Genomic DNA, 57671 nt, shown 5'->3' on the forward strand with positions numbered 1-57671 from the left:
TAGTCGTCGACCTCCGCTGACTCCTCAAGGTAAATGCTCCCGTTTCGATAATCAACGTACACGACGTCGGGATCACGGCGATTTGGGAAGCTCAGGACTTCGAAGGCCCCGTGCATGGACGGGTGTGCGCCGCTCGCCAGTGGAAGCACCTGGATGGTCACGCCCGGCATACGGGACATGGTCACGAGATGGTCGAGCTGTTCGTGCATGACGGCTCGGCCACCGACCTCCCTGCGTAGGGCCGCCTCGTTCTGGATGATCCACAACTTCGGCCGGTCAAGCCCTTCAAGTAGCTTCTGGCGCCGCATGCGGACTTCGAGCATGCGTTCGCCGTCTTCGGGAGAGACGTTGTCATCCGCAAGCAGCACGGTACGGGCATATGCCTCCGTTTGCAGGAGCCCAAAGATCACCTCGGACTGGTAGCTCCGGATTTCGGAGACCTCTTCTTCGAGGCCGACGTAAACCTCGAACCAGGCAGGGATGGCGGTGCTGTACTTCTGCCACCAGCCGCGCTGGCGGCTCTGTCGGGCGAGGGTGACCAGGACCTCGGTGCGCTCGTCGTCCAGGCCGTAGAACTTGCAGAGCGCCATGATGTCGGCGACCTTCGGGGCGTGGACGGCGGCCTCGATGCGGCTCACCGTGGCGGGTGCGATGTCCGCGAACTTGGCCGCCTCTTCTCGGGTCTTTCCCGACTCTCTGCGTAGTCTCCGCATTTCAGACGCGAGGCGTCGCCTGCGGACCGTGGGGCTCGTCCGACTTGCCACGTTCGTACCTCCAATGGGTGTATGCCTATCGGGCGGATCATGATTCTTTGAGCGAGTTCACTTTTGTGGGTTTACAAACTCGCCCAGTCCGCTCCATGCTTCGACCGTAGCGAAAATCACGCACGGTAGATGAGCGGTCACGCGAGAAAGTCGGGTGGATCGTGGTCGTTCGCGTGCCTGGAGAAGGGACGTCCGACGATGTCAGCGGATCAGCGACCGCATGCGGTGCGGTTCAGCCTCCTGGCTGATCTGTGTCTCAAGCTGGGAGAACGTCAGCAGTGCGCGTCCATCCTCGTCCACCCGTTGCGCGGTGAGGCCGTGCTGTGGGTGCCGGGGCGGGCGTGGCCCCGGCAGTGGCTCGGGGTGGCGGCGGTCGACCACCGGGGCCGGTGGCTCCACACCTTCGGGAGCCAGTGGAGCATGGCCGGGGATGTGGCCGAGGCCGCCGCCCGGGTCGCGTGGACGGTGGGCATCCGATGAAGCACCTGGGGACGTGCGTCGTCCCATCCGCGCCGCAGAATGTGGCGAACGGACGCCGTTGGCTGCTGGGCTGCCTCGAACCGCTCCTCGGCGCGGAGCACAGCGCCTGCGAGGACAGCGTCCTCCTGCTGTCCGAGACCCTTACCAACGCGATCGTCCACGGTAAGGGCAACCTCGTGGAGGTGGACGCCTACGTGGACACGGCCAGCATCCGGATCGAGGTCACCGACGAGGGCGGCGACGGCGTCCCGCACCACGTCGACGACCCGCACGGTGAGCACGGGCGCGGCTTGCCCATCCTGTCAACGCTGGCGAAGTCGTGGGGGTTCGAGCAGCTCGACGGCGGCCGGCTGCGCGTCTGGTTCGAGGTCCCGCACACCGGCGGTTGCACTCCCGCCGCGATCCCGTCACGCCATGACGGGGTGCGCGAGGAAGTGCCCACCCCCTCTCCCGGTGCCGCGCACGTCTCCGACTGTTGACGGGGTCCGGCGGCGCGGGCCCCGTCAGGTCCGTGCCGTCCTCGGCATGATGACGGCGCATGGCGCGCGGCTCCGTTCGGAGCCCAGGGCACGCCGCTCGTGCGGAGAGCGGGTCAGCCGTTCCCCATGGCGTCGCGCGCATGGCGCGGACCTGCGTGGACGCCACGATCACCCACCACCACGCCGTCGGCCGCGACCACCGCCCCTGGTACGACCACCAGCGCCCCGCCCCCTTCGCCGCCGCACTCCAGGCCATGAAATCCACCCTCGACCCCGTGGCCATCCTTAACCCCGGCGTCCTCCTGGACCTGATCAGCCAGGACCGGGCGTGACCTAGGCGATCGCCCGCCGGACGCGGTAATCCCAGCGCCGCAGCACTCGGAGCAGGGTCTCCGCGCCGCTCGGATTGGCGCTGTGGACGAAGATCATGCCGATCGTGAAGGGACGGCCGTCGAAGGCCGCCTCCTCCAGCAGCGCCACGACCGGCATGATCGTGTCGTCGCCGCCCAAGTCGTGGTCGAGCCACAGTTCGTCGATCTCGCGGTCGCGGTGCTCCTCAAGAAGCAGGACGCCCTCGCGGCTGGTCCGGGCCACCCGCGTGGCCCTGGGCAAGGAGCGCAGGTCGTCCACGCCGAGGATGATCGGCGTCTGTCCCGCAGCACTCTTGTCCACCCGGCAATCATCGCGGAGGAATCGCGAGTCCGCCCGCGTAGCTGGGCGCGCGAAGGCGGCTCGCCGGGGTCGCCGCGGCCGACAGTTCCGCGTCGAGCGTGCTGACCAGCGAGCTGCTCGGCTGGCGCCCGACTCAGCCCGGGCTACTGGACGCTCTCGGCAAGGGCCACTACTTCACCTGATCGGCCAGGCCGGAGAGGAAGGCCGCGGAGTCGGCGGGGGAGAGGGCCACCGCCTCGATCTTCTGCCAGACCTCCCAGAGGTCGGCCTGGGCGGCGTCGATGCCGAGGGCGGTGTGGACGATGGAGATGCGGTCCGGCAGGCCGGGGTACTCCAGGACGTCGAAGGAGCCGTCCATGCCCGCGTGGGCGCCCGTGTCCGGCGGGACGACCCGGACGGACGAGCGGCCGTCGGCGGGGAGTTCGAGCAGGTGGGCGAGTTGCGCGCGCATGACGTCCGGCGGGCCGCCGTGGTGCTCCAGGGTGAAGCCGTCGAGGATCACGTCGAGGGTGCGGGACCGGTGCCGCTGGCGGCTGCGGAGCAGGTCCCACTCCAGGTCGACGTCCACCGCGGGGTACTGGTGCTCGAACACCAGGCGCGCGTACTCCTCGCAGCGGACGAGTTCCGGTATCCAGCCGATGCCGAAGACGTGGATCAGCGCCGACTCCGACTCGACCGTGTAGATGTCGCGGACGAGGGCCTTGAGGCGCCCCACATGGCGGGCCAGCCACGGCGGGCCCGCCGGGCGGGACGCGAGGTCGACCACCGCGCCCCGGATGTGCGCCGGGGTGCCGTAGGAGTCCAGGATCGCGGCGACCTGGTCGGGGGTGACCGGCCCGAAGCCCGTCTCGACGCGGGCCAGCCAGTCGGCGCCGACGCCGAGGCGGGCCGCCGCGTCGCCGTAGGAGAGTTCGAGGATCTCCCGGATCTGTCGCAGATGCTGCCCCACGCTGCGCGCGTTGATGTTCGGGGCTCGGTAGTCCACCGGCATGCGGACAGCGTAGGACGGTCGCGGCGACGATGCGCGAGGTTCCGGTAGCTGACCGTTACTTCAGGGTGTGCTCCGTTTCGTTCCAGAAGGTACGGAGCGCGGCGGCGGTGGTCTCGGGCGCCTCCCAGGCGGGGGAGTGGGCGGCGCCCGGGATCACGACCCGGTCGGCGTTCAACCGCTCCGCCATTGCGGCCTGCGTGTTGGGAGACCACACGTCGTCGTCCTCCCCGTACAGGACGAGGGTGCGCAGCCCGGCGTCGGCGCAGTGCTTGGTGAGCTCGTCCACCCGGTCCGGCGCGGTGAGCAGCTCGCCGGCCATGCAGGACAGGCCCTTCTCGGAGTTGCCGACCGTGCGGGCCTTGAGGAAGGCGAGGACCTCGGGCTGGACGCCGCGGCCGAGGTAGTCGGGTTCGAGGGCGAGCTCCCAGATCTGCGCCAGGCCGAGTTCGGGGATGGCGTCGCGGAGGGCGCGGGCCTTGGCGGCGGCCTGGCCGGTCGCGGCGGACGGTCCCGAGCTCATCAGCGTCAGCGACGCCGGAAGGGCCCCCGACAGGACGGTCTCCCGGCAGACCAGCCCGCCGAACGAGTGGCCGACCAGGTGGACGGGGTCGGGGCCGAGGACGTCCAGCAGGGCCGCGACGTCCTCGCCGAGGGCGGCGCGGGTGTAGGCGGAGACGTCGTCGGGGCCGATCGACTCGTACTGGCCGCGCATGTCGATCGCGAGGACGCGCCGCCCGGACGCGGCGAGCGTCTGCAGGACGGCGAGGAAGTCCTCCTTGCTGCCCGTCAGGCCCGGGACGAGCAGGGCGGGACAGCGTTCGGGCACGCCCGAGCCGGGGAAGGCCTCCAGCGCGGCGAACGGCCCGCGCGGGGTCTCGACGGTCACACGGCTCACGCCGGGGGGCAGGTTCAGGAACCGGGGCGTACTCACGGGGTACCAGCCTAGTCAATGGACATCGGTGAAAAAGTTTCGGTGGTAGCGTCGCCTGCGTGCGTTCCAAGCCGGCCATCTCCGCGCACCGTCGTGACGAGGCGGGGCTGACGGGGCTCGGCGACGCCGCCGCGTCCGGCGCCGAGTACGTGGAGATCGACATCCGGCGGACGGGGGACGGGCGGCTCGTCGTCCACCACGACCCCGAGATCGGCGGGCTCCGCCTGAACCGGCTGAGCTACGCGCGCATCCAGGACCTGGCGACCCGGCCCGTACCGCTCGTCAGCGACGCCATGGACATCATCGCGGGCCGCGCCAAGGGCCATCTCGACCTCAAGGAGCGCGGCTGCGAGCACGAGACCGTCGCCCTCGCCATGGAGGCGTTCGGGCGTGACGGGTTCGTCGTCACCACCCGCGAGGTCGCCTCGCTGTTCGAGATCAAGAAGAGCTTCCCCGGCGTCCGGACGGCCCTGTCGGTGGGGCGCAACCTGTGGGAGCGCGGCGCCGCGCGCGACTTCGCGCCGCTGCGGCTCGTCCGCCGGGCGGGCGCCGACATGGTCGCGCTCAACCACCGGCTGGCCCGCGTCGGCGTGCTGCGCCAGTGCGGGCGCGCCGGGATCCCCGCCATGATCTGGACGGTCAACGCCGAGCCCGTCATGCGGCGGTTCCTCGGCGACCCGCGGGTCGCCGTCCTCGTGACCGACCACCCCGGCACCGCCCTGAACCTGCGGGACGGCCGGGGCGGCACGGACGCCCCGAACCGCCGGGCCCCGCAATAGCACAACCGCGAGACCCGGCGGAGGTCTCGCGGTCGTCGCCAGATGATCAGGCCGTCTCCGCCGCCTCGGCCGGGGCGGCCGCCGCCGCGGGCTGGCCGGCGCGGGTGCGGCGGCGGGTCCGGCTGCGCTTGCGCTCGGTCGCGACCGCGTCGACGACCGTGCCGTCGGCCGGGGACGCCGCGTCCGCGGCGGTCTCGGCCTCCGCCGCGGTGGCCGTCTCGACCGGCTGTCCGGCGCGGGTGCGGGTCCGGCTGCGCTTGCGGCGGCGCGGCCGGGGACGTTCCCGGTCGTGGTCGCGATCGCGGTCGCGGTCGCCGCGGGTGTGGCTGCGGATCTTGCCGGTCTCGCCGATGTCCTCGAGTTCCTCGGCGTCCAGCCCGGCCCGCTCGTGGCGGTGCTCCTTGGGCAGCTTGCCCTTCGTGCCCGCGGGGATGCCGAGCGTCTCGAAGAAGTGCGGGGACGTCGAGTAGGTCTCCGGCGGATCGGCGAACGGCAGGTCGAGCGTGCCGTTGATCAGCTTCCACCGGACGAGGTCGGACCAGTCGACCAGCGTGACCGCGACGCCCTCCTTGCCCGCCCGGCCCGTCCGGCCGATGCGGTGCACATAGGTGTCGGCGCTGTCGGGGCACTCGTAGTTGACGACGTGCGTGACGTCGTCGACGTCGAGGCCGCGGGCCGCCACGTCGGTGGCCACCAGCACGCCGATCTTGCCGTTGCGGAACGCGCGGAGCGCCCGCTCGCGCTGGCTCTGCCCGAGGTCGCCGTGCACGGCGGCGGCGTCGAAGCCGCGCTGCGCGAGGTCGGCGGCCACCCGGTCGCAGGCCCGCTTGGTCTGGCAGAACACCATGGTCAGCCCGCGGCCCTCGGCCTGCAGGAGGCGCGCCAGCATCTCCGGCTTGTCCATCTGGTGGGCCTGGAAGACGTGCTGGACGACCTGCGGCGTCGCGTCCGACTCGGAGTGCGACTCGGCGCGGACGTTGGTCGGCCGGGTCAGGTACGTGCGCGACAGCGCGACGATCTCGCCCGGCATCGTGGCCGAGAACAGCATCGTCTGCCGCTTCTTCGGGATCCGCTCGACGATCCGCTCGATGTCGGGCAGGAAGCCGAGGTCGAGCATGCGGTCGGCCTCGTCCAGCACCAGGATGCCGACCTTGGACAGGTCGAGGTGCTTCTGCTTCACGAGGTCGAGGAGCCGTCCGGGGGTGCCGACGACGACGTCGACGCCGTCGCGCAGCGCGCTGATCTGCGGCTCGTAGGCGCGACCGCCGTACACCGACAGGACGCGGCTGCCGAGCTTGCCGCCGGCGACCAGGAGGTCGTCGGTGACCTGGAGGGCCAGCTCGCGGGTCGGGGCGACGACGAGCGCGCGCGGCTCCTTGCCGCCGTGCTCGATCCGCTGCAGCAGCGCCGCGCCGAACGCGAGCGTCTTGCCGGTGCCCGTCCGGGCCTGGCCGATGATGTCGTGCCCGCCCAGCGCGATCGGCAGGGCGAGCTCCTGGATGGGGAACGCGTTGACGATGCCCTCTGCCTCAAGGGCGTCTGCTATCTCGGGGACGACCCCGAGTTCACGAAAGGTAGTCAGGGCTTTCAGCCTCCAATATGCGGGGTCTCCGCTCCCGGGTGCGGCGCGGCCCGCCGGCGCGACTGCGTCCTCGCGGACATGTCCATCGCTCCAGCGGCCGCGCGCTCGCGCGGGAGGGACCAGCCGTTGATCAAATCTCTCGGCGACCGCAGTCAGGGGTTGAAAGCAGTCACTCGCTGTGGCTGCGTGCGGTCACACTCCGCGACGCAGTGTACCTACCGGCCGTTGCATACACCAATAGCCGATCAGCAGTCCCAACGTTTGCACGGTTTCGTCTATTCCATGCCCCGTCCGCCAGGCATTATCCGGCGGGGCCTCCGGCGTCCCGCGGCCCCGCCGTACGTCCTGCCCGGGGCGGCGCGCACGGCCACATCCGGACACTTCGCGACCGGGCCGGGCGGCCGTTGCCGCGAATGATCGCGAGTGCCGCACGCTGGACGGCATGAGCGATCAGGCCCGGCCGTGGCGTGTCGAGGGCTTCACCGAGGTGCGGGAGCTGGGCGCGGGCGCGCAGGGCGGCCGGGTGGTGCTGGCCCGGCACGCCGCCTCGGGCGCTCCGGTGGCGATCAAGTACCTGGCCAGGCGGGACGGGGACGAGCGCGCCGTCGCGGCGCTGCGCGACGAGGCCGTGATGCTCGGCCGGGTGGACGACCCGCACGTCGTGCGGCTCTACCGGTTCGTCGGCGCCGCGCGCGGGGTCGCGCTCGTGATGGAGGCGGTGAACGGGGTCTCGCTCAAGCGGATCCTGGCCGAGCACGGCGCCCTGGAGCCGGAGGCGGCGCTGACCGTCCTGAAGGGGTCCCTGCTCGGGCTGGCCGCCGCGCACGCCGCCGGCGTGGTGCACCGCGACTACAAGCCCGCGAACGTCGTCGTCCGGGCCGACGGGCTGAGCAAGCTGATCGACTTCGGTGTCGCCGCCCTCGCCGGGGACGGCGGCGGGGCGGGCACTCCCGCCTACATGGCGCCCGAGCAGTGGGAGCGGCGGCCCGCCTCCCCGGCCACCGACGTGTACGCCGCGACCTGCGTGTTCTACGAGTGCGTCACCGGCGGCCGCCCCTTCGGCGGGGACCTGGCGGCGCTCGCGGGCGCCCACCTGCGCGCGCCCGTCCCGCTGGACGAGGTGCCGGAGGGGCTGCGCGACCTCGTTGCGCGGGGCATGGCCAAGTCCGCCGACGACCGTCCGGCGGGCGCCGCCGACTTCGTCGCGGAGTTGGACGCCGCGGCGTCCTCGGCGTACGGACCGGGCTGGGAGGGACGCGGCGTGGCGGCGATGGCGGGCGCGGCGGTGGCCCTCGCCGCCGTCTTCCCGCTGGTGGCGGCGGGCCTGGCCCCCGCCGGAACCGTCGCCGCCGGCACCGCGGCGGGCGGAGCGGCCGGCGGTGGTGTGTCGGCGGCCGTCACCGCGAAGGCCGTGGGGGCCGTGATCGCGGCGACCGCGGTCGCCGCCGGAGGCGCCGGCGTGTACGCGGCGAACTCCGGAGACGCCGCCCAGAGCGCGAAACCGCCGGTCCTCCAGGTGCGGCCGGTGTCGTTCACCCAGACGACGAGCGGCCCGTCCGTCCGGTTCACGGGCCGGGTGCCCCGGCTGACCGGCCTCCCCGCGGGGTTGCAGAGCAAGGTCAACGCACTCGTTCGGAAGCCGGCCGAGGACTGGACGCGGTATGCCGGTCCGGGCCTGGCCTCCTTCACCGACCAGGACGACCCGGCGCACCCCTACACGGGCCGCATCGCCTATGACGTGGGGCTCGGCGGGCCCAAGCTCTTCTCCGTCCGCTACACCCTCACCGGGACGGTCATGTCGAAGAACACGTCGCCGCTGGCGACGGTGACCGTCGACCTCACCACCGGACGGGCCCTGGCGAACCGGGACTTCGTCACGGCGGACGCGCACACCCGGACGGGCATGAGCGCCCTCACCCGGCTCCTGGTCGAGTACGGCCCCAACGGCGTCTCGTTGTGCGGGGGCAGGTACTGGGACGCCGACGGGCGCCGGTACGTCGAGGTCCCGCCGGAGGCCACGGACCTGACGCCCGAGGAGTTCGACGACGGCGTCCTGCTGATCCCGACGCGCAGGGGGATCGACTTCTACCTCCCGCTGCCCAGCCTGGGCTACCCCATGAGCTGCGGGCGGGCCGAGCATGTGTTCCATGTCCCCTACACGCGGCTCGGGAGGTTCGTCCGGCCGGAGATCTTCCGCGCGGCCGGTGTCGCCGTCCCCACGCCCTGACGGGGCCGGGGACGCGGAGGGCCCCCGCCTGACAGGCGGGGGCCCTCGACGGGGTCGTGCGCGTCGCGGTCCGGGGTCAGTAGGTGCCGCGGCGCGTGCGCCAGCCGCCCTTGCGGCCGCCGCGTCCGCGCGCGTTCATGCCCGTGAGCGCGGCCACGCCGAGTGCGGCGATCACGACCGCGAACACGAAGGCGATGAGGGTGCCCGCGCCGAGCGCGTCCGCGACGACACCGCCGAGGATGGCGCCGGCGATCCCGATGAGAAGTGTCAGCAGAATGCCGATCGGGTTGCGGCCCGGGACGAGCAGCCTGGCGAGCGCTCCGATAACGGCACCGACGACGATGAACCAGAGGATCGTCGTGAGCATGTCGATCATCCATTCCTTTTCCGTGGGCCGGGCGGCCCTTGAACGGTGATCGATATGCCCGTTGTGCCGATTTGAAACAAAGCGCAGGTCAAAACTTCGTCGAACCGGCCCGAGACGTCATGCGTACTGCGTACCGAACCCCACGCTGCGCTGCTCGTCCTCGGAGATCTCCAGGTAGCCGACGCGGGCGGCCGGGATCACGATCCGGCCGGCGCGCCTGTCCTTGAGGACGAGCACGCCGTTCGGCGCGGCGAGCGCGTCGGACAGTGCGTCCGTCACCTCGTCGGCCGACTGCGCGGTGTCCACCACGAGCTCCTTGGGAACGTTCTGCACCCCGATGCGAACCTGCAACGCGCTGCTCCCGTCGTCCGTCACGTCCCGCCGACCGCCGGCGGTCCCGTCTCCGATGGTCGCACGGAGATCACCCGATCGGCGGGCCGCCCGGTTGTGCCGAGGGTGAACGTCCGGCGGACGGCCGCGCGGTGAGCGCGGTGAGCGCGGAGGCGGGTCAGGTCTGGTCGGTCGTCCGCGGGAAGCCCGAGATGCCGCGCCAGGCCAGCCGGGCGATGATCTTCTCGGCGGTGTCCTTGGGGATGGCGCGGTGCTGGGAGAGCCAGAACCGCGCGCTGACCTCGGCCATGCCGACCAGGCCCATGCCGAGCAGGTGCGCCTCCTCGGCGGCGGCGCCCGTGTCCTCGGCGATGACCTGGGCGATCATCTCCGCGCACTGCTGGTTGGCGCGGTCGACGCGGGCCCGGACGGGCGCCACGTTGCGCAGGTCGGACTCGAAGACCAGGCGGTACGCCTCGCCGTCGCCGGCCACGAAGTCGTAGAAGGCCTGCATGCTCGCCTGGACGCGCAGCTTGTTGTCCGTGGTGGACTCCAGCGCCTCGCGGACGATCTTCACCAGGGCCTCGGCGTGCTCGTCCAGCAGGGCCAGGTACAGCTCCAGCTTGCCCGGGAAGTGCTGGTAGAGCACGGGTTTGCTGACGCCTGCGCGCTCGGCGATCTCGTCCATCGCCGCAGCGTGGTACCCCTGCGCGACGAACACCTCCTGGGCGGCGCCGAGCAGTTGCCTGCGGCGCGCCAGCCGCGGCAGCCTCGTGCCACGGGGGCGGGCGTCCGGGGTCGCGGTCACCACACTCTCCGATCAACCGAATCGTGGCGGCGGGTGGGGCGTCCGCCGCGTGTGAACAATCACATCATCCTACGCGCGAGTAACTCCGTCGGTCACTGACAAGGACCGGTGTCGTTCCTTCGCGCAGGTCAGTGTATTCCCGCCGGGACCGGTCCCGGTCCGGCGCCGGTCCCTTCCGGAAACCTTGTTACCTGTGACGGAGTCCAACGACCGTCACCGGTACTCGTCCTCGTCCAGCCTGACCTCGCGCCGCTGTTCGGCCACGTCGGCGTCGTTCGCGTCGTCCGGCAGGGGGGCGCGCTCGACCTGCTCGGCGTTCTCGTCGCGCTCGTCGAGAGCCGCCCGCTGCTCCGCCGCGTCCGCCTCGTCGGCCTCGATGGTCTCGTCGGCCTCGCCGGGCGCGCCGGCTCGATCCGTCCCGCTCGCCGCCGTCCGTCCCAGGTCGTCGGTCTCGCTCATTCGGGGTCCTCCTCGCGAGTGGGGTCGCGCAGCCGCCCGGCCAGCTCCCGCAGCGGCGCCTCTACGGCCTCGCCGTAGGTCGGGAACGCGTGGACGACGTCGGCGAGCAGGCTCAGCGGCGTCTCCGCGCGGATGGCCAGTGCGATCTCGCTCATCCACTCCTCGGCGTAGAGTCCGGCCGCGGCGGCGCCGACCAGGAGTCCGCGGGAGCGGTCGGCGTACAGCTCCACCCGGCCGCGCTCATCGGCCTCCACCGCGGCCCGCGCCGTCGCGGCGAGGTCGTACCCGGCGGTGAGGAGGTCTATGCGGAGTTCCTCCGCCTGCCTGGGCGAGATCCCCACCGAGTAGACGGTCGGGGACGTGTAGACGACGCGGGGGATCGCGCGGTAGTCGGCCTCGCGGCGCCGCCCGAGGAGGTTCGACAGCGCCACGCGGGCCTGGTAGCGCGCCGCGTGCGCGGTGCGCGCGATGCCCGTCACGTCGCCCGCCGCCCACACGCCCCCCGTGCCGGACGGCACCTGGCACGTCTCGTCCACGGGAACGCCCCGGCCCGGCACGACGGCGACGCCGAGGTTCTCCAGCCCGAGGCCCTCCACGCGGGGGCGGCGCCCGGCGGCGACGAGGACGCGGTCGGCGTCGAGCGTCCCCCCGTCCGACAGCCACAGGCGGACCCCGACGTCCTTGCGCTCGACGTTGCCGACGGCGGCGCCGAGCCGCAGGTCGACGCCCATCCGGCGGAGCGCGTCGGCCAGCGCCTCGCCCGCGAACGGGGCCTCGGCGGTCAGCAGCCGCCCGGACGACTCGACCAGCGCGACCTGCGACCCGAACGCCGCGTACACCTGCGCCAGCTCGCAGCCGACCGGGCCGCCGCCGAGGACGACCAGCCGGCGCGGCAGGTCGGGCACCGACAGCGCCTCCGCGCTCGTCCACAGCGGGACGTCGGCGAGCCCCTCGACGGGCGGGATCACCGGCTCGCTGCCGGTGCAGACGACCAGGTCGCCGAAGCCGTGCACGGCCCCGCCGACCTCGACGCGCCCCGGTTCGAGGACCCGGCCCCGGCCGCGCAGGACGGTGACGCCGTCCTCGGCCATGCGCGCGACGGCCGGGTCGTCGCCCCGGTGCCCGGCCAGCGCGTCGCGCCGGGCGAGCGCCATCTCCCAGGTCTCGCCGCGCCGTGCCGACAGCAGCAGCGACTTGGACGGGACGCACGCGAAGTACGGCGACTCCCCGCCGACGAGGCGGCTCTCGACGAGCGCGACGTCCCGTCCGGCGCGGGCGAGGCCGGCCGCGACCAGCTCCCCCGCCGTCCCCCCGCCCAGCACCACGGCGTCGTAGTGGTGGTTCTGCGACAACTGCTCTTCCTTCCGCCCCGCTCGGTGTCCCCGTGCCCATGGTGACGGACCACGACCCCGGAGAGTGCTGGATTGAACACATAGGGCACTCGGAATTCAGTGGAATGTCCGCGAATGGGGCGTCCGGGCGGCGGGACGGGGACGGTCAGGGGAGCGGACGGTGATCGTCCAGGAGCGGCTTGAGGAGGTCGCCGTGCTCGTCCACCCTGACCAGGACCTCGTTCGGGGTGAACGCCAGGTCGGCCGCGCGCTCGCAGGACTCGATCTCGTCCCAGGTGACCGGTGTCGACACGGACGGACGGCTCGCGGCGCGCAGCGAGTAGGCGGCGACGGTCGTCTTCGCGGGGTTGTTCTGGCTCCAGTCGACGAAGACCTTCCCCTTGCGCAGCCGCTTCTCCATCTTCGCGACGACCAGGCCGGGGTGGTCCTTGGCGAGCCGCTCGGCGATGTCCTTGGCGAAGCGCGACGTCCGCTCGGCCTCCTCGGGCTCCTCGACCGGGACGTAGACGTGCAGGCCCTTCTTGCCGCTCGTCTTCGGGCACGCGTCCAGGCCGTGCTCCTCGCCGAGCAGCTCGGCGAGCAGGGACGCGACCTCGCACGCGTCCACGATCGTCGCGGGCGGGCCCGGGTCCAGGTCGAAGACGACGAGGTCGGGGGTGTGCACCTCGCCGCGCGGCCCGACCTTCCACTGCGGGACGTGCAACTCCAGCGCCGCGAGGTTCGCGCACCACACGAGCGTGGGCAGGTCGTCGACCACGATGTAGTCGAGCGTCTCGCGCCCGCGCGTGCTGCCGGGGCTCGGCACGGTCGCGGTGCGGATCCAGCCGGGGGTGTGGGACGGGGCGTTCTTCTCGAAGAACTTGCCGCCGTCGACGCCGTCCGGCCAGCGGATCCGGGTGGCGGCGCGGTCCTTGAGGTGCGGCAGCATCACGGGGGCGATGCGCGCGTAGTAGTCGATGACCTCGCCCTTGGTGAACTCCGGGTAGAGGTTCTTGCCGAGGTTGGACAGCGACAGCTGCCGTCCGTCGACGTCGACGGCGGTCCGGCTACTGCTCACTCGTGACCTCCAGGGGGTCCTTGTCGTCACGCAGCCCCCGCCAGGACGGGAAGCGCAACCGGCCGTCCCTGGTGCGGGCGCTGTAGGCGACCTCCCCGACGAGCCGCGGCTCAACCCATTGGGCGTCCTTGGCGAACTCGCGCGGGACGGCCTCGTCGTAGGGGCTGGTGGGACGGCGCAGCGGCCACAGCGTCTCGTACAGCTCGTCCAGGGCGCGGTCGGTGAAGCCCGTGCCGACGTGGCCGACGAACCCCAGCATCCCCTTCACGTCGTACTCGCCCAGGAGCAGCGACCCCACGCCGCCCTCGCGCCGCCCCTTGCCGGGCTTCCAGCCGCAGACGATGACCTCGCGGGTCATGAAGTTCTTCACCTTGCGCCAGAAGTCGACGCGGCGGCCGGGGCGGTACGGGGAGTCCAGCCGCTTGGCGAGGACGCCCTCCAGATGCTGCTCGCGGGTGAACTCGAGTAGTTCCTCCACCTGCGAGCCGTCGCCGCCGTGCAGGTACGGGGGCACCTCGACGGGGCCGCTTCCGGCCAGGTCCAGTTCCGTCAGCAGCGCCCGGCGGTCGGCGTAAGGGAGGTCGTACAGGAGGTGCCCGTCCAGGAACAGGATGTCGAAGACCACGTACCGGACGGGCACGAGGCGGATCAGCCTGGGGTCGGGATGCTCGACGTGCATCCGGCGCTGGAGGCGCTCGAAGCTCGGCCGCCCGTCCTCGAACGCCACGACCTCGCCGTCCAGCACGGCGTCGTGGTCCGGCAGCAGGTCGGCCAGCGCGGACAGCTCCGGGTACCGGCCCGTCACGTCGCCGCCGCGCCGCCCGCCGGCCCGGACGCCGTCCGCGGAGACGTGCGACAGGACGCGGACGCCGTCCCACTTCAGCTCCAGGCCCCAGTGCTCGCCGTCGGAGGGGAGGTCCCCGGTGGCGGCCATCATGGGCTCAACGGGCCACGGCATGGTCATACCGGCGTCTTACCCGGCCACCGGCCCGCAGAAAAGGATCAAGGCCTCGTTCTGGCGCAAATCGCGCCGGGTTGCGACGCTAAGAGCGGGAACGTGCTGGGTAAGGACGGATCATGCGGAGTATCTGGAAGGGCGCGATCTCGTTCGGGCTGGTGACCATACCGGTGAAGCTCTATTCGGCGACCGAGCAGAGGGACGTCAGCTTCCACCAGGTGCACCGGGAGGACGGCGGGCGCATCAAGTACAAGCGGGTCTGCACGGTCGACGGCGAGGAGGTCCCGTACTCCGACATCGCCAAGGGCTACGAGCTGCCGAGCGGCGAGATGGTCATCCTCACCGACGAGGACTTCGCCGAGCTGCCCCTGTCGTCGAGCCGCCGGATCGACGTCCTGCAGTTCGTGGAGCAGGCGGAGGTCGACCCGATCTACTTCGCGAAGTCCTACTACCTGGAGCCGGATGCGCAGGGCGCCAAGCCGTACGTCCTGCTCCGCGACGCGCTGGAGAACTCGGGCCAGGTCGCGGTCGTGAAGGTCGCGCTGCGGCAGCGCGAGTCGCTGGCCACGCTGCGCGTCCGCAACGGCGTGTTCGTGCTGGAGACGATGCTCTGGCCGGACGAGGTCCGCACCCCCGACTTTCCGTTCCTGGACGAGGACATCGAGGTCCGCAAGCAGGAACTCTCGATGGCGACGTCCCTCATCGAGTCGATGGAGGGCGAGTTCGACCCGTCGGAGTTCAAGGACGCCTACCGGGAGGCGCTCCAGGCGGTGATCGACGCCAAGGTCGAGGGCAGGGAGGTCACCCGCCCCGAGGAGGCCGAGGAGGAGCCCGCCGCCGACCTGCTCAGCGCCCTGCGCGCCAGCGTCGAGGCCGCCAAGAAAAGCCGCGGCGAGCGCGACGGCAAGGCGGCCCCGGGCAAGGGCACGGCGGCGAAGAAGCCCGCCGCCCGCAAGACGTCGCCGTCGAAGCCGACCGCGAAGAAGGAACCGGCGAAGAGCCGCAGCCGCAAGTCCGCCTGAGGGCGCGGTGCGGGCCCGCCGCCGGGCTCGGGCTCAGTTGTCGCGGCGGGCGGTGAGGACGCGGGCGAGCGCGGCGGCGGCGCCGGACGGGTCGGTGCACGGCGCGATCCGCTCGCCCCAGCCGTAGCAGTACGACCAGCCGTCGCCGGACCGCTCCGGGGCCGCGATGACGTTCTCGTTGATCCGGCGCATGTGCGGGTCGGCGACGAGCGCGGACGGGCGGCGGTCGTCGGGCGCGGCGACCTCGACCGCCCAGCCGGCGGAGCGCAGCGCGTCGGTCAGGCGCTCCAGGTGCCCGAGCGCCGTCTCGGCGTCGGTGATCATCCGCGTGGCCATGGTGCCTCCAAAGGGACATCCCGTGATGGTGTCTGGGGGTCCGCCGGGCGCGGTCCGTCGCGGTACGCGTCACGCGAGGTGGTGCCGGTGGAACGAGGTTCAGTCTCGCGCCGCGTGACATGCGCCACAAGCGGTTTCCGCACATTGGCGGCGGAGACTTCACGGAGCCCGTACCGGCCGTAGAGGCGGGCGAGCGGGCGGGGCGCCCACCAGTTCGCGCGCCCCAGCAGCCGCATCATCGCGGGGACGAGCAGCGCCCGGACGATCGTCGCGTCCATCAGGATCGCGACCGCCATCCCGACGCCCACCATCTTGATGAAGGTGATGCCGGACGTCGCGAACGCGCCGATCACGATGATGAACAGCAGCGCGGCGCTGGTGATGATCGAGCCGGTGCGCTCCACGCCCGCCGCCACCGCCGTGACGTTGGAGCCGGTCCGGTCGTACTCCTCGCGGACGCGCGACAGCAGGAACACCTCGTAGTCCATCGAGATCCCGAAGAGCATGACCAGCATCAGGAGCGGCATCGCGGGCGCGATCGCGTCGATGGCCGTGAAGTCCAGCAGGCCGGACAGGTGGCCGTCCTGGAAGATCAGCACCACCAGGCCGAACGTCGCCGACAGCGACAGCATGTTCATCACGATGGCCTTCAGCGGCAGCAGCACCGACCCGAACGCCAGGAAGAGCAGCACGAACGTCGCGCCGCCGACGAGCAGCGCGAGCCACGGCAGCGTGCCGCCGAGGCCGGCCATCTCGTCGACGACGTCGGCGGTGGCGCCGCCCACGTGCACCTGCGCCCCGGCGGGCGCCGGGACGTCCCGGACGTTCTGCACGAGGTCGCGCGCGGCGGCGGAGTACGGGTCGGCGTCGTAGCGCAGCGCGATCCGCGTCGTGTCGCCGCCGGCACCGGTCACGGTGGCGTCGGCGGCGCCGGGGAGCGCGGCCAGGCGGTCGCCGTAGGCGTCGATCGCGGCCCGGTCGGACGTCCCGGTGACGACCGCGTTGATCGGGCTCGTGGCGTTGCGCGGGAACCGCGTCTCCAGCGCCTCGGCGACGGCCCGCGTGTCGGTGCCCTCGGGCAGGGCGGCGGCGTCGACCCCGCCCCAGTTGATGCGCAGGAACGGGCCGCCGAGCGCGAGGAGCAGCGCCACCGTGGCGACGACGTAGACGACCGGGCGGCGCATCACGCTGTAGGCCACCCGTCCCCACCAGCCGCGGGACGAGCGGCGCCCGCCCCGGCCCCGCCTCCGGAGCCGGACCGGCAGCGCGTTGACCTTCGGGCCGAGGACGGCGAGCAGCGCGGGCAGCACGGTCAGCGCGCCGGCCATGCACACGAACACGGTCGCGATGCCGCCGTACCCCATGGAGACCAGGAAGTTCTGGTCGAAGAGGAGGAGACCGGACAGCGAGACCGCGACGGTGACGCCGGAGACCGCGACCGTGCGGCCGGCCGTGTCCATCGTCGTGGCGAGGGCGTCCTCGACCGAGGTTCCGTCCCGCCGGAGTTCCTCCCGGAACCGGCTGACCATGAACAGCCCGTAGTCGATCGCCAGGCCGAGCCCGAGGAAGGTCGTGATGTTCACCGCGAAGCTCGACACGTCGGTCACGTACGCCAGCGCGTGCAGCGCGGTGAACGAGCCGAGGATCGCGATGCCGCCGATCAGCAGCGGCAGGCTCGCCGCGACGAGCCCGCCGAAGATCAGCACGAGCAGCACGAGGAGGAGGGGCATGGCGACGGCCTCGGCGCGCGGGATGTCCGAGGCGACGCGGTCGTCGATGGCGGCCGAGGTGGCGACGGGACCGCCCGCCTTGGCGGTGAGCCCGCCGCCCGCGTCGTCCAGCCGGTCCTTGATCGCCTGGTAGGCGCCCTCCCGCGCGGCGTCGTCGGCGCCCGCGAGTCCGAGGACGGCGTAGGTGGACCTGCGGTCCTCGCTGACGAACGCGGGCGAGCCGGTCGTCCAGTACGTGGCGGTGCCGGCGACCTTCCCGGCCGGCAGCGCGGCCAGGGCCCGCTCGACCGACGCCCGGTAGGACGGGTCGTCGACCGTGGTCGTGCCCTGGTAGAGGACGACGACGTCGGCGGCGTCCCGGCCGAGGGCCCGCTCGGCGATCCGGGTCGCCGCCGCGCTCTCGCTGCCGGGCGTCTCGAAGCCGCCGGAGGAGCTGAGCGCGCCGAAGACTCCCGTCCCCCAGACGCCGGCGAAGACGAGCAGCGCGCCGGCGGCGGCGAGGACCCACCGGCGCCGCCGGTGGACCCATCGGCCCCATCGATCGAACATCGGTCGCCCCCCGCCGCCGCTGCTCTATGCAGGGTAAAAGACGATTTGTACTGTTTTGGGCGTTAAGGGGCGCGATGCGGCGGCCGGCGGTACGGGACCGCCGGCCGCCGGACGCCCAGCCCACGGGCTCGAACCAGCGGGCTCGAACCACCGGGCTCTGACCACCGGGCTCAGGGCACCGGGCTCAGGGCACCGGCTCCAGCTCGGGCCGCGCCGGTGCGGGGGAGCCGCCCTCCCGGATGCCGTACTTGCCGTAGAGCCTCGCCAGCGGGCCGGGAGCCCACCAGTTCGCCCGCCCCATCAGCCGCATCGCGGCCGGCACGAGCAGCGCCCGCACGATGGTCGCGTCCATCAGGATCGCGATCGCCATCCCGACGCCGGTCATCTTGATGAAGGTGATGCCGGACGTCGCGAACGCGCCGATCACGATGATGAACAGCAGCGCCGCGCTGGTGATGATCGAACCGGTGCGCTGCACGCCGGCGGCGACGGCCGCGGTGTTGGAGCCCGTCAGGTCGTACTGCTCGCGGACGCGCGACAGCAGGAACACCTCGTAGTCCATCGAGATACCGAACAGCATCGCCAGCATCAGGATCGGCATCGCGGGGGAGATCGAGCCGGTCGCGGTGAAGCCGAGCGGGCCGGACAGGTGGCCGTCCTGGAAGATCAGCACGACCGCGCCGAACGTGGCCGACAGCGACAGCGTGTTCATCACGATGGCCTTGAGCGGCAGCAGCACCGACCCGAACGCCAGGAACAGCAGCACGAACGTCGCCCCGCCCACCAGCACCGCCAGCCAGGGCAGCGTCGCGCCGATGCTGTCGAGCTGGTCGACGACGTCGGCGGTCATGCCTCCGACGTAGACGTGCGCGCCGGCCGGAGCCGGGACGTCCCGGACCCGCTGGACGAGGTCGCGCGCGGAGCCGGAGTTGGGGTCGGCGTCGTAGCGCAGCGAGATCCGCGTCGTCGTGCCCTGGGCGCCGGTCACCGTCGCGTCCGTCACGCCGGGCAGCGCCGCCAGGCGGTCCCCGTACGCCTGGACCGCGGCCCGGTCGGACGTCCCGGTCACCACGGCCTCGATCGGGCTCGTGGCGTTGCGGGGGAACCGCGTCTCCAGTTGCTCCGCGACCACCCGCGCGTCGGCGCCGTCCGGCAGGACCTTGGCGTCGACCCCGCCCCAGTTGATGCGCAGGAACGGCGCGCCGAGCGCGAGGAGCAGCGCCACCGTGGCGACGACGTAGACCACCGGGCGGCGCATGACGCTGTGCGCGAGGCGTCCCCACCAGCCGCCGGCCCGGTCACCGGACGCGCGGCGCCGCCGGACCGGCAGCGCGTTGACCTTCGGGCCGAGGACGGCGAGCAGCGCGGGCAGGACGGTCAGCGCGGCGAGCATGCACACGAACACGGTCGCGATGCCGCCGTACCCCATCGAGACGAGGAAGTTCTGGTCGAACAGGAGCAGGCCGGACAGCGACACCGCGACGGTGACGCCGGAGACCGCGACCGTGCGGCCGGCCGTGGCCATCGTCGCGGCGAGCGCGTCCTCGACGGACGAACCGCGCTCGACCTCCTCGCGGAACCGGCTGACGACGAACAGCCCGTAGTCGATCGCGAGCCCGAGCCCGAGGAACGTGGTGATGTTCACCGCGAAGATCGACACGTCGGTCACGTAGGTCAGCGCGTGCAGCGCGGTGAACGAGCCGAGGATCGCGATGCCGCCGACGAGGAGCGGCAGGCTGGCCGACACGACGCCGCCGAAGATCACGATCAGCAGCACCAACAGGATCGGCATCGCCATGCCCTCGGCCCGCCCGATGTCGGACGAGACCCGCTCGTTGATCGCGGTCTCGGTGCCGACCGACCCGCCGACCTTGGCGGTGAGCCCGCCGCCGACCTCGGTCAGGTCGTCCTTGACCTGGTCGTAGGCGTCCTGGCGGGCCGCCTCGTCGGCGCCGGCGAGTTCCAGCACGGCGTAGGTCGCCGTCCGGTCCTCGCTGACGAACGCCGGCGCGCGGGTCGTCCAGAACGTGGCGGCGGAGGCGACCTTGTCCTTCGGCAGGGCCGCGATCGCCCGCTCGACCGACGCCCGGAAGGCCGGGTCGTCCACCGTGGTCCGCCCCTGATAGAGGACCACGACGTCCGCCTCGTCCCGGCCGAGGTCCCGGTCGGCGATCCGCGCCGCCTTCGCGCTCTCGCTGCCCGGCGTGTCGAAGCCGCCGGCCGAGCTCAGCGCGCCGAAGACGCCCGTGCCCCACACCGCGGCGAACACCAGCGCCGCGCCCGCCGCGGCGAGGACCCGGCGTCTGCGCCGGTGGACCCACCGTCCCCATCGATCGAACATGACCGTTCCCTTGTCTCGCCGTAACCCGTTAATCGCAGTGAACGTTGTAAACTGCGAACGGCGTTAACTTCGCATACAGCGTTAGCTTCCGTCAAGGGTGTTCTTGAGGAATCATGCGAGGACGGTCCCGGACCTGGCCGGGCATCGGGAAAGAGGCGGCTCAGTGGGAACACGGCGTGATCGGCTGCGCGCCGCGACGGTCAAGGAGATCTCCGAGACCGCCCGGCGGATCCTCGTCGAGGAGGGTCCCGAGGCGGTGACGCTGCGGGCGATCGCCCGCGAGATGGGCATGACCGCTCCGGCGCTCTACCGGTACTTCGACAGCCACGGCGAGCTGCTGCGGCACCTGGTCGGCGACCTGTTCACCGAGCTGACCGGCGAGCTGCGCGCCGCGCTGAAGCGGGTGCCGCACGACGACATGAGCGGCAAGTTCATGGTGGCGTCCCGCCAGTTCCGCAGCTGGTCCCTCGCGCACCCGCGCGAGTACGCCCTGCTGTTCGGCGCGCCGGTCCGCGGCGTCGGCGAGCAGGAGCAGGTCGACTTCGCCGAGGAGTGCGCCCGCCAGTTCGGCTGGACGTTCATGGAGCTGTTCCTGCAGCTGTGGAAGAAGAAGCCGTTCCCGGTCCCGCCCGACGACGAGATAGACCCGGTCCTGCTGCCGCAGCTGCGCGCCTACCGCGACACCGTCCTCGGCGTGGAGCTGCCGCTCGGCGTCATCCAGCAGTTCCTCAAGTGCTGGATCAGGCTCCAGGGCGGCGTCAGCCTGGAGGTGTTCGGCCACCTGGAGTTCGCGCTCACCGACGCCGAGCCCATGTTCGAGCTGATGCTCGCCGAGATCGCGCCGCAGATCGGCCTCACCTACACCCGGCGGTGACCCGCGCGGGACGACCGGGCCCCGCCGGCCTTCACGGCCGCCGCGTCACCGGGCGGGACGGGGCGCCGCCGCGGGCAGCCGGACGGTGAACACCGCGCCCGCACCCGGACGGCCGTCCGCGGTGAGGGTGCCGCCGTGGCCGTCCACCACCTCGCGGGCGAGCGCGAGGCCGGGTGGGAGGCGCGCGTGTGCACCTGCGCGAGCCGGGTCGCGAGCGCGGCCAGCAGCCGCCCCCGCCGCCGCCCCGCCGCCTGCTCCGCCTCATCGTCCGCGGGGACTGACACCGGCGTTCGACGCACTCGGCCATCCGTGCGCTCCGGCCTCCCGGATCGGACGCGGGTGCGCTGACCATTGCCATCGTGTCCGCGGACATGATTGATTAGGGCTTCCGATTTGGAAACGCTGTTTCTTTCACAGAAACGGCCTGGCCTTCTCGTGCCGTAGGCACGACGACCCCCGGTGCCGCCGAGCGGCGCCCGGTCCTCCCGTCCGCACCGCCGAACGAGAGAACGGACCACGATGAGCGCAGCCCCACCGACCCCGTCCGCCCGGATCGCCGCGTTCGCCGGGCGTCCGCCGGTTCCCTTCGACCCCGCGCGGGCCGCCCCGTTCGGCTGGTGGCCCGCGATCTGCATCGCCCTGGTGGCGCTGATCGACCGGGTCGAGGCCAACCTCATGGCCGGCGCGCTGCCCCGGATCCAGGAGGAGTTCGGCTTCTCCGACACCGCCGGCGGCGCCATCGCCACCGCCGCCGCCCTGGCCGGGGTCGTGCTGCTGATCCCGGCCGGACGGCTCGCCGACCGTACCCGGCGGACCTGGACGATCGCCGCCGTGGTCGCCGTCTGGTCGCTGCTGACGGTCGGCAGCGGGCTGGCGCAGTCGTACGCGACGCTGTTCGCCGTCCGGGTCTTCCTCGGCGGTGCGGGGCTGCTCTACAACCCGTCCGGCTCCAGCCTGATCGCCGACTACTTCCCCGGCTCCGGACGCGCCCGCGCCTTCGGGCTGGAACGCTTCGCCTACTACTCCGGGCTCCCGCTCGGGATCATGGTGGGCGGGGCGCTGGCCCAGGCGTTCGGCTGGCGGACGATGTTCTTCCTCGTCGCCGTCCCGGGCGTGGTCATCGCGCTGCTGTGCCTCACCGTCCGCGAGCCCGTCCGGGGGCTGGGCGACCGCATCGAGGCCATGCGCTCGGGGACGCCCGGCACCGGCGCGGCCGGCGACCCGCCCGTGGCCGCGGCGGCGCGGGAGCCGCTGGCCGCGCAGTTGCGCTCCCTGCTGGCGATCCGGACGCTGCGGTCGGTCGTCCTGGGGCTGACGATCCTGTTCTTCGGCCTCGGCGGCCTCTTCTTCTGGATGCCCAGCTACTACCAGCGCACCTACGACCTCGCCGAGGGCCCGGCCGCGGCCATCGCGGGCGGCGTGGGGCTGGCCGGGATGGTCGTCGGCACGCTCATCGGGAGCCGGTACGGGGACCGGCGGCACGGGCGCTCACCCGGCTGGCGCGTCCACTTCGGCGCGATCGGCCTGGCGGTCGGCACGGCCGGGCTGGCGGGCGCGGTCCTGATCCCGGCGCTGCCCGCGCAGGTCGCGTTCTACTGCCTCGCCAACATCGGGTTCTCGATCGCCATCCCCACCCTCACGGCGGCCAACGCGGACATCGTCAGCGCGGACCGCCGCGGGCTGGGGTTCGCGGTGCTCCAGTTCCTGATCACGCTCGGCGGGGCGGCCGGGCCGCTGCTGGTGGGCGCGGCGTCCGACCTGACCGGGTCGCTGCGCGGCGCCTTCACGGTGCTGCTGCTCCCGCTGCTGGCCGGGACCCTGGTCGCCTTCGGCGGCCGCCGCCACTACGACGCCGACGCCGCCCGCGCCCTGAACCCGTCCGGTCAGGCGGAAGGCCCGCACCCCCGCGACCCGGCGGAAGGCACCCCGAAGAAGTGAGGCCGACGCACCGCCCGGTGCGCACCGCCGCTGGACGGCGGGACTCTGCTCCCGGCGTTCGGCCGGGCAGCGCGAAGGCCCCCGGACCCGCGACGGGTCCGGGGGCCTTCGGGGAGGCGCGTCAGTAGGACGGCTGGCTCGGGTCGATCTGGTTGACCCAGGCCAGGACGCCGCCGCCGACGTGGACGGCGTCGGCGAAGCCGGCGTTCTTCACGACGGCGAGGGCCTCGGCCGACCGGACGCCCGACTTGCAGTGCAGGACGATCTTCTTGTCCTGCGGCAGCCGCTCCAGCGCGGACCCGTTCAGGAACTCGCCCTTCGGGATCAGCGTCGCGCCCGGGATCGAGACGATCTCGTACTCGTTCGGCTCGCGGACGTCCACGAGGAAGATGTCCTCCCCGCCGTCCTGCATGGCCTTGAGGTCGTGGACGGTGATCGTGGAGTCCTTGGCGGCCTCGGTGGCCTCCTCGGACACCGCGCCGCAGAACGCCTCGTAGTCCTCCAGGAGCTCGGTCTGGGTCGGGTTCTTGCCGCACAGCGGGCACTCGGGGTCCTTGCGGACCTTGACCGACCGGTACGTCATCTCCAGCGCGTCGTAGATCATCAGCCGCCCGACGATCGGCTCGCCGATGCCGGTCAGCAGCTTGATGGCCTCGTTCACCTGGATGGAGCCGATCGAGGAGCACAGCACGCCGAGCACCCCGCCCTCGGCGCAGGACGGCACCATGCCGGGCGGCGGCGGCTCGGGGTAGAGGCAGCGGTAGCAGGGGCCGTACTCGGCCCAGAAGACGGACGCCTGGCCGTCGAACCGGTAGATCGACCCCCACACGTACGGCTTGCCGAGCAGCACGGCCGCGTCGTTCACCATGTACCGGGTGGCGAAATTGTCGGTGCCGTCCAGGATCAGGTCGTACTGGGAGAAGATCTCCATGATGTTGTCGCGGTCGAGCGCGGTGTTGTGCACGACCACGTCGATCAGCGGGTTGATCTCGCGGACGGTCTCGGCCGCCGACTCGACCTTCGGCTTGCCGAGGGACGACTGCCGGTGGATGATCTGCCGCTGCAGGTTGGACTCGTCCACGACGTCGAAGTCGATGACGCCGAGGGTGCCCACCCCGGCGGCGGCGAGGTAGAGGAGGGCGGGGGAGCCGAGGCCGCCGGCGCCCACGACCAGAACCTTCGAGTTCTTGAGGCGCTTCTGCCCGGACATGCCCACGTCGGGGATGATCAGGTGCCGCGAGTAGCGGTTGACCTCGTCGCGGGTGAGCTCCGCTGCGGGCTCGACCAGAGGTGGCAACGACACGGTGGGTGCTCCTGTGCTGACGCTCGGCTGTTTGGGAGGGCAGGACGTCACTGTCCTCTCCCCGCACAACCTTGCCATGTCCCGCCGCATTCCCCGCAGCCGCCCGCCCGCGATACGCCCACGTCGGCGGGTGGTGCGGAATGAATCGTGGCGAAACGGGCACTGGTCGGTCGCCGAGCCGGTCAAGGGACCGTCTCGCCGGTGATGAGAGGTGACGGGTGATGAACGTCTTCAAGCGGTTCTCGCGGAGCCGTGCCGGTGGTCGCGCCGCCGGGGCGCGGCGGAGGCCGAGCCTGCGGGAGCGGCGGGCGCGCCGGCAGACCAGGGAGGCCGAGGCCAGACTCCTGGAGACCGAGGCCCGCATCCACGAGGAGGCCGACCGCATCCGCCGCGACATCCGGAGCAACGCATAGCCGGGAGCACCGCATATTCCGCGGCTCAACGGGCATGGGCTGGGACCCACGACATGCGACGACTCGCCTGAGGACTCGCATACAGGAGGAGAAGCCATGAGCGTCCTCGACAAGCTCAAGAACACGATGCAGAAGACCATGGGCCGGGGCAAGGAGGAGGCCGGGCGCCGTACCGGCAACCCCGACCTGGAGGCCGAGGGCCGCAAGGACCGCGCGGCCGGCGGCGCCAAGCAGGTCGGCGAGCAGGCCAAGGACGCCGCCAAGGACGCGCGGCGCACCTTCGGTTCCTGACCGCTTTCCGCGCGTCTTTCCGCGCGTGGTCTGAGCGTCTTCCGAGTGTTTCCGATCGCCGCGGCGGGGAGGAGGGCGGCCTTACCCGGTTGGCAGGGCGGAATGTCGTGAAGCACAGTTAATCTTGACTGTTGTGGCATTCCTGCCCCCCTCCCAGCAGCCGCCCCCGCCGCGGCCCGTCCACCCGAGCCCGCCGCGATTCGGGCCGGCGGGCCCGCCGGCCCCCGCGCACCCGACGGTCCTCGGGCTGACCGGCCGCCAGTGGATGGTCGCCGCCCTCGCCGTCGGCTGCTGCTACCTCGTCACCACCGGCATCGCGGTGACGGGCGCCTGGACGACCTTCAACCGCGCGCCCACGAACGCCGAACTCCAGGTGGCGGCGAACAAGGAAGTCGCGCGCCGCTGGCAGGCGTGGCCCGCGAGCCGCGTCTTCCCCGACAAGGTCTCCTACCGTCCCGGCGGCAACCACAGCGAGTACGCGTCGCGGACGGGCATCGTCCCCGACACCGGCTGCGCCCAGGCCGTCGACGAGGAGCTCGCGGCGACACTCGCCAAGTACGGCTGCCGGGCCGTGCTGCGCGCCACCTATGTCGACCAGTTGCAGGGCGTCGTCGTCACCGTCGGCGTCGTCGCGTTCCCCGACCCGTGGAAGGCCGACCGCGCCTACAAGGAGCTGCCGCCCTCCCAGGGCCCGGACGAGGGGTCGGGCCCGGTGCGTCCCGCGCTGCGCGCCGCCGCGTTCCCGGGCACCGCGTCCGCCAGGTTCACCGACGAGGCCCGCCAGGACCGGACGATCGACCGCGGCGGCCCGTACGTCGTGCTGACGGCGTCCGGGCAGTCCGACGGCCGTCCCGCGGCCGCGATCGAGAAGGAGCGGCCCGGCCTCCCGTTCACCGTGGCGCCGCAGATCGGCCACGCGATCGCGCGGTCGCTCGCCACGAAGGCGCTGCCCGACTGCGAGGACCCGGAGTGGCAGTGCTGACCCGGGCGCGGCCGATCCCGGCGCGGCGGGGCCGGGCGCGGCGGGGCCGGGCGCGGGCCGGCACGGGCGCCGTGCTGCTGGCCGCCGCGCTCGCCGGAAGCTGGCTGCCGCCCGTCCCGGCGCACGCCGACCTGGTCCGCGACCGGCAGCGGCCCATCCTGAAGCTCCTCGGCATGGACGCCGCCTGGAAGATCACCAAGGGCGCGGGCGTGACGGTCGCCGTCGTCGACTCCGGCGTCGACCCGAGGCAGGCGGACCTGCGCGGCAAGGTCACCACCGGCCCCAACATGATCGCCGCCGTCGACGTGGGGCGGCCCGCGCGGCTGCACGGCACCGGAATGGCGTCGCTGATCGCCGGGCAGGGCCACGGCGCGGGCGGCCGCTCCGGGATCATCGGGATGGCCCCGCAGGCGCGCATCCTCGCCATCCGGTCGATCAGCGAGCCGGAGGACGCCGGCTACACCCGCTACCAGCGGTCTGAGGCGGCCCGGAACTCGGTGGCGCGCGGCATCAAGTACGCCGTCGACCACGGCGCCGACGTCATCAACCTCTCGCTCGGCCGGGAGGACGAGGAGCCGGAGGAGCGCGAGGCCGTCGGCTACGCCATCGGCAAGGGCGTCGTGGTGGTCTCGGCGGTCGGCAACGACGGCGAGAAGCAGCGCCTGCTGGACGAGGACGGCTTCGCGCCGTACTCCTACCCGGCGTCCTACCCCGGCGTCATCGCGGTCGCGGCGGCCATGCCCGGCCACGAGCGCGCGCCGTTCTCCAACCGCAACTACTCGGTGGTGCTGTCCGCGCCGGGCGTCGGCCTGCCCGTCGCGCTCCCCGGCGGCGGGTACGGCGTCAGCGACGGCACCAGCGACGCCTGCGCGATCGTCTCCGGGATCGCCGCGCTGATCCGCGCGAAGTACCCGGACATGGCGCCGGCGCTGGTGTCGCAGGCGCTCGTCCAGAGCGCCCGGAACGGGCCGAAGGGCGGCTACGACCCGGAGATCGGGTTCGGCGAGGTGCACGCCGCCCGCGCGCTGTCCGCGGCGGAGTCGATCACGTCGGCGCGTCCGGGCCCCGCCAGGGGCAAGCCCGCCCGGGAGCGGTTCGGCACGGCCGACCCGGGCCCGGTGAAGATCATCGACCATCCCGCCTGGGTCGGCTGGACGGTCGTCGCGATCCTCGTGCTCGGCCTCGGCGGGACGGCCGGAGGCGGCGCGATCGCCCTCGCGTTCCGGCGCCGGCACCCGAGGCCCGCGGGCGGCCCGTCCCCCGGCCCGCTCCCCGGCCCGCCGCAGGGCGGCGCGCCGTTCCGCCCGCCGCCCCCGCGCCCGCCCTACATCGCCCCCGGGCCCCCGGGACCGCAGCGACCGCAGCGACCGCACCGACCGCCGGGACCGCAGCGACCGCAGGAATCGCCGGGTGGACCGTCGTTCGCGCCCCCGTCCTGACCCCGCTTCGGCTACGCTCCGCTGCGTGTCGCGCGCCGAGATCACCGCCCCGGGCACCGAGCCGGAACCGGCCTCCGGGGAGCCGTGCGGAGGATGGCGGGTGTCGCGCCGGACGGCCGCGCTGGTCGCGGCGTCCGCGTGCGCGACGGTGCTGGTCGTCGCCGGGGTGCGGCTGTCGGCGGAGCTGACCCGCGGCCCGACGCCCGCCGAGCGCGCCGCGGCCGCCTCGGCGGAGCTGGCCGGCCGCTACCGCGGCTGGCCCGCCGGGAAGATCTTCCCCGCCGAGCTCGCGTACACGCTCGGCCAGTCGTCGCCGGAGACGGCCCGCCGGGTCGGGATCGGCACCGACACCCGCTGCGAGACGGCCGCCGACGACCCGCTCGCCCGCTCCCTCACGTCCCGCGGCTGCCGCGCCGTGCTCCGCGCCACCTACCTCGACCAGGCGCAGGGGCTCGCGGTGACGGTCGGGGTGGCGGCGTTCCCGGACGAGCGGTCCGCGCGCGAGGCGGTCGAGTGGTTCCCCGGCGACGGCGCGCCCCGCCCCGGGCTGCGGGCGCTGCCGTTCCCGGACTCGGTGGCCGCCCGGTTCGGCGACGCGGCCCGGCAGACGTCCGCCGCCGCGCAGCGCGGCCCGTACGTGGTCGCGGCGACGGCCGGGTACGCCGACGGGCGTCCCGCGCTGCGCGGGCCGCAGGCCGACCTGGCCGAGCTCGCGCCGCAGCTGGTGCGCGGCGTGCTGCGGCCGCTGGCCGCGCCCGCGAACGTCCGCTGCGGCGAGCGGGAGTGGCGGTGCTGACGCGCTTCCCCATGGTGCTGACGCGGTTCGCCGCGGCGCTGGCCGCCACCGCGCTGGCCGCCCCGGCGCTCGCCGTCCAGCCCGCCCCCGCCCGCGCCGACCAGGTCCGGGACGCGGTCATGCCCGTGCTGGAGTCGCTGAACGTGCCGCACGCGTGGACGATGGCGAGGGGGAGCGGCGTCACCGTCGCCGTCCTCGACTCGGGGGTGGACGCCGATCAGGCCGACCTCGCCGGGGCGGTCACCCTGGGCCCCGACCTCACCCGCGGCGCCGGGCCGGCGGGCGCCCGGCCGAAGCGGCTGCACGGCACCAACATGGCGTCCATCATCGCCGGGCACGGCCACGGCCCCGGCGGCGCGCTGGGCATGGTCGGCGTCGCGCCCGAGGCGCGGCTGCTGTCCCTGCGCGTGATTCTGGAACGTGACGAACCGGGCTTCGCGGAGTTCACCGGCGCCGAGCGCTTCGCCGGGACGATCGCGGAGGGCATCCGGTACGCGGTCGACCACGGCGCCGACGTCATCAGCCTGTCGCTCGGCCGCTCGTACCCGACCCCGCGCGAGCGGGAGGCCGTCGCGTACGCGATCAGCCGGAACGTGGTGGTGGTCGCGGCGGCGGGCAACGGCGGCGCCGACCGGACGGCCAAGCGCGGCGGCCACACCAGGTACTCCTACCCGGCGTCGTTCCCCGGCGTGATCTCCGTCGCCGCCGTCGACGCGGAGGGGCGGCACGCTGGGTTCTCCAACCGCAACTCGGGCGTCGTCGTGTCCGCGCCCGGCGTGCAGATCATCGGCGCCGGGCCGGACGGCGGCTACTGGATCGGGGACGGCACGAGCCCCGCGACCGCGTTCGTCTCCGGCATCGCCGCGCTCATCAGGTCGCGGCACCCGGGGCTCGCGCCGGCGCTCGTCACGCAGGCGATCGTGGCGAGCACCCGGAACCGGCCGGAGCGCGGCTACGACCGCGCGGTCGGGTTCGGGCGCGTCGACGCCGTCGCCGCGCTGACCGCGGCCGACGCCCTCGCGGGCGCCCGGATGAGCGGCGCGGGGCTGGCGCCCGGCCGCCGGTTCGCGGACGAGCCCGTCCGCCCGGTCGCGGTCGTGCGCCGCTCCGGTGGGCTGGTCTTCACCTACGCGCTGGTCTGCGCGCTGGCGCTGGCCGGCCTGGCGGGCGCCGCCGGGTACCTGCGCGCCGCGCCGCGCGATCCGGGAGAATCGTCGGATGTGGTCCGAACCTGACGAGTACGCCGAGGCGGTGCTGGACGCGGTGGAGCGCATCCCGCCGGGCCGCGTCCTGTCCTACGGCGACGTCGCCGAGCTGGTCGGGCGGGGCGGGCCCCGGCAGGTCGGGCGCGTCATGTCGCTGTACGGCGGCGCCGTCCCGTGGTGGCGGGTGATCCGCGCGGACGGCAGCCCGCCGCAGTGCCACGAGCTGCGCGCGCACGAGCACTGGCGCGCCGAGGGCACCCCGCTGCGTGCCGACGGCCGCCGCGTCGACATGTCGCGCGCGCGTTGGCAGGGACCGTCCTGAGCCCGCGGGGTGTGGGTTTTCTCCCTGGCGACATGCGTGCGTTGTGGTCAGAACCGTCCCGGTGATCTGTTCCAATGAACTGTTGTGCTCTCTGGTTCCTACCGTCTCGTGCGCCGCGCCGGTCCCGCGCGGGCCGTCCCGCCTGCGCTCGACGAGCAGCAGCGGCGGGTCGTCGAGCACGCCGGTGGGCCGATGCTGGTGCTGGCGGGCCCCGGCACCGGGAAGACGACGACGATCGTCGAGGCGGTCGTCGACCGCATCGAGAACCGGGGCGTCGATCCGGAGCGCGTGCTCGTCCTGACGTTCAGCCGGAAGGCGGCGGGTGAGCTGCGGCAGCGCATCACCGGCCGCCTCCACCGGACGACGCGCACCCCGCTCGCGCTCACCTTCCACAGCTACGCGTACGCGCTGATCCGGCGGGACGCGGTGCTGAACGAGGAGCCCGCCCCGCGGCTGCTGTCCGGGCCGGAGCAGCTCCTGGAAGTGCGCCGGCTGCTGGAGGGCGAGCTGGCGGACGGCGCGCGCGGCTGGCCGGAGCGTCTGAGGGCGGCCTTGGCGACGCGCGGGTTCGCCGAAGAGCTGCGCGACTTCACCCTGCGGGCCGTCGAGCGCCAGTACGCCGCGGAAGACCTCGTCGCGCTCGGGCGGATGCGCGGCCGCGACGACTGGCCCGCCATCGGCGGGTTCATGGACCGCTACGTCGACCGCTTCCTGCTCGACCCCGTCCCCACCTACGACTACGGCGAGCTCATCCACATGGCCGCGGGCATGCTCGCCGAGGAGGAGGTGCGGATCCGGGAGCGGGACGCCTACGACGTGGTGTTCGTCGACGAGTACCAGGACACCGACCCCGCGCAGGAGGCCCTCCTGCACCACCTCGCCGGGGAGGGGCGCGACCTCGTCGTGGTGGGCGACCCGGACCAGTCCATCTACGGGTTCCGCGGCGCCGACGTTCGCGGGATCCAGGAGTTCCCCGGCCGCTTCCCCACCCTGGACGGCGAGCCCGCCCCCGTCGTGGCGCTGCGGACGTGCCGCCGCATGGGGCCGGAGATCCTGGCGGCGTCGCGCCGGATCGCGCGCCGCCTGCCCGCCGGGTCGGCCGGCGCCGCCGAGCACCGCGCGCTCCACCCCGTGGACGAACTGGACGACGGCGAGGTGCGGGCCGTCATCGCCGACTCCGAGAGCCAGGAATCGGCCCTCGTCGCCGACGAGCTGCGCCGCGCCCACCTGCTGGACGGCGTGCCCTGGTCGCGTATGGCCGTCCTGGTGCGCAGCGCCGTACGGCAGGTCCCGGTGCTGCGGCGCGCGCTCGCCCAGTCCGGCGTGCCGGTGGTCGTCGCGGGCGACGAGGTCCCGCTGATCGCGGAGCCCGCCGTCCGTCCGTTCCTGGTCCTGCTCAGGGCCGCGCTGAAGAAGGGCTTCCTGGACGAGGTCGTCGCGGAAGACCTCCTCACCGGTCCGCTCGGTGGCGCCGACGCGCTCGCCATGCGGCGGCTCAAGCGGGCCTTGCGCGACCTGGAGGAACTGTCGGGCGGGGACCGTCCGCTCGGGGAGCTTCTGGTCGCGGCCGTCAACGACCCCCGCGAGCTGATCCTCGTCCACGAGCGGGTGCGCGCGCCCGCGGAACGGATCGCCCACCTGATCGAGGTGGCGCGGCGGTCCGTCCACGACGGCGGAACCGCCGAGGACGTGCTGTGGGCCGTGTGGCAGGAGAGCGGCCAGGCCGACGTCCTGCTGGAGCAGAGCGCCAAGGGCGGGACGCGCGGCGCGGCGGCCGACCGCGACCTCGACGCCGTCGTCGCGCTGTTCGACCACGCGGCGCGGTTCGTCGACCGCCTGCCCCAGGCGGGACCGGAACTGTTCGTCGACAACATCGCCTCGCAGGAGATCGCCGGCGACACGCTGGCCGAGCAGGCGCCGGAGGGCGAGGCCGTCCGCATCCTCACCGCGCACCGCGCCAAGGGCCTCGAATGGGACGTCGTGGTGGTCGCCGGCGTCCAGGAGGGCGTCTGGCCCGACGTCCGGCTGCGCGGGTCGCTGCTCGGCGTCGAGGAGCTGATCGAGCACGCCGCCGGCGCCGAACCGGACGGCGACGCCGCGGCGGGCGCGTCCATGGCCGCCAAGATGCTGGACGAGGAACGGCGGCTCTTCTACGTGGCGGTGACGCGCGCGCGCAAGCGCCTCGTCGTCACGGCCGTCGGCGGCGACGACACCGAGGAGCGCCCGTCCCGGTTCCTGAACGAGCTCCTCCCCGGCGCCATCGAGCAGTCGCAGCTGGACGAGAAGACGCGGTGGCTCTCGCTGTCCGCGCTGGTCGCCGACCTGCGGTCGGCGGTCGCGGACCCGTCCCGCCCGGAGCCGCTGCGCCGCGCCGCCGCCGGGCACCTCGCCCGCCTCGCGCGCGCGGGCGTGCGCGGCGCGAGACCGGGGAACTGGTACGCCATCACCGCGCTGTCGGACTCCGGGCCCGCGTTCGCCGACGACGAGCAGATCACCATCTCCCCGTCCCAGGTCGAGGCGTTCACCACCTGCGGGCTGCGCTGGCTGCTCGCCTCCGCCGTCGGCGCGCAGGAGGGCGGGCCCAACGAGTACAGCACCATGGGCAAGGTCGTCCACGCGGTCGCCGAGATGGCCGGCGCCGACGACGGCATCGACGAGGTGCACCTCGCGCAGCGGCTCGACGAGATCTGGAACGACCTGGAGTTCCGCAGCTCCTGGTACTCGGAGAAGCAGCGCGGCCAGGCCGCGGCGATGGTCGGCAAGTTCCTCGCCTGGCACCGCGACAACCCCAACGAGGTCGTCGCCCTGGAGGAGTCGTTCAAGGTCGACCTCGGCCGCGTCGTCATCAAGGGCCGCATCGACCGCGCCGAACGCGACGAGCAGGGCCGCGCCGTCATCATCGACATCAAGACGTCCTCCACCGCCGTCCCCAAGGACGACCTGGCGCGGCACCCGCAGCTCGGCGTCTACCAGTACGCGGTGATGCTCGGCGCTTTCGAGCGGCACGGGCTGATCGAGCCCGGCGGCGCCAAGCTCATCCAGGTCGGCAAGGCGGCGTTCACCGCGAAGGCGCGCGAGCAGGAGCAGCCGCCGCCCGCCGAGGACGCCGATCCCGAGTGGCCCAAGAAGCTCATCGAGATCGTCGCCACCGGCATGGCGAGCGACGTCTTCCAGGCGCGCGCGAACGACAAGTGTCGCACCTGTCCCGTACGCTCCTGCTGCCCCGTCCATGACGAGGGCGGCCAGGTGGGAGACTGAGCGGCTGGGCCGCGAGGCGATCGACTAGCTCGGGGGGAGTGGGGTGATCACGCCGGGAGAGCTGGCCCGGCTGCTGGAGATCCCGGAGCCGACGGAGGAGCAGGCCCGGGTGATCGAGGCGCCGATGGCGCCGATGGCGGTGATCGCGGGCGCCGGGTCCGGGAAGAGCGAGACGATGGCCGCGCGGGTGGTGTGGCTGGTCGCGAACGGCTTCGTCCGGCCCGAACGCGTCCTCGGGCTGACCTTCACCCGCAAGGCCGCCGCCGAGCTGGGCGTACGCGTGCGCAAACGCCTCGACAAGCTGCGCGAGGTCCTGCCGGGGGACGAGCTCGAGCGGCTCGGCGGCGAGGCCCTGTTCGACGGCGAGCCGATGGTCTCGACGTACCACTCGTACGCGGCGCGGCTCTTCGGCGACCACGCCTTGCGCGAGGCCCTCGAACCCACCATGCGGCTGATCTCGCCCGCCGTCGCCTGGCAGATCTGCTCGCGGGTCGTCGACGCCTACGACGGGCCCATGGACCGCATCGACTGGCAGCCCGACACCGTCACCAAGGCCGTCATGGAACTCGCCGGCGACCTCGCCGAGCACCTGCGCACCGCCGAGGACGTCCGCAAGGTCGGCGCCTGGCTGGACGAGCGGCTCGCCGTCGTGAAGAAGCCGCTCAAGGCGCAGCGCGACATCCTCGCCAAACACGCCGTCCGCGAGCAGCTCATGCCGCTGATCGGCGCGTACGCGCGGGCCAAGGCCGACCGCGAGGTCATCGACCACGGCGACCAGATGGCGCTCGCGGCGCGGATCGCCTCCCGGCATCCCGAGGTCGGGATGATCGAGCGGTCCCGGTTCTCCGTCGTCCTGCTGGACGAGTACCAGGACACCAGCCAGGCGCAGCTCGTCCTGCTGCGGTCCCTGTTCGCGGGCGGGCACCCGGTGACGGCGGTCGGCGACCCGTGCCAGTCGATCTACGGGTGGCGGGGCGCGAGCGCCGGGAACCTGCTGCGGTTCGCCTACGACTTCCCGCTGCTGCCGGGAGCCGCCGGGGGGCGCCCGGTGCCGGCGCCCGTCGTCCAGCTGAGCCGGTCGTTCCGGAACGGCGAGCAGATCCTCGAGGCGGCGGCCCGCGTGCAGGAGGAGCTGCGCGCCGAGACGAAGGCGGTGCCGCGCCTCGTCCCGGGCGCGGGACGCGAAGGGCGCGGACGCGTCGAATGCGCCCTGTTCCCCACCGTCGAGGACGAAGCCGACCGCATCGCCGGGCGCATCGCGGGCCTCATGGCCGCCGACCCCGGGACCGCGCCCGACGGCGGCCCGCGGACGGAACCGCCGCAGTACTCCGACATCGCCGTCCTCGCCCGGAAGCGGTCGCAGTTCCCGCTGATCAGGCGTGCCCTGGAGGCGCGTGGCATCCCCGTCGAGGTGGTCGGGCTCGGCGGGCTCCTCACCGTCCCCGAGGTGCAGGACGTCGTCGCGACCCTGCGGGTGATGCACGACCCCACCGCCGGCGCGTCCCTCGCCCGGCTGCTCACCGGCCCCCGCTGGCGCCTCGGCCCCCGCGACCTCGTCGCCCTCGGCCGCCGGGCCCGCGCCCTGGCCCAGGAGGCCGCCCGCGACATCACCCCGCCGGAGGCGGCGCCCGTGGTGGGTGAACCTGTGGTGGGCGAGCCCGTGGCCGACGCGCCGGGGGCGTCCGGTGACGGCGCGGCGCCGTCCGCGGACGATCCGCTGCGGCAGCTCGTCGGGGAGCTGAACCAGGAGACCGGCAGCCTCGTCGACGCGCTCGACGACCTCGGCCCGCCGGACGCGTACTCGCCCGAAGGGCACGGGCGGCTCCGGCGCCTCCGCGACGAGCTGCGCGGCCTGCGCAAGCAGGTGGGGCTGCCGCTGCCCGACCTGGTCAACGAGGTCGAACGGACGCTCGGCCTCGACATCGAGGTCGCCGCGCGGTCCGGCCTCGACCCCGTCACCGCCCGCGCCGACCTCGACGCCTTCATCGACGCCGCCGCCACGTTCGCCGGCGACGCCGAGGACCCGACGCTCGGCGCGTTCCTCGCCTACCTCAAGGCCGCCGAGACCGAGGAGTTCGGGCTGGAGGCCGGACGCGTCGGCGAGACCAACAGCGTCAAGCTCCTGACCGTCCACGCGTCCAAGGGCCTGGAGTGGCCCGTCGTGGTCGTGCCCGGCCTGTCGTACGTCCCGCAGAAGAACGGCGGCCCCGCCAAGGGGTCGATCTTCCCGTCGCCGCCGCAGAACGCCACCCGCTGGACGGCCAACCCGCGCGTCCTGCCGTTCATGCTGCGCGGCGACCGCGCCGACCTGCCGCCGCTCACCGGGCTGGAGAAGGACGACCTCGCCGCGTTCGACCAGGCGTGCTCCGAGCGCGACCTGCGGGAGGAGCGGCGGCTCGCCTACGTCGCGGTCACCCGCGCGTCCAGCCTGCTCATCGCCACCGGCTACTGGTGGGGGTCGTCCGGGCGCCCGCTCGGGCCGTCGCCGTTCCTGGAGGAGGTGCGCGCCGTGTGCATGGCGGGCGCCGGGTCCGTCGCCGTGTGGACCGACCCGCCGCAGGAGGGCGCCGCCAACCCGCTGCTGGCCGACCCGGACGAGGCGCAGTGGCCCGCCGCGCCCGGCGAGCGCGGCCAGTCCGACATCAGCGCCCGCGAACGGTACGAGGCGGTCGTCGAGGCCGCCCGCATGGTCGAGGACGAGATGTCCGGGCGGACGCGGCACTGGCCCGGCGACGCCGGCCTGACCGAAGCCGACCGGGGCCGCATGACCGCGTGGGCCCGCGACGTCGAACTCCTCCTCGCCGAACGCGACCGGGGGCGCGGCGGCGACGGCCTGCTCGTCGAACTCCCCGCGCACCTGTCGGTGTCGTCGCTGGTGTCGCTCGCCCGCGACCCGGCGGCGCTGGCCCGGCAGATCCGCCGCCCCATGCCGCGCCCGCCCGCCCCCTACGCGCGGCGCGGCACCGCGTTCCACGCCTGGCTGGAGAGCCGCTGGGGGCAGCAGCGCCTCCTCGACCCGGACGAGCTGCCCGGCGCCGCCGACGAGGGCGCCGTCGACGACTCGCATCTCGACCGGCTCCGGTCGCGGTTCGAGGAGTCGGAATGGGCGGGGCGCGAGCCCCTCGACATCGAGGTTCCGTTCGAGACGATCATCGGCGACCGGCTCGTCCGGGGCCGGATGGACGCCGTCTTCCGGTCACCCGGCGGCGGCTACGAGGTTGTCGACTGGAAGACCGGTTCGCCGCCGTCCGGGGACGAGGCGCGGTTCGTGTCGGTGCAGCTCGCCGCGTACCGGCTCGCCTGGGCCGAACTCACCGGGGTGGACGTCGCCCAGGTCAGCGCGGCGTTCCACTACGTCAGCGCGAACGTCACCGTCCGTCCGGCCGACCTGCTGGACGCGGCCGGGCTCGCCGCGCTGCTCGACGGCGTCCCCGCCGCGTGATCCACGGCGTCCCCGCCGCGTGATCCACGGCGTCCTCGCCGCGTGATCCACGGTGTTCCGGTGGCGTCCCTGGTGTGATTTGTTGCCGGAATGGGGTGATGAGTCTCACTCACCCCTGTTCACCATGCGTGCTTTCGGGGATGATCCGGGCAACCATCCGAGGGAGGCGACGTGACGGTTACCCACGACGAGAAGGTCGTACGGGAGTTCTCCAAGCAGGCGGCGGGATTCGCCGACCCGGAGCTGAACGTCGCGTTCACCCGTCATCTGGACCGGCTCGTCCACTTCATGGACCCGGAACTCGACCTTGAGGACGTCGTGCTGGAGGTCGCGGCCGGCACCGCCCTCGTGTCCCGTGCGATCGCCCACCGCGTCCGGCACGTGACCGCCCTGGACCTCACGCCCGCGATGCTCGCCGAAGGCAAGCGCGGCGCCGACCGGGCCGGCCTCACGAACATCACCTTCACGCATGGCGACGCGACCGCCCTGCCGTACGTCGACCGGTCGTTCACGCTGGTCGTCACCCGCTTCTCGCTGCACCAGGTCGCCGACCCGGAGGCCGTCGTGAAGGAGATGGTCCGGGTCAGCCGGCCGGGGGCCGCGCTGATCATCGCCGACCTGATCCGCCCCGACGGCCTGGAGGGCGACCCGGACCGCATCGAGCGCCTCCGCGACCCCTCGCACGGCACATCGCTCACCGCGTCGCGGATCGCGGACCTCCTCACCGCGGCCGGCGCCGAGTGCAAGCGCGCCGAGCAGTTCGACTTCGTCCGCCCGCTCGACCCGTGGCTGGAGTTCGCGCAGACGCCGGACGACGCCGCCGCGCGGATCAGGCAGGAGCTGGAGGACGAGTTGTCGGGCGGGCCGGCCACCGGCATGCGTCCGAGCGAGGTCGACGGCGTCCTCCACTTCACGCACTCGTACCTGTTCCAGCAGGCGATCGCCGGATAACGTTTTCGACCAAACGTTCGACGCGGATCGCTCATATGTTCTAGGTTGTCGAACATGGGTTCCAACACCGTGCGGTCCCTCGACCGCGAGCCCGCGGCGCTGGCGATGCGCATCGGCGTCGTCGCGGCAGAGGCCGCCCTCGCGACCTTCGCCCGCAACCTCGACCTGGACGACCTGGAGGACGGCGTCGACTTCCAGGGCGCCATCGGCCCCGCCGAATGGCCGGTGTTCTCCCTGGTCATCGACACCCTGGCCGAGGCGGGCCCGGGCGACCGGCGCTCCCTGGACGAGCGCCGCGCCGACGCCCTCAACGACCTGGCGCGCATCTGCATGGCCGCCAAGAACCGAGGCGCCGCCTGACCGGCGCCGTCCAGGGCGGGGCGTCCGGGGCGGGGCGTCCAGAGCGGGGCCGGAGCGGGCCCGAGCGGGCCGGTGCGCCCGCCTCGGGGCGCTGCTTGAGCGGGCGCGTCCGGGACCGTGCGGCCTGGGGCCCGGACGCCGCCCTCAGCCGGACGCCGCCCTCAGCCGGACAGCGTCCTCGCCTTGACCTTCCCCGTGCTGGTGCGCGGAAGCTCCTGGACGAAGCGGACATCGCGCGGCACCTTGTACCTGGCCAGGTGCTTCTTCACGTAGGACTTGAGGTCGTCCTCGGTGACCTCCGCGCCCGGCGTCCGCACGACGTACGCGGCGAGCCGCTGGCCGAACTCCTCGTCGTCCACGCCGGCCACCGAGACCTCCGCGACGTCCGGATGCCCGCCGAGCAGGTTCTCGACCTCGCCCGGGAACACGTTCTCCCCACCGGACACGATCATGTCGTCGGCGCGCCCGTCGACGAACAGTCGGCCCGCCGCGTCGAGATGCCCGAGGTCGCCGGTGCCCGTCAGGCCGTCCAGGACCCGCTTGCTCTCGCCGCCGGTGTAGCCGGCGAACCGCAGCCCGCCACCGGTGTAGATCTCGCCGGTCTCGCCGACCGGAAGCTCCCGCCCGTCCCCGTCGAGGATTTTGACGGTCAGCCGGAGCGACGGCCTCCCCACCGTGCCCGGCGCGTCCCGCAGGTCGCGCGGCGTGGCGATGGTGGCCCAGCCCGTCTCCGTCGCCCCGTACACGTTGATGAGGACGTCGCCGAACGCGTCCATGAACGCGTCCGACACATGCGGGTGGAGTGCCGAGCCACCCGACACGACGACGCGCAGGGTCGGCGTCTCCGGCGGGTCCTCCACGTCCAGGATGCGCTGGAGCATCATCGGCACCGCGACCAGCGCCTCCGCCTCGCAGTCCGCGATCCGCCGCAGCGTCTCCCGCGCGTCGAACCGGCGCGAGAGCACGAGAGGCATGCCGATCCCGAGCCCGACCGCCGTGTAGGCGAAGCCGAGAATGTGGAACAGCGGCGGCGCGACCACGATCGGCGCCCCGGACCGGACGGGCACGCGCATCATGTGGGTGAGCGCGGCCGGCAGCAGCGCCGAGACCGACATGTCGTGCCGAGCGCCCTTGGGCGTTCCGGTGGTCCCGGACGTCATCACGATCACATCGCTGGTCCGGCCGGGCTTGACCGGCTCAGGCTCGGTGACGCGGACGAGCGCGTCGATCGTGTTCGTGTCGCCGTCCGCCCAAGCGAGCAGGCGTTCACCCGTGAAGCCGGACTCGTCCACCGTCGCGGTGAACTCCTCGTCGTGGACGAGCAACGCGATGCCTTCACGTTCGACGACCTGGCCGAGCTGCGTCGCGGAGAAGTCGGTATTGAGCAGGACCACGTCATTGCCCAGGCGGGACGCCGCCAGAACCGCCTCGACGAACCCGCGATGATTGCGGCACAGAACGCCGACGCGTCCATCTCCGACCCGCTCCCTGAGGCCGGTGGCCAGAGCGGCGGCGCGCCGCTCCAACTCCGCGTAGGAGAGCGTCCCGCGCTCGTCGATCAACGCCGCCCGTTCGGGAAACCGCAGAGCCGACATCGCCCCGACCGTCGCCGGCACAGGCCCGAACCGCACATACGGCAACAACAACCGCGCGGCCCGATCCGGCCGGATCGGCTGCATGACGCCCGCATCCCGCAGCGCCCGAGCCGCCCGCACCCCTGACCGCGCAACAGAACGCACCTGTTCAAGCAACGCCTCTCCTCCGAAGACCCGTCAAATTCAGAGCAAGGCCATACCCGCCTCTCCTCAGAGTATTGACCGGCCCGCACTCCGTCCCTCCGCCGGCACACCGCTCCCGGCATCTCGCCACCTCGGATGTGGCGGGGCCGTGTCAGTGCGGGGGGCGCCGTCGCGTTCGGGCCGGGAGAGGACGCCGAGGTGCGGGCCATCGCGGACATGGTGCGGGACGGGCCCGCCTGTGGCTAACGTCGGGGCATGCCGACCTCAGCGGGTGCCGTGACCGCCGACGATCTGGAGCTGGCCGTTCAGCTCGCCGTGTCCGTCCTCAGGACGGCGCCGCCCGGCGCCTGGGACGCCAAAGCGGGAAGCCTCGAATGGGACTGCTGGGAAACCGTCGAGCACCTGAGCGACGACCTCTTCGCCTATGCCGCCCAGCTCGCCCCGAAGACACCGCCGGTGGACACCGAAGTGCCGTTCGTGTGGGAGAGCCGCCGCCCGTCCGGCCCGGCGAACGCCGTCCACGCGAACCGGGAGGCCGGGCCTGACGGGCTCCTGCAAGTGCTCGACGCATGCGGCGGCCTCCTGGTCGCCATGGTGCGGACCGTCCCACCGGACGTCCGCGCCCACCACGGCTACGGCCTGGCGGACGCCGAGGGCTTCGCCGCCATGGGAATCGTGGAAACGCTCGTCCACACTTACGACCTGGCCGAAGGGCTCGGCCTCCCATGGGACCCGCCCGCCGGCCTGTGCTCCCGAGTGCTGCGGCGCCTGTTCCCCGACGCCCCGCGGGACACCGCCCCCTGGCCGACCCTCCTCTGGGCCACCGGCCGCACGGACCTCCCCGGACACCCCCGCCTGACCACCTGGCGCTGGTACGCGTCCCCGATCGCCGAGAGGTAACGCGACGGCGCGGGGCGGATCAGTCGTCGATCCGGTAGTCGAGGAGAACGAGGCGGTCGTCGAGCACGGTGGTGGAGGTCAGGGTCAGGTCCATGACGGGGAGATCGGCGAAGACCGGGCCCTCTCCCTCCACGCCGTGGATCATCGGGAACACCATCGTCCGGACGCGGTCGACGAGGCGGTGCCGGAACAGGCTGCGCACCAGGGAGGCGCTGCCGATGGTGCGCATGGGCAGGCCGTCGGCCATGTCCTTCAGAGCGGGGACGGCCGTCCCGATCGGTTCGTCGATGATCGTGGTGTTCTGCCAGGTCAGCGGCGGCTTGAGCGTCGTGGAGAAGACGATTTTGGGGAGCTCGGCCATCCGGGCGAAGGACGGGTCGTCGCCGGTCGCGACGATCTCCGACATCTGGCGGTACGTCGTCGCGCCCATGAGCGTGACGTGCTCCTCGGCGAGCTGCGCGTCGACCCACGCGAGCAGATCCGGCCCGTCGTAGCCCCAGTACGCGGCCGGACGCGGTCCGCCGCCGCCGAAGCCGTCGACGGTGTTGAACATGTCCACTCTCAGCTCGCGCATGGCTCTCCTTCGCCGTTCGTCGTGTCGGCCTTCTGAGTGTGGACCTCGGGTGCTTCGCGAACTCATCGGTCCGGGCACGTCGCGTCAGCGCAGGTAGTGGAACGTGGGTTTCGGGTGCATGAGGAAGTCGTGGTGGGAGATGTTCCAGGCGTAGGCGCCGGCCATCGCGAAGGCGATGATGTCGCCGGGGGCCAGGGGCGGGACCAGCACGTCGCGGGCGAAGACGTCCTTCGGGGTGCACAGCTGGCCCACGAGGGTGGCCGGGCTTTCCTGGCCGGTCGCCGTGAGGCATGTGAAGGGCTGGTCGTGGCCCTTTGTCACGGGTGTCCTGAGGTGGTGGGTCCCGCCGCGCAGGATGACGTAGGTTTCGCCTCGCGTCGTCTTCACGTCGAGGACGTCGGTGACGTACCAGCCGTGATAGGCGGTCACGGCGCGGCCGGGTTCTATGCGGACCCTGGACGGGATGGACGCGAGGCCGGCGCCGTAGACCTGCCAGTCGAAGAGGGACGACGGGGACGCGTAGTCGACGGCCATGCCGCCGCCCACGTTCAGTTCCGGGTCGTCCACGCCTTGGGTCTTCAGCCAGGGAAGCGCCCAGCCGGCTATCTGGCGGGCCAGGTCCAGCATGGTGCGGGCGTCCAGGCCGGAGGCGAGGTGGGCGTGGACGCCGCGGAGAGTCAGGTGGCGGTTGCCGGCGAGGAGGCGGGCGCATTCGTTGAGGGCGTCCTCGTCCATGCCGAAGGGGCCGCTCATGGCGAGGGCGGCGTTCGGGGTGTCCAAGGGGAGGTTCGCCCGGAGGAGGATGTTGGCGGGGCCCAGAGCGGCCAGGTTCTTGAGCTCGTTCGGGCTTTCCACGTGGATCCGGTCAGCGGTCAGGGCCAGGCGTAGCTCTTCGGGGGTCTTGCCTGGGCCGCCGAAGGCCAGCGGCTTGTCCGGCAGGGTCTCCCGGACGTGGGCCAGCTCGCCGCCGGAGGAGACCTCGATGCCGTCTATGTGAGGCGCCAGGGCGCGGAGTATCTCGGCGTCCGGGTTGGCCTTGGCGGCGTAGAACAGTTCGGTGGACCCGAGGGCCGCGCGGATGGACGTGACGTGGTCCGCCAGGCCCGGCAGGTCGTAGACGTAGGCCGGATACGTGTCGAGGTTCAGCGCGAGTTCGTTCATAGCGGTCGGGGCGCGGCGAGCGGGTTCGGGGTCGGGACATAGGTGGCGCCGCGGTCGGCCATGCGGGACCAGCGGGTGCGGAGATTCGCCTTCGCGGGCAACGGGACCCCGGCCAGGAGGGCCCTGACCTGGGGGTGGTGGTCGTGGGCGGCGAAATGCTCTCTCGCGTCCTGCCAGAGCGTTCGATCCAGGTGCGGGTGCAGGTCCGCCACGGCTGCGGCGATCTCGGTGAGGTGGTTGACCAGGAGGCAGTAGACGACGCGGTTCCAGCCCCGCTCGGGCGAGTAGGTGAGGTTTTCGGCCACGCGGGCTGGGAGGTGCGTCAGGTCCCAGCGGCCGGAGGTCAGCTTGGTGCCCTCCAGATCGCGGAAGGCCGCGTGGACGGGCATGCCCCCTGAGTCGACGCAGATCAGGACGTTCTGCAGGTGGGGCTCCAGGACGATGCCGTGGTCGAGGTAGGCGCTGAGGACCGGCGGCGCGACTTGGGCGACGTAGGCGTCCCACCATGCCCGGGCGTCTTCCGGAGTCGACAGGGCGGGCAGGTCTGCGAGGAACGTGTTGTACGGGTCGGTCAGGGAGCCCGCCAGGAGCGGTGTACCGGGAAGGGACTTGACCCCTTGCCGCAGGATCACGCCCAGGCCCTCGTAGAGGCGGCGGTCGGGCAGCATGACGCTGCGGTAGGCGGGCTCTGCGAGGAGGGTCGAGTTCAGCTTCTCGAAGACGGGCGGCAGCAGCTCGTTGAGGGCTATCGCCCCGGCCAGTTCGTACCAGGCGTTCTTGCGCACGCAGTTGGTGATGCGGACGTCCAGGCTGAACTTGCAGAACACGTCCGCGTCCGGCACGTAGGCCGTCCGGACGGAGGAGGTCGGCACCGCCTCGACGTCGGACGGCCCAAGGTCGAGCAGGAGCCCCTGTGCCAGGGCCTTCTGCAGGACGGGGCTGTCCGCGAGCAGGGAGAACTGCCACGGGTGGACGGGAAGCAGTGTCCGGCCGGGCGGAGCAGGCGGCCCATAGGACGACAGGGCGGTGAAGGCGTCCGGGTCGCCCTCTTCGGTGATGACGTCCTCCGGGACGGCCAGCCAGCGCGGGCGGAAACGAGCCCTGGTCTCCGGCGCGTACTGGAGCCAGTCACCAGGCGCCCCTTGGCGGGCCTTCGGGGACGGGTGGAAACGGTGCCCCGCCACGAGAGCCTGTTCTGAGGCGATGTACCGGTCGTCCGAGGGGCCGCTCCGGGCGGCGATGATGGCGGCCAAGGCCGTGTGGCTGTCGTCCACCTGGGTGAGGAACTCGGGATTGGGGCGGCCGGTCGCCAGTTCCAGTTCGCCCGCGACGAGGTTCGCCAGCCTGTCCCAGGAGGCCGGGATCCACTCGTCCTCGCGCCGCTCCTCGTAGGGCGGTGCCAGGCGGTAGGTGGGGCCGGCCGGGGGACGGGCCAGGCCCGTCCGCAGCACGACGCCCGCGCGGGGCAGCCGGGCGACGAGGTGCGAACCGTCCGGCCATACCTGCTGCTCGGGCGCGCAGACCTCCCGGATCAGGCAGTTGAGCAGCGCCGTCGCGGTGGCGTCGCCGGCCGCGACGGCCGGTCGGGTGGGTTCGGTGAGTCCGGTGAGTTCGGTGAGGTCGGTCAGCAGCACGTCGCGTCCCGTAGGTAGTTGGGCCCTGGCGGGCCGTAGTGCTTGTTGATGTCGGCCGCGCCGGTCCTGGCCTTGTCGACGAGGGTTCCGGCGGTGACCATGGCCTTGCCCGGCAGCGAGCCGGCGTCGAGCGTGCGCGAGCGCAGGAACCCGTCGTCCGGGCCGAGCGCGTCGTCGAGCCGCTCGCGGATCATCCTGAGCCCGGCGCGCCAGGTGAGCAGGCCGCGCTCGTCCAGGCCGACGGCGACGGCGGCGGCGCACAGGTGCAGCGTGATGGTGACGAACACGCGGGCGAGCGCGTCGCGGTCGTCGGTCGTCATCCGCTGGTCGACGAGGTCGCGCGGGTCCGTTCCGGGGGACGCGGGGAGGTTCTCCCTGAGCCGGGACGGGGCGATCAGTGCGCCGTCGTTGTCCTTGATGAGGAGATGGAGTGGGGACGTGTCGTCCAGGACGAGGGACACGTTCTGCTGGTGCGCCTCTAGTGCGATGCCGTAGCGGAACAGCGTGACGTTCCATGCGAACAGTGCCGACAGGTAGGTGCCGAAGAGGGCTTCGACGTCCCCCCAGCGCTCGATGACGTGCCCCTGGTCCGGGGCCTCGGCGAGCAGCGCCGCCACCGGGACGATGTGCGCGCGCGCCGTCTCCGGTGGGAAGCGCCGCACCAGGTAGGCGAGCAGCGGGTCGTTCGCGTGGCCGTAGGTCTGCTCATCGGCGAGGAGGACGCGAAGCGCCGGTTCCCGGAGCAGCACCCGGCGCAGGACGCGTTCGACCAGCGCGCCGTCCGGGAGGGTGCCGGGCATGATGGTGCGCCGGTTGCGGAGGCCCAGCGTGCTGGTCGGCAGCGGCGTCTTCAGGTGCACGGGCGGTGCGTCGCCGCCCAGCACGGCCACCGTGCGCATGGAAAGCGTCGGTGCGACCCGCAGAAAGGGCTCCGGGGCCAGCGTCGCGCCCGGCTGCTCGCGCACATGCCGCGCCGCCAGCGGATGGACGGGGAACAGCGGATCGTCCGACTCCGCCCCCACATCGGACGGCTCGGGCCACCACTCGGGCGGCGACCCGGCGAGCACCGGGTTCCGGACCGAAGCCCACCGCAGCGGGAACGACGGCGCGAACTCCGGCGCGTACCGGCCCAGATCGGCCATGGACAGCCCCGCGCGGCTACGCCCCGCCGGATGCACCGGATGGTCGTTGTAGGCGGCCAGCGTCTCGTAGAACGTCCCCGGGCCGGTCCGCAGCCCGTCCGGGACGCGCGCCAGCCGCCGGTGAACCACCGGCCGCGCGTCGGCGTGGAGCTTGACGGCGGCGAGCGCGCCCAGGCATTCGCGTTCGAACGCGTCCGTGTCGTCGCGCGGATCGGCCACCGCACGGACGGCTTGGAAGACGTCGCTCAGCTTGAGGTCCTGCCCAGGGTCCACGACGAGTTCGGACAGGAAGACCGGGCGTGCTTGCGACAGGCGCACAGAACAGCCCGGCAGTTCTAACGACCCGTTCCGGACGAAGCGCCGTAGGCCCCCGTAGTCCTCACGCAGCAGGGCGTCCAGCAGACGTGCGGCGAGCGGGCTTTCGCCGGTCACGTGATGGTCCAGTCGTGGGCGGCGCGGAAGCGTGCCAGGGCGGCGTTGACCTCGTCCGGCCCGGGGCCTATGGCGCGCACCGTGCCCAGGTAGTCGCGGTTGGTGCGGGTGACCGCGACCGTGTCCCCCACCGACCGCTGCGGACGGTAGGACAGCCGCACTGGGCCGTCGTCCACCCGCACTGGGCCTGGGGCCGCGGTGAGCGTGCCCGAGCGGTCGGCGATGACCGGCTCGGCGATGGCGTGCCGGGGCCGTGGCACCCGCACTCCCGGCAACGGCTCGCCCAAGTGGACCCGCCAGATCTGCTCGAAGAGCGGGATGCCCAGTAGGTCGGCCAAGAGGAAGTCGCAGTGGTCGCCGATCAGCCGGTAGTTGACCTCGATGATGCGCGCACGCCCCTCGTGGACGACGAACTCCGTGTGGCACGCACCGAACCCGATACCCAGCGCCTCCAGTTGCCGCAGAACCTGCGGCGTCTCCGGAGGCGGCTCCGTCCACTCAAGGCGCTCTTCCACGAAGAACGGCGGCGGGGAGAGGGTCGTGCGGAACGAACCGAGCACGCGCATCTCTCGCCCGTCGCCGAGCGTCTCCAACGTGTGCAGGCGCCCTGGCAGGTACTCCTCGGCCACCAGCGGATCGTCCCGTCGGGCGGCGATCTCGTCGACCCGGGCGGCCAGTTCCGTAGCGTCCCGGATCAGGAAGACGTCCTCGCTGGCCACACCCTCGCGCGGTTTGAGGACGAGCGGATACGGCGCGTCGGCCGGAACCGTGCGCGCGTCCGCCGAGAAGACCGGGTCGAGGGCCGCGAGGTGGCGGCGCATGAGCGCCTTGTTCTTCGCGCGGGTCGCCGCCCGCCAGTCCTTGGCGGGCAGGCCGAAGTACGCGGCCGCCAGCGCGGCGGGCGCCTGCAGGAAGTCGCTGTTGGAGAAGACGGCGGCGGGCTCCGCGTCGCCCACCCGGGCGATGATGTCCCGGAAGTCGGAGACGTCGCACTCGACGACCGGCCCGCCGAACGCGTGCGCGCCCGACCGATGGGCGGCGGGACGGTCGGTGAGCAGCGTCACCTCGAGTCCGAGGCGCGCGGCGGCGGGCAGGAACCCGTGCGTCACCGAGTCGGTCGCCTTCCCGGCGACCAGGTAGACGGAGGCGGCCACGATCGGCCTTTCCAGTTCGGCTGGGTGTGAGGTAAGCCTTGCCTAACTCTGATGATCACCATAGTGGCGGGGCGGTACCGCCCGCGCAAGAACGGCGGCACCGCGTGTCCCGGCCCGTCCGGTGATCCGCGAGGATGGGGCCATGGACCTTGTCGACCGGTGGGTCGCGCTGGCGGGACCTCACACCCGGCATATCGGAACCGAACTGGACCAGCGCTACGGCGAGCCGCACCGCCGCTACCACACCCGGGCCCATCTGACCGCCGTCCTCGACCTCGTGGACGAGCTGGCCGGGCACGCCGCCGACCCCGACGCCGTCCGGCTCGCGGCCTGGTTCCACGACGCCGTCTACGACCCCGAGCGCGCCGACAACGAGGACCGCAGCGCCCGCCTCGCCGCCCGCATGCTCGCCGACACCGACCTCCCGCCGGACGCCGTCCAGGAGGTGACCCGGCTGGTGGAGCTCACCACCACGCACGCACCGGACGAAGACGACCGCAACGGCCAGGTCCTGTGCGACGCGGACCTCGCCGTCCTCGGAGCGGACCCCGACACCTACGCCGCCTACGCCGCCGCCGTCCGGGACGAGTACGCGTTCGTCCCCGACGAGTTCTTCCGCGCCGGACGGGCCGAAGTGCTCAACGGCCTGCTGGCCCTCCCCAAGCTCTTCCACACGCCCGTCGCACGCGGACGATACGAGGAGCGCGCGCGCACCAACATCCGCACGGAGCTGATGCTCCTCAGCGCGTGACGCGCGTACGGTACTGCTGGCGGTACTGCTTGCGGCGACGCAGACCGGCCCTGGTGAGCCGCAGGAGCAGTTCCTGGCAGCCGACCGCCTGAGCCCCCTGCAGCACGGCGGCCTCGTAGAGCTCGGACGGGACGTCGTAGTGGTCGCGGTCGAACGCCCTGGGCGGCATCCCGAGCTCCGCGGCGAAGGCGTGCAGCTCCTCGTACGAGACGTCGCTCACCATGTGCGACCAGACACGGCCGCGCGCGGGCCACAGCGGCGGATCGATGAGGATCAAGCTGCTTCCCCTAACACTGCGTTGACGCCGATGTAAGCTCGCGGCGGCGACGGCCCGTCGTGAGACCCATGGTGAGGCCGTGGAGCCGGTGCAACGGTACGACAAACACACGTGCAAAGGGGCATGCGGGTGAACGACGTGGTCGCCTACATACAGAGCGAGCGGGACCGGTTCATCGCCGACCTCAAGGAATGGCTGGCGATCCCGTCCGTCTCCGGCGACCCGGCGCACGCCGGCGACGTGCGCGAGTCGGCCGAATGGCTCGCCGCCCACCTGCGCAAGCAGGGCTTCCCGACGGTCGAGACCTGGGAGACGGACGGCCTGCCCGCCGTCTTCGCCGAATGGCCCGCCGACGACCCGGACGCGCCCGCCGTCGTCGTCTACGGCCACCACGACGTCCAGCCCGTCGAGCCGCTGGAGGAGTGGGACACCGTCCCCTTCGAACCCGTCGAGCGGGGCGACCGGCTCATCGGCCGCGGCGCGTCCGACGACAAGGGGCAGGTCTTCTTCCACACCCTCGGCGTCCGCGCGCTCCTCGCCGCGACCGGGCGGCAGGCCCCGCCCGTGACCGTGAAGCTCCTGGTGGAGGGCGAGGAGGAGTCGGGGTCCGTGCACTTCGCCGACCTCCTGCGCACCCACCGCGACCGGCTCGCCTGCGACGCCGTCGTCATCAGCGACACCACGATGTGGGCGGCGGACGTCCCCTCCATGTGCACCGGCATGCGCGGGCTCACCGAGGCCGAGGTCACGCTGCGCGGCCCGTCCACCGACCTGCACTCCGGGTCGTTCGGCGGCGCCGTCCCGAACCCGCTGCACGCGATGGCGACGCTGCTCGCCTCCCTGCACGACGCCGACGGGCGCGTCACCCTCCCCGGCTTCTACGACGACGTCGTCCCCCTGACGGACGAGGAGCGGGAGCTGTTCGCGCGCCTCCCGTTCGACGAGGAGGAGTGGCTCCGCGCCGCCGGCGAGAGCCGCGCCGCGCACGGCGAGAAGGGCTACACGACCCTCGAACGCATCTGGGCGCGCCCGACCGCCGAGATCAACGGCATGTGGGGCGGGCACACCGGCCCCGGTGGCAAGACGATCGTGCCGCGCGACGCGCACGCGAAGATCTCGTTCCGGCTCGTCGCCGGCCAGGACCCCGCCAAGGTCCAGGAGTCGTTCAAGGCGTGGGTCGCCGAGCGCACCCCGCCCGGAGTGGAGGCCGAGGTCCGCATCCCGGGCGGCGGCGTCCGGCCGTGCTTCTCGCCCATCCACTCGCCCGGCGTCGCCGCCGCGCGCCGCGCGATGGAGCGGGCGTTCGGCACCGACGTGCTGTTCACCCGCGAGGGCGGCAGCGGACCCGAGGCCGACCTCGCCGACATCCTGGACGCGCCGCTGGTCTTCGTCGCCGTCGGGCTGAACGGCGACCGCATCCACGCGCCCAACGAGAAGGTCGAGATCCCGCTGCTGCTCAAGGGCGCGGAGGCCGCCGCGTACCTGTGGGAAGAACTCGCCACCGCGCTGCGCTGACCTACCCGGAGAGGAGTCCTCTGTGACCGAAAGCGCCCTCGAATGGCTGGCTCTCGCGCGCGGAACGCTCGACCGGGTCGCGCTGAACCGGACGGACGACGCCTGGCTGGACGCCGCCTGGAACGATCCGAAGACGCGGGTCCTCGTCATCCGGGACGGGCGGGCGCTCGTGACGTACGAGCCGACCCCCGCGCTCGTCCTGCTCCCGCCGGACCAGGCGCCGGACGGCGAACGCTGGCTCCTCGGCGCCGACGACGACGGCACCGTCCACTTCGGCGTCGCCGGCCCGCTGCCCGCCGTCGAGGGGACGGAGCAGGCCGGGCTCCGCCGCGTCGGCGCCGTCCTCGGCGACCGCGACTCCGGCCTGCTCACCCACGCCGTCGCGCTGGAGCACTGGCACAACACCAACCGGTACTGCCCGCGCTGCGGCGCCGAGACGCGGGTCGCGTCCGCCGGGCACGTACGCGTCTGCCCCGAGGACGGCTCGCAGCACTTCCCGCGCGTCGACCCCGCCGTGATCATGCTGGTCACGGACGAGGCCGACCGGATCCTGCTCGCCCGCGGCCCGCAGTGGCCCGCCGACCGCCGCTCGATCCTCGCCGGGTTCGTCGAGCCGGGCGAATCCCTCGAACAGGCCGTCGCGCGGGAGGTGAAGGAGGAGGTCGGGCTGCCCGTCCGGGACGTCCGTTACCTCGGCAGCCAGCCGTGGCCGCTGCCGCAGAGCCTCATGCTGGGCTTCACGGCGCGGACGGACGGCGACGTCCTGAACCCCGACCCGGAGGAGATCCTCGACGCGGCCTGGTACACGCGGGACGAGCTGCGCGCCGCGATCGACGCGGGCGAGATCGTCGCGCCGGGCCCGCTGTCCATCGCCGCCCAGCTCATCATGCGCTGGTACGGCGGCGAACTCCCCAACATGCCCGACTTCTGAGGCGCGCGTCACATAGAGTGAGCAGTCTGTTCCGTGCCGCCGCGGGGATGGCCCACAGACCGTGCCGACCGTCTTGTTCCCGGACGGACGCTCCGCGCACGCGGGGATGAGAAAGGCCCGCTGACCTGCTTGGGTTCTAGGGGTCGGCGGGCCTTCTTCACGGCCGGCTCAGGCGGTCCCGGCGATCTCCGCCAGGCGGCGCTTGACTTCCTTGGCGCTCGGGTTGGTCGCGGCGGTTCCGTCCGGGAAGAGGATCGTCGGGACGGTCTGGTTCCCGCCGTTGACGCTCATGACGAAGTCGGCGGCCTGCGGGTCGCGCTCGATGTCGACCTCGACCATCTCGATGCCGTCGCGGGCGAGCTGGCTCTTCAGCCGGCGGCAGAACCCGCACCAGGTCGTCGTGTACATGGTGAGCTGGCCGGTCGGGCCGGGGGCCTGGCCGGTCGAAGGCGTCGCCATCGCTTCGTCGTCTCCTCGTTCGTTCGGACGGTCCGTGCGTACCGGTGAACATCGGGCGGTCCGCGCGCATTCCGGGTTGTCCACAGTTGGTGTGCCGGGTGCTACCGGTGGGGCGGCCTGCGAGTATGGGGGCATGTTGGCTGAGTCGGTGCTGGAGGGACTCGACCCCGAACAGCGGGCGGTCGCCGAGGCGGTGAAGGGGCCGGTGTGCGTGCTCGCGGGCGCCGGGACGGGCAAGACCAGGGCCATCACACATCGGATCGCCTATGCCACGCTGACGGGCGTCGTCACGCCGCAGCGGGTGCTGGCCGTGACGTTCACCACACGGGCGGCGGGCGAGCTGCGCAGCCGGCTGCGGCAGCTCGGCGCGCCGGGCGTCCAGGCACGGACGTTCCACGCGGCGGCGCTGCGGCAGCTCAGCTACTTCTGGCCGCGCGTCGTCGGCGGCGAGGCGCCCAAGATCATCGACTCCAAGATCGCGCTCGTCGCGGACGCGGCGCGGGCGTGCCGGCTGTCGTTCGCGCGGACGGAGCTGCGCGACCTCGCGAGCGAGATCGAATGGGCGAAGGTCACCCAGAACCGTCCCGAGGACTATCCCGCCGCGGTCGCCAAGGCCGGCCGCAGGCCGCCCGCCGAGGTCGTCGACGTCGCGCGCGTCTACGCGATGTACGAGCAGCTCAGGCGCGAGCGCAACCTGCTCGACTTCGAGGGGATGCTGGAGCTGACCGCCGCCGTCCTCACCGAGCACCGGGAGGTCGCGAACCAGGTCCGCGAGCAGTACCGGTACTTCGTGGTGGACGAGTTCCAGGACGTCAACCCGCTGCAGAAGATGCTGCTCGACACCTGGCTCGGCGACCGCGACGACCTGTGCGTCGTCGGCGACCCCAACCAGACGATCTACTCGTTCACCGGCGCGTCCCCGTCCCATCTGCTCGACTTCACCCGCGAGCATCCCGACGCGAAGGTCGTCAAGCTCGTCCGCGACTACCGGTCGACGCCGCAGGTGGTCCGGCTGGCGAACGGGGTGATCGGGCAGGCGCGGGGCGTGCGGCCCACCTCGCCGTTGCCGGGGGGTCTGGGGGGTCGCCCCCCCAGCGGGTATGCGCTGGAGCTGGCCGCGCAGCGGGAGAACGGGCCCGAGCCGGTGTTCAACGAGTACGACGACGAGGTCGCCGAGGCCGACGACGCCGCGCGGCAGGCCCGCAAGCTGATCGACGAGGGCGTCCCCGCGCGGGAGATCGCGATCCTGTTCCGGATCAACGCGCAGTCCGAGACGTACGAGTCGGCGCTGGCCGCGGCGGGCGTCCCGTACGTGCTGCGGGGCGCGGAGCGGTTCTTCGAGCGGCCCGAGGTGCGCGAGGCGGTGGTCCGGCTGCGGGGCGCGGCGCGGGCGGGCGCCGACGCGGAGACCGAGGGGATGGGGCTGATCCAGACCGTCCGGCACGTCCTGTCCGGGGCGGGGTTCTCCGACCGGCCGCCCGAGGGGGCGGGGGCCGCGCGGGCCCGCTGGGAGTCGCTCGCCGCGCTCGCCCAGCTCGCCGAGGACATGGCCGCCGACAACCCGAAGGCCGGGCTCCCCGATTTCGTCGGCGAGCTGGAGGAGCGCGCCGCCGCGCAGCACGCGCCGCCGCTGGAGGGCGTCACGCTGGCGTCCCTGCACGCCGCCAAGGGCCTGGAGTGGGACGCGGTGTTCCTCGTCGGGCTGGCCGAGGGCACGCTCCCGATCATCTACGCCAAGACGCCCGCGCAGGTGGAGGAGGAGCGCCGCCTGCTGTACGTCGGCGTGACCCGGGCGCGGGTGCACCTGGCGCTCTCGTGGGCGCTGGCGCGTTCGCCCGGCGGGTCGCAGACGCGCCGCCCGTCCCGCTTCCTGGACGGCCTGACCGGCAAGGCCGCCACGCACACGCCGCCCCGCGCCGACCGGGCGAAGCGGCGCCCCGCCAAGGGCCCGCAGCCGTGCCGGGTCTGCGGGCGCCCGCTGACCGCCGCCGTCGAACGCAAGCTCGGCCGCTGCGAGGACTGCCCCTCCGAGCTGAACGAGGAACTGCTCATCGCGCTGAAGGACTGGCGCGCCCAGGTGTCCGCCGAGCAGAAGGTCCCGGCCTACGTGGTGTTCACGGACGCGACCCTGCAGGCGATCGCCGAGCACGGCCCCGAGTCGATGGAGGACCTGGCCCGCATCCCGGGAGTGGGGAAGGTCAAACTCGACCGCTACGGCGACGCCGTCCTCACCCTGTGCGGATACTGACCTCCGGGAGGGCCAGGCGCACGGCACGGCAAGGGCTGAGACTCCGGGGGAGATCCCGGTCACCTGGCCGTTGGACAGGGCTAGGTATTGCGGGGGTGAGACCCCGGTCACCGTGGCCGATAGGGAAGACTGACCGCCGTGAAGGAATCGCTGAAGGCCCTGCTGGACCTGCTCGATCTCGAACAGATCGAGAACGACATCTTCCGCGGCCGCAGCCCCGAGGAGCGGCGGCAGCGCGTCTTCGGAGGCCAGGTGGCCGGGCAGGCGCTCGTCGCCGCCGGGCGCACCGTCCCCGCGAACCGGCCCGTGCACTCGCTGCACGCGTACTTCATCCGGCCCGGCGACCCGCTCGTCCCGATCGTCTACACCGTCGACCGGGTGCGGGACGGGCGGTCGTTCACGACGCGGCGGGTCACGGCGATCCAGCACGGCAAGGCGATCTTCACGCTGTCGGCGTCCTTCCAGATCACCGAGGACGGCCCGTCCCACCAGGCGGACATGCCGGACGCGCCCGCCCCGGAGACCCTGCCCGACGGCCTGGAGCGCCTCACGCCGCTCTTCGGCGAGGTCGGCGCCCGCGAGTTCGTCACCCGCCGCCCGTTCGACATCCGGCACGCGACGCCGCTGACGTGGGAGGCGGCCAAGGACCCGGCGCTCGCCACCCCCGAGTCGAAGGTGTGGCTGAAGGTGGACGGCGAGCTGCCGGACGACCCGCTGCTGCACGTCTGCCTCATGACCTACGCCTCGGACATGACGCTGCTCGACACCGTCCTGCTGAACCACGGCCTGGCCTGGGGCGACAGGCGGACGATGGGCGCCAGCCTCGACCACGCGATGTGGTTCCACCGGCCGTTCCGCGCCGACGACTGGCTGCTCTACTACCAGGACACGCCGTTCGCCGGCGGCGCCCGCGGGCTCGCCCGCGGCCAGGTGTTCACCCGGTCGGGCGAGCTGGTCGTCTCCGTCATGCAGGAGGGCCTCGTCCGCGTTTCCGACGGCGAGCGCGAGCACTGACCGGCACGCCCCGCCCGCGCGGGGGACAGGGAGCACGCAGGTGATCAGGGTTCTGCTGGCCGAGGACGTGCGGATCCTGCGGGAGGCGCTGGCCGGGCTCCTCGACAGGGAGGACGACGTCGAGGTCGTCGCGCAGGTCGCGGCCGGGGACGCGATCGTGCCCGCGGCGCTGCGTGAGAGGCCGGACGTCGCGGTCCTCGACATCGAGCTGCCCGGCCTGGACGGCGTCAGCGCGGCGGCGGAGCTGGCCCGGCGCCTGCCCGGCTGCCGCACGCTGATCCTGACCGGGGTCGGGCGGCCCGGGACGCTGCGGCGGGCGATGGCGGCGGGGGTCGCCGGGTTCATGGTGAAGGACAGCGCGCCCGGTGACCTGGTGGACGCCGTCCGCACCGTCGCGGCGGGAGGACGGGTGGTCGACCCGCAGCTCGCCTTCGCCGCCCTGGACGCCCCGGACTGCCCGCTCACCGACCGCGAATGCGAGGTGCTGCGGCTGACCGCCTCGGGAGCCGAGCCGCCGCAGATCGCCGCCCGGATCGGCCTGTCCTACGGGACCGTCCGCAACTACCTGGCGTCAGCGGTGACCAAGCTGGGCGCCCGCAACCGGGTCGACGCCATCCGCATCGCCGCCGAGGCCGGCTGGATCTGACCGCCCGGCGGCCGGCACCTCGACGGTGAGGGTGAACCGGCCGGCGGCGTGCTCGACGGCCAGCGCGCCGCCCGCCTCGGCCGCGCGCGACCGCAGGTTCGTCAGCCCCGTCCCGCCCGCGCCGGGACGCTTCGCGCCGGGACGCGGGGCGCCGTCGTTGGAGACGCGGAGGCGGCCGGGCGCGATGGAGATCTCGCAACGCCGCGCTCGCGCGTGCCGGACCACGTTGGTCACCGATTCGCGCAGGACGACGGCGAACAGGGCCGCGACGTCCTCCGGCGGCGGTTCCGCGATGGTGACGCGGACGCGCACCCCGGCCGTCCCCAGCAGGTCCCGCGCGCTTTCGACCTCGGCGGCGAGCCGCAGCGGGGCGGGCTCCGTGCCGATCGACCGAACCGTCGCCAGCGCCGCGCCCGCCAGCCCGGCCAGTTTCGCGCCGTCCGCCGGGCCGTCCGCCAGCTCGCCCCGGATGACGATCGCCGAGAGTTGCGAGCCGAGCAGGTCGTGCACGTCCCGCGCGATCCGCAGCCGCTCGCGGAGCACGGACGTGCGGACCAGCTCCCGGCGCGCCCGGTCGAGCCGGGCGGCCGCGACGGGCAGCCGGCCCAGCGCGTAGACGGTGATCATGAAGGCGGCCGAGGCGAGCAGGCTGAGCAGCGCCACCGCCGGCGGGCGCGCGCCGTACAGCAGCGGGAAGGGCATCAGCAGCAGCGCGGCGGCCGCCGCCCACGCCCAGGGCGGGCGCACGTTCAGCAGCACCACCCCCGCGACCAGGCCGCCGTACGTCGCGGGCAGGCCGCCGTAGTCGGCCGGGACGAGCGGCCCCGCGGCGGTGAACGCCGCCAGGACCAGGACTACCTGGGCCGGCAGCGCCCAGCGTCCCGGCCGGTCCTCGCCGCGCGGCAGCACATGGTAGAGCTGCAGCGCCGCGACCAGCGGCAGCGTGACCGCCGCCACCGCGAGTCGGGCCGGGTCGACCGCGACGCCCGCGTCCCGCGCCATGACCACGCTGGTCGCGACCGTGCCGAGATGGTCCAGCTCCAGGACGAGGAGCACGGCGAAGGCCAGCCACGGCGCCGCGCCGACCGGCCCGCCCGCCCAGGCCCGCGCCCGCGGGATCTCCGCCTCCACGGCGGGGCCGGTGACGAGCCGCCCGCCGAGCCCGGCGATCTCGGCGGACGCGGCCGAGAGCGGCTCGGCGAACGGCGGGACGCGGCCGGAGAACTCCACCCGCAGCCGCTCGGGGCCGCCGGGCCCGGTGCGGCACTCGATCACGCAGCCGTCGGGACGGCCGTGCCGCAGGGCGGCCACGACCGTGCGGCGCAACACCCCCGCCAGCACCGCGTCGGCGCGCGACGAGCGCGGGGCGGCGGCGTCCGCCTCGACGCGCACCGGCACGCCGGAGGCCGCGAGCACCGTCCGCGCCGCCTCGATCTCGGCGGCCAGCGACCGGTCCCGGTAGTCGTCGGCGAGGGATCGGGCGCGGGCCAGCGCCGCCCGCGCGGCCGCCGTGATCTCGCCCGGGTCGCCGGCCACCGCGGCGGCCGACAGCCGCCGTCCCAGCTCTGCGCGCAGGTCGCGCGCGATGCGCAGCCGCTCCCCGGCGGCTCGGCGGGCGGCCAGCTCGGTGCGGGTGGCCTCCAGCGCCCGCACCAGATGACCCAGTCGCGCCAGGGCGAGGAACTGGAGGCCGCCGGTGAACGTCACGGCGGCGGCCCACACGGCGTACCCGGCGCCGGCGCCGGACAGCCAGACCGTCCTGATCGCGAACTCGGCGGCGACGACGGCCGCGGCGCCCGGCCACCGCGCCCAGGCCGGCGCGGCGAGCAGCAGCACCGACGCCATGAGCAGCGGCGCCGCCGGCCGCCAGGCGTCGCCGAGGACGAGCAGGGGCGCGTACGCCAGCACCGCCTGCGCGGCGAGGTTGCCGAGCGTGCCGCTCCAGGCCAGCGCCCGCGCCTGCAGGACGCCGAGGGCGAGCGCCGCGCCCGTCCCGGCGAGCAGCGCCGCCGCCCCGGCCGGGGCGCCGGGGACCGGAACCGCCCACAGCACCAGGACCCGGTACGTCCAGAACAGGACGATCCCGGCGAAGAGCGGCAGGCGGCGGTCGCGCATGGCGGCAATTATGCAGTGTGCACGTCAGCGGCCTGCGGACCGCAGCCCGGCCGGTGCACCAGGCACTACTCCGGCGCGCGGCCGGTCAGCAGACTCGGAGTACCCGAACGAGGAGGAACTCCAGATGAGCTTCGAGATCACGCCTTTCCGCATCGACGTGCCGCAGGCCGACCTGGACGACCTGCGCGACCGCCTGGCCCGCACGCGCTTCGCCGACGAGCTCCCCGAGAGCGAGGTGACCGACGGCGTCCAGAAGGGCCCGGTCCAGCCGGGCTGGGAGTACGGGGTGCCCGTCTCCTTCGTCCGCGACCTGGTGGCCCGCTGGACCGGTTTCGACTGGCGCGCCCAGGAGGCGCGGATCAACGAATTCCCGCAGTTCACCACCGAGATCGACGGCCAGCTGATCCACTTCCTGCACGTCCGGTCGCCGGAGCCGGACGCCACCCCGCTGATCCTCACCCACGGCTGGCCGAACACGTTCGTGGAGTACCTGGACCTGATCGGCCCGCTCACCGACCCGGCGGCGCACGGCGGCGACCCGGCGGACGCGTTTCACGTCGTCGTCCCGTCCCTGCCCGGCTTCGGCTTCTCGGCGCACACCCGCACCAAGGGCTGGGGGTCGGCGCGGACCGCCGACGCCTGGGCCGAGCTGATGGCGCGCCTCGGCTACGACCGCTTCGGCGCGCACGGCAACGACGCCGGCGCGATCGTCAGCCCGTGGATCGGGCGCCGCCACCCGGACCGGGTGATCGGCGTCCACGTGAACCAGATCTTCTCCTTCCCCACGGGCGACCCCGCGGAGCTCGCCGGCATCAGCCCGGAGGAGGGGGAGTACCTGGAGTTCCTCCAGGGGTTCGTGCGGCACTCCATTCACGACCGGGCCCAGGAGGCGCAGCCGCAGACGCTCGCGCACGCACTGTCGGACTCCCCGGCCGGCCAGCTGGCCTGGGTCGGCCAGCTCCTGGCCGGCCTGCCGGACCCCGACACGATCCTGACCATCGCCACCGTCTACTGGCTGACGAACACCTCGGCGTCCACGGCCCGCTTCTACTACGAGAACCACCACGAGCCGCAGGAGACCGAGCCCACGACGTTCCCCATCGGGCTGGCGTCGTTCGCCTACGACTTCCGCCCCCTGCGTCGCTTCGCCGAACGCGACCACGCGAACATCGTCCACTGGCGCGAGTACGA

52 protein-coding genes (2 of these 52 cut by a window edge) are annotated in these 57671 nt (G+C 73.2%); 27 read left to right on the plus strand and 25 right to left on the minus strand.

The window, feature by feature from the left end; all coding sequences use genetic code 11:
• Nucleotides 1-764, minus strand: partial view of a helix-turn-helix domain-containing protein gene (locus SM611_RS17440; RefSeq protein ID WP_371950616.1) — the 5' portion only. The gene continues 82 nt to the left of window position 1, outside the view; 764 of the gene's 846 nt are visible here — the first part of the coding sequence; the start codon lies at nt 762-764; its stop codon lies off the left edge, out of view.
• Between the two features lie 198 nt (nt 765-962).
• Between SM611_RS17440 and SM611_RS17445 the strand changes: the two genes are divergently transcribed.
• The 3 genes from SM611_RS17445 (at nt 963) to SM611_RS17455 (ending at nt 2055) form a co-directional block, all read left to right on the plus strand.
• On the plus strand, nt 963-1244 hold the full coding sequence (locus SM611_RS17445; RefSeq protein WP_371950617.1) for a hypothetical protein: 282 nt from the start codon (nt 963-965) through the stop codon (nt 1242-1244).
• Nucleotides 1241-1723 (plus strand): ATP-binding protein, encoded by a 483-nt coding sequence (locus tag SM611_RS17450; RefSeq protein WP_371950618.1) that lies wholly within the window; start codon nt 1241-1243, stop codon nt 1721-1723. Before SM611_RS17445 ends, SM611_RS17450 begins: the two co-directional genes overlap by 4 nt.
• Nucleotides 1724-1863: 140 nt before the next feature.
• On the plus strand, nt 1864-2055 hold the full coding sequence (locus SM611_RS17455) for an FAD-linked oxidase C-terminal domain-containing protein (RefSeq protein ID WP_371950619.1): 192 nt from the start codon (nt 1864-1866) through the stop codon (nt 2053-2055).
• 1 nt (nt 2056) lies between these two features.
• On the opposite strand, the gene SM611_RS17460 is transcribed toward SM611_RS17455, so the two are convergent.
• From SM611_RS17460 to SM611_RS17470, 3 genes are all read right to left on the minus strand, one after another.
• Nucleotides 2057-2395 carry a cyclic-phosphate processing receiver domain-containing protein gene (locus SM611_RS17460; RefSeq protein ID WP_371950620.1) on the minus strand — a complete coding sequence of 113 codons (339 nt, stop codon included), beginning with the start codon at nt 2393-2395 and terminating at the stop codon, nt 2057-2059.
• A 169-nt stretch (nt 2396-2564) separates the two neighbouring features.
• Nucleotides 2565-3386, minus strand: a complete 822-nt coding sequence (locus tag SM611_RS17465; RefSeq protein WP_371950621.1) for a helix-turn-helix domain-containing protein — start codon at nt 3384-3386, stop codon at nt 2565-2567.
• A 55-nt stretch (nt 3387-3441) separates the two neighbouring features.
• On the minus strand, nt 3442-4317 hold the full coding sequence (locus tag SM611_RS17470; RefSeq protein ID WP_371950622.1) for an alpha/beta fold hydrolase: 876 nt from the start codon (nt 4315-4317) through the stop codon (nt 3442-3444).
• 59 nt (nt 4318-4376) lie between these two features.
• Between SM611_RS17470 and SM611_RS17475 the strand changes: the two genes are divergently transcribed.
• On the plus strand, nt 4377-5096 hold the full coding sequence (locus SM611_RS17475) for a glycerophosphodiester phosphodiesterase (RefSeq protein ID WP_371950623.1): 720 nt from the start codon (nt 4377-4379) through the stop codon (nt 5094-5096).
• Nucleotides 5097-5142: 46 nt separating this feature from the next.
• On the opposite strand, the gene SM611_RS17480 is transcribed toward SM611_RS17475, so the two are convergent.
• Complete coding sequence (locus SM611_RS17480) at nt 5143-6642, minus strand: DEAD/DEAH box helicase (protein ID WP_371951026.1); 1500 nt, start codon at nt 6640-6642, stop codon at nt 5143-5145.
• Between the two features lie 478 nt (nt 6643-7120).
• Here SM611_RS17480 and SM611_RS17485 point away from each other — a divergent pair, with 478 nt between their 5' ends.
• Nucleotides 7121-8905 carry a serine/threonine-protein kinase gene (locus tag SM611_RS17485; RefSeq protein WP_371950624.1) on the plus strand — a complete coding sequence of 595 codons (1785 nt, stop codon included), beginning with the start codon at nt 7121-7123 and terminating at the stop codon, nt 8903-8905.
• 76 nt (nt 8906-8981) lie between these two features.
• On the opposite strand, the gene SM611_RS17490 is transcribed toward SM611_RS17485, so the two are convergent.
• From SM611_RS17490 to ligD (SM611_RS17520), 7 genes are all read right to left on the minus strand, one after another.
• Nucleotides 8982-9281, minus strand: coding sequence for a GlsB/YeaQ/YmgE family stress response membrane protein (locus tag SM611_RS17490; RefSeq protein ID WP_371950625.1), 300 nt, complete (start codon nt 9279-9281; stop codon nt 8982-8984).
• Between the two features lie 108 nt (nt 9282-9389).
• Nucleotides 9390-9623: a DUF3107 domain-containing protein gene (locus SM611_RS17495; protein WP_371950626.1), complete on the minus strand. Its 234-nt coding sequence runs from the start codon at nt 9621-9623 to the stop codon at nt 9390-9392.
• Nucleotides 9624-9780: 157 nt separating this feature from the next.
• A complete protein-coding gene (locus SM611_RS17500; protein ID WP_371950627.1) occupies nt 9781-10410 on the minus strand; it encodes a TetR/AcrR family transcriptional regulator in 630 nt (209 codons plus the stop codon).
• A 213-nt stretch (nt 10411-10623) separates the two neighbouring features.
• Entirely contained in the window at nt 10624-10869 is a 246-nt protein-coding gene (locus SM611_RS17505; protein WP_371950628.1) for a hypothetical protein, read from the minus strand.
• Complete coding sequence (locus SM611_RS17510) at nt 10866-12221, minus strand: dihydrolipoyl dehydrogenase family protein (protein ID WP_371950629.1); 1356 nt, start codon at nt 12219-12221, stop codon at nt 10866-10868. The genes SM611_RS17505 and SM611_RS17510 overlap by 4 nt, the downstream gene beginning before the upstream one ends.
• 145 nt (nt 12222-12366) lie before the next feature.
• The gene (gene ligD, locus SM611_RS17515; RefSeq protein WP_371950630.1) at nt 12367-13278 is read right to left on the minus strand and encodes a non-homologous end-joining DNA ligase; all 912 of its coding nucleotides are present in this window, start codon (nt 13276-13278) and stop codon (nt 12367-12369) included.
• Nucleotides 13268-14242, minus strand: a complete 975-nt coding sequence (gene ligD / locus SM611_RS17520; protein ID WP_371950631.1) for a non-homologous end-joining DNA ligase — start codon at nt 14240-14242, stop codon at nt 13268-13270. The genes ligD (SM611_RS17515) and ligD (SM611_RS17520) overlap by 11 nt, the downstream gene beginning before the upstream one ends.
• 113 nt (nt 14243-14355) lie before the next feature.
• On the opposite strand from ligD (SM611_RS17520), the gene ku reads away from it, so the two are divergent.
• On the plus strand, nt 14356-15258 hold the full coding sequence (gene ku, locus SM611_RS17525) for a non-homologous end joining protein Ku (RefSeq protein ID WP_371950632.1): 903 nt from the start codon (nt 14356-14358) through the stop codon (nt 15256-15258).
• 33 nt (nt 15259-15291) lie between these two features.
• Here the strand turns inward: ku and SM611_RS17530 are convergent, their stop codons facing one another.
• The 3 genes from SM611_RS17530 to SM611_RS17540 all read right to left on the minus strand — a co-directional run bounded on the left by SM611_RS17530 (nt 15292) and on the right by SM611_RS17540 (nt 20214).
• On the minus strand, nt 15292-15594 hold the full coding sequence (locus SM611_RS17530; RefSeq protein WP_371950633.1) for a hypothetical protein: 303 nt from the start codon (nt 15592-15594) through the stop codon (nt 15292-15294).
• Nucleotides 15579-17873, minus strand: a complete 2295-nt coding sequence (locus tag SM611_RS17535) for an MMPL family transporter (protein ID WP_371950634.1) — start codon at nt 17871-17873, stop codon at nt 15579-15581. Before SM611_RS17535 ends, SM611_RS17530 begins: the two co-directional genes overlap by 16 nt.
• A 184-nt stretch (nt 17874-18057) precedes the next feature.
• Entirely contained in the window at nt 18058-20214 is a 2157-nt protein-coding gene (locus tag SM611_RS17540) for an MMPL family transporter (RefSeq protein WP_371950635.1), read from the minus strand.
• A gap of 163 nt (nt 20215-20377) precedes the next feature.
• Here SM611_RS17540 and SM611_RS17545 point away from each other — a divergent pair, with 163 nt between their 5' ends.
• Nucleotides 20378-21088, plus strand: coding sequence for a TetR/AcrR family transcriptional regulator (locus tag SM611_RS17545; protein ID WP_371950636.1), 711 nt, complete (start codon nt 20378-20380; stop codon nt 21086-21088).
• A 519-nt stretch (nt 21089-21607) separates the two neighbouring features.
• Nucleotides 21608-23026 (plus strand): MFS transporter, encoded by a 1419-nt coding sequence (locus SM611_RS17550; RefSeq protein ID WP_371950637.1) that lies wholly within the window; start codon nt 21608-21610, stop codon nt 23024-23026.
• 121 nt (nt 23027-23147) lie between these two features.
• Here the strand turns inward: SM611_RS17550 and moeZ are convergent, their stop codons facing one another.
• Nucleotides 23148-24329, minus strand: a complete 1182-nt coding sequence (gene moeZ / locus SM611_RS17555; protein ID WP_371950638.1) for an adenylyltransferase/sulfurtransferase MoeZ — start codon at nt 24327-24329, stop codon at nt 23148-23150.
• A 221-nt stretch (nt 24330-24550) separates the two neighbouring features.
• Here moeZ and SM611_RS17560 point away from each other — a divergent pair, with 221 nt between their 5' ends.
• From SM611_RS17560 to SM611_RS17610, 11 genes are all read left to right on the plus strand, one after another.
• The gene (locus SM611_RS17560) at nt 24551-24742 is read left to right on the plus strand and encodes a hypothetical protein (RefSeq protein WP_371950639.1); all 192 of its coding nucleotides are present in this window, start codon (nt 24551-24553) and stop codon (nt 24740-24742) included.
• 96 nt (nt 24743-24838) lie between these two features.
• A complete protein-coding gene (locus tag SM611_RS17565; RefSeq protein WP_371950640.1) occupies nt 24839-25033 on the plus strand; it encodes a CsbD family protein in 195 nt (64 codons plus the stop codon).
• A gap of 133 nt (nt 25034-25166) precedes the next feature.
• Entirely contained in the window at nt 25167-26015 is an 849-nt protein-coding gene (locus tag SM611_RS17570) for a hypothetical protein (protein ID WP_371950641.1), read from the plus strand.
• On the plus strand, nt 26003-27454 hold the full coding sequence (locus SM611_RS17575; protein WP_371950642.1) for a S8 family peptidase: 1452 nt from the start codon (nt 26003-26005) through the stop codon (nt 27452-27454). Before SM611_RS17570 ends, SM611_RS17575 begins: the two co-directional genes overlap by 13 nt.
• Nucleotides 27455-27479: 25 nt before the next feature.
• Nucleotides 27480-28250 (plus strand): hypothetical protein, encoded by a 771-nt coding sequence (locus tag SM611_RS17580; RefSeq protein WP_371950643.1) that lies wholly within the window; start codon nt 27480-27482, stop codon nt 28248-28250.
• On the plus strand, nt 28244-29485 hold the full coding sequence (locus tag SM611_RS17585; RefSeq protein WP_371950644.1) for a S8 family serine peptidase: 1242 nt from the start codon (nt 28244-28246) through the stop codon (nt 29483-29485). Before SM611_RS17580 ends, SM611_RS17585 begins: the two co-directional genes overlap by 7 nt.
• A complete protein-coding gene (locus tag SM611_RS17590; protein ID WP_371950645.1) occupies nt 29469-29777 on the plus strand; it encodes an MGMT family protein in 309 nt (102 codons plus the stop codon). The genes SM611_RS17585 and SM611_RS17590 overlap by 17 nt, the downstream gene beginning before the upstream one ends.
• 84 nt (nt 29778-29861) lie before the next feature.
• Complete coding sequence (locus tag SM611_RS17595; RefSeq protein ID WP_443112137.1) at nt 29862-33035, plus strand: ATP-dependent helicase; 3174 nt, start codon at nt 29862-29864, stop codon at nt 33033-33035.
• A 43-nt stretch (nt 33036-33078) separates the two neighbouring features.
• Nucleotides 33079-36477, plus strand: coding sequence for an ATP-dependent helicase (locus tag SM611_RS17600; RefSeq protein WP_371950646.1), 3399 nt, complete (start codon nt 33079-33081; stop codon nt 36475-36477).
• 171 nt (nt 36478-36648) lie between these two features.
• Nucleotides 36649-37428, plus strand: a complete 780-nt coding sequence (locus SM611_RS17605) for a class I SAM-dependent methyltransferase (protein WP_371950647.1) — start codon at nt 36649-36651, stop codon at nt 37426-37428.
• 54 nt (nt 37429-37482) lie between these two features.
• On the plus strand, nt 37483-37788 hold the full coding sequence (locus SM611_RS17610; protein WP_371950648.1) for a hypothetical protein: 306 nt from the start codon (nt 37483-37485) through the stop codon (nt 37786-37788).
• 161 nt (nt 37789-37949) lie between these two features.
• Here SM611_RS17610 and SM611_RS17615 read toward each other — a convergent pair whose 3' ends face one another.
• On the minus strand, nt 37950-39383 hold the full coding sequence (locus SM611_RS17615; RefSeq protein ID WP_371950649.1) for an AMP-binding protein: 1434 nt from the start codon (nt 39381-39383) through the stop codon (nt 37950-37952).
• A 399-nt stretch (nt 39384-39782) separates the two neighbouring features.
• Here SM611_RS17615 and SM611_RS17620 point away from each other — a divergent pair, with 399 nt between their 5' ends.
• Nucleotides 39783-40427, plus strand: a complete 645-nt coding sequence (locus tag SM611_RS17620; RefSeq protein ID WP_371950651.1) for a maleylpyruvate isomerase N-terminal domain-containing protein — start codon at nt 39783-39785, stop codon at nt 40425-40427.
• Between the two features lie 19 nt (nt 40428-40446).
• Here the strand turns inward: SM611_RS17620 and SM611_RS17625 are convergent, their stop codons facing one another.
• From SM611_RS17625 to SM611_RS17645, 5 genes are all read right to left on the minus strand, one after another.
• The gene (locus SM611_RS17625) at nt 40447-41001 is read right to left on the minus strand and encodes a dihydrofolate reductase family protein (protein WP_371950652.1); all 555 of its coding nucleotides are present in this window, start codon (nt 40999-41001) and stop codon (nt 40447-40449) included.
• 84 nt (nt 41002-41085) lie between these two features.
• Entirely contained in the window at nt 41086-42162 is a 1077-nt protein-coding gene (locus SM611_RS17630) for an alanine racemase (RefSeq protein WP_371950653.1), read from the minus strand.
• Complete coding sequence (locus SM611_RS17635) at nt 42159-43796, minus strand: IucA/IucC family protein (protein ID WP_371950654.1); 1638 nt, start codon at nt 43794-43796, stop codon at nt 42159-42161. The genes SM611_RS17630 and SM611_RS17635 overlap by 4 nt, the downstream gene beginning before the upstream one ends.
• Nucleotides 43787-45370 (minus strand): IucA/IucC family protein, encoded by a 1584-nt coding sequence (locus tag SM611_RS17640; protein ID WP_371950655.1) that lies wholly within the window; start codon nt 45368-45370, stop codon nt 43787-43789. The genes SM611_RS17635 and SM611_RS17640 overlap by 10 nt, the downstream gene beginning before the upstream one ends.
• Nucleotides 45367-46524, minus strand: a complete 1158-nt coding sequence (locus tag SM611_RS17645; protein ID WP_371950657.1) for an ATP-grasp domain-containing protein — start codon at nt 46522-46524, stop codon at nt 45367-45369. Before SM611_RS17645 ends, SM611_RS17640 begins: the two co-directional genes overlap by 4 nt.
• 142 nt (nt 46525-46666) lie before the next feature.
• On the opposite strand from SM611_RS17645, the gene SM611_RS17650 reads away from it, so the two are divergent.
• The gene (locus SM611_RS17650; RefSeq protein WP_371950658.1) at nt 46667-47275 is read left to right on the plus strand and encodes an HD domain-containing protein; all 609 of its coding nucleotides are present in this window, start codon (nt 46667-46669) and stop codon (nt 47273-47275) included.
• On the opposite strand, the gene SM611_RS17655 is transcribed toward SM611_RS17650, so the two are convergent.
• Entirely contained in the window at nt 47265-47552 is a 288-nt protein-coding gene (locus tag SM611_RS17655) for a DUF4031 domain-containing protein (protein ID WP_371950660.1), read from the minus strand. The two genes, SM611_RS17650 and SM611_RS17655, sit on opposite strands and share 11 nt — an antisense overlap.
• 123 nt (nt 47553-47675) lie before the next feature.
• Here SM611_RS17655 and SM611_RS17660 point away from each other — a divergent pair, with 123 nt between their 5' ends.
• Nucleotides 47676-49067: a dipeptidase gene (locus SM611_RS17660; RefSeq protein ID WP_371950662.1), complete on the plus strand. Its 1392-nt coding sequence runs from the start codon at nt 47676-47678 to the stop codon at nt 49065-49067.
• A 22-nt stretch (nt 49068-49089) separates the two neighbouring features.
• Nucleotides 49090-49998: an NAD(+) diphosphatase gene (gene nudC / locus SM611_RS17665; protein ID WP_371950663.1), complete on the plus strand. Its 909-nt coding sequence runs from the start codon at nt 49090-49092 to the stop codon at nt 49996-49998.
• 168 nt (nt 49999-50166) lie between these two features.
• Here the strand turns inward: nudC and SM611_RS17670 are convergent, their stop codons facing one another.
• The gene (locus tag SM611_RS17670) at nt 50167-50457 is read right to left on the minus strand and encodes a mycoredoxin (protein WP_371950664.1); all 291 of its coding nucleotides are present in this window, start codon (nt 50455-50457) and stop codon (nt 50167-50169) included.
• 133 nt (nt 50458-50590) lie between these two features.
• Here SM611_RS17670 and SM611_RS17675 point away from each other — a divergent pair, with 133 nt between their 5' ends.
• The 3 genes from SM611_RS17675 to SM611_RS17685 all read left to right on the plus strand — a co-directional run bounded on the left by SM611_RS17675 (nt 50591) and on the right by SM611_RS17685 (nt 54365).
• Nucleotides 50591-52705 (plus strand): ATP-dependent DNA helicase UvrD2, encoded by a 2115-nt coding sequence (locus SM611_RS17675; protein WP_371950665.1) that lies wholly within the window; start codon nt 50591-50593, stop codon nt 52703-52705.
• 138 nt (nt 52706-52843) lie between these two features.
• Nucleotides 52844-53719: an acyl-CoA thioesterase II gene (gene tesB / locus SM611_RS17680; RefSeq protein WP_371950667.1), complete on the plus strand. Its 876-nt coding sequence runs from the start codon at nt 52844-52846 to the stop codon at nt 53717-53719.
• 40 nt (nt 53720-53759) lie between these two features.
• Nucleotides 53760-54365, plus strand: coding sequence for a response regulator transcription factor (locus SM611_RS17685; protein WP_371950669.1), 606 nt, complete (start codon nt 53760-53762; stop codon nt 54363-54365).
• Here the strand turns inward: SM611_RS17685 and SM611_RS17690 are convergent.
• A complete protein-coding gene (locus SM611_RS17690; RefSeq protein WP_371950671.1) occupies nt 54291-56480 on the minus strand; it encodes a sensor histidine kinase in 2190 nt (729 codons plus the stop codon). The genes SM611_RS17685 and SM611_RS17690 overlap by 75 nt on opposite strands.
• Before the next feature lie 124 nt (nt 56481-56604).
• Here SM611_RS17690 and SM611_RS17695 point away from each other — a divergent pair, with 124 nt between their 5' ends.
• Nucleotides 56605-57671, plus strand: partial view of an epoxide hydrolase family protein gene (locus SM611_RS17695; RefSeq protein WP_371950672.1) — the 5' portion only. It continues 97 nt past the right edge of the window; 1067 of the gene's 1164 nt are visible here — the first part of the coding sequence; its start codon is at nt 56605-56607; the stop codon falls past the right edge of the window.

The organism is Actinomadura monticuli (genome assembly GCF_041463655.1).
Taxonomy (GTDB): domain Bacteria; phylum Actinomycetota; class Actinomycetes; order Streptosporangiales; family Streptosporangiaceae; genus Spirillospora; species Spirillospora monticuli.

Coding starts and splice junctions, on each gene's coding strand:
- SM611_RS17445 (WP_371950617.1), top strand. CDS start 963: ATGTCAGCGGATCAGCGACCGCATGCGGTGCGGTTCAGCCTCCTGGCT.
- SM611_RS17450 (WP_371950618.1), top strand. CDS start 1,241: ATGAAGCACCTGGGGACGTGCGTCGTCCCATCCGCGCCGCAGAATGTG.
- SM611_RS17455 (WP_371950619.1), top strand. CDS start 1,864: ATGGCGCGGACCTGCGTGGACGCCACGATCACCCACCACCACGCCGTC.
- SM611_RS17465 (WP_371950621.1), bottom strand. CDS start 3,386: ATGCCGGTGGACTACCGAGCCCCGAACATCAACGCGCGCAGCGTGGGG.
- SM611_RS17485 (WP_371950624.1), top strand. CDS start 7,121: ATGAGCGATCAGGCCCGGCCGTGGCGTGTCGAGGGCTTCACCGAGGTG.
- SM611_RS17490 (WP_371950625.1), bottom strand. CDS start 9,281: ATGATCGACATGCTCACGACGATCCTCTGGTTCATCGTCGTCGGTGCC.
- SM611_RS17505 (WP_371950628.1), bottom strand. CDS start 10,869: ATGAGCGAGACCGACGACCTGGGACGGACGGCGGCGAGCGGGACGGAT.
- ligD (WP_371950631.1), bottom strand. CDS start 14,242: ATGACCATGCCGTGGCCCGTTGAGCCCATGATGGCCGCCACCGGGGAC.
- ku (WP_371950632.1), top strand. CDS start 14,356: ATGCGGAGTATCTGGAAGGGCGCGATCTCGTTCGGGCTGGTGACCATA.
- SM611_RS17530 (WP_371950633.1), bottom strand. CDS start 15,594: ATGGCCACGCGGATGATCACCGACGCCGAGACGGCGCTCGGGCACCTG.
- SM611_RS17535 (WP_371950634.1), bottom strand. CDS start 17,873: ATGTTCGATCGATGGGGCCGATGGGTCCACCGGCGGCGCCGGTGGGTC.
- SM611_RS17540 (WP_371950635.1), bottom strand. CDS start 20,214: ATGTTCGATCGATGGGGACGGTGGGTCCACCGGCGCAGACGCCGGGTC.
- SM611_RS17550 (WP_371950637.1), top strand. CDS start 21,608: ATGAGCGCAGCCCCACCGACCCCGTCCGCCCGGATCGCCGCGTTCGCC.
- SM611_RS17560 (WP_371950639.1), top strand. CDS start 24,551: ATGAACGTCTTCAAGCGGTTCTCGCGGAGCCGTGCCGGTGGTCGCGCC.
- SM611_RS17565 (WP_371950640.1), top strand. CDS start 24,839: ATGAGCGTCCTCGACAAGCTCAAGAACACGATGCAGAAGACCATGGGC.
- SM611_RS17590 (WP_371950645.1), top strand. CDS start 29,469: ATGTGGTCCGAACCTGACGAGTACGCCGAGGCGGTGCTGGACGCGGTG.
- SM611_RS17610 (WP_371950648.1), top strand. CDS start 37,483: ATGGGTTCCAACACCGTGCGGTCCCTCGACCGCGAGCCCGCGGCGCTG.
- SM611_RS17615 (WP_371950649.1), bottom strand. CDS start 39,383: ATGTCGGCTCTGCGGTTTCCCGAACGGGCGGCGTTGATCGACGAGCGC.
- SM611_RS17620 (WP_371950651.1), top strand. CDS start 39,783: ATGCCGACCTCAGCGGGTGCCGTGACCGCCGACGATCTGGAGCTGGCC.
- SM611_RS17625 (WP_371950652.1), bottom strand. CDS start 41,001: ATGCGCGAGCTGAGAGTGGACATGTTCAACACCGTCGACGGCTTCGGC.
- SM611_RS17630 (WP_371950653.1), bottom strand. CDS start 42,162: ATGAACGAACTCGCGCTGAACCTCGACACGTATCCGGCCTACGTCTAC.
- SM611_RS17650 (WP_371950658.1), top strand. CDS start 46,667: ATGGACCTTGTCGACCGGTGGGTCGCGCTGGCGGGACCTCACACCCGG.
- SM611_RS17660 (WP_371950662.1), top strand. CDS start 47,676: ATGCGGGTGAACGACGTGGTCGCCTACATACAGAGCGAGCGGGACCGG.
- SM611_RS17670 (WP_371950664.1), bottom strand. CDS start 50,457: ATGGCGACGCCTTCGACCGGCCAGGCCCCCGGCCCGACCGGCCAGCTC.
- SM611_RS17675 (WP_371950665.1), top strand. CDS start 50,591: ATGTTGGCTGAGTCGGTGCTGGAGGGACTCGACCCCGAACAGCGGGCG.
- SM611_RS17690 (WP_371950671.1), bottom strand. CDS start 56,480: ATGCGCGACCGCCGCCTGCCGCTCTTCGCCGGGATCGTCCTGTTCTGG.